This window comes from Bradyrhizobium sp. LVM 105, from assembly GCF_003957705.1.
GTDB classification, from domain to species: Bacteria; Pseudomonadota; Alphaproteobacteria; order Rhizobiales; family Xanthobacteraceae; genus Bradyrhizobium; species Bradyrhizobium frederickii.
The window spans coordinates 56221-113139 of record NZ_QZMV01000011.1; the positions used below are offsets into that span (position 1 = coordinate 56221).

Annotated in this window: 50 protein-coding genes, 1 tRNA gene and 3 pseudogenes (2 of these 54 cut by a window edge); 17 read left to right on the forward strand and 37 right to left on the reverse strand. The window is 62.8% G+C overall.

All coding sequences use genetic code 11. The features are described 5' to 3' along the window. The 6 genes from D6B98_RS26545 to mobB all read right to left on the reverse strand — a co-directional run. Positions 1–711, reverse strand: partial view of an OFA family MFS transporter gene (locus tag D6B98_RS26545; protein ID WP_126259888.1) — the 5' portion only. Its footprint begins 942 nt before the window's first position; 711 of the gene's 1653 nt are visible here — the first part of the coding sequence; it begins with the start codon at positions 709–711; its stop codon lies off the left edge, out of view. 343 nt (positions 712–1054) lie between these two features. Next, a complete protein-coding gene (locus D6B98_RS26550) occupies positions 1055–3079 on the reverse strand; it encodes a sensor histidine kinase (RefSeq protein ID WP_126259890.1) in 2025 nt (674 codons plus the stop codon). Further along, positions 3072–4505, reverse strand: a complete 1434-nt coding sequence (locus D6B98_RS26555) for a sigma-54-dependent transcriptional regulator (protein WP_126259892.1) — start codon at positions 4503–4505, stop codon at positions 3072–3074. Before D6B98_RS26555 ends, D6B98_RS26550 begins: the two co-directional genes overlap by 8 nt. 124 nt (positions 4506–4629) lie before the next feature. After that, on the reverse strand, positions 4630–4863 hold the full coding sequence (locus D6B98_RS26560; RefSeq protein WP_028134664.1) for a sulfurtransferase TusA family protein: 234 nt from the start codon (positions 4861–4863) through the stop codon (positions 4630–4632). Positions 4864–4908: 45 nt separating this feature from the next. Then, positions 4909–6165, reverse strand: a complete 1257-nt coding sequence (locus D6B98_RS26565; RefSeq protein ID WP_126259894.1) for a molybdopterin molybdotransferase MoeA — start codon at positions 6163–6165, stop codon at positions 4909–4911. A 9-nt stretch (positions 6166–6174) separates the two neighbouring features. Beyond that, on the reverse strand, positions 6175–6702 hold the full coding sequence (gene mobB / locus D6B98_RS26570; RefSeq protein WP_126259896.1) for a molybdopterin-guanine dinucleotide biosynthesis protein B: 528 nt from the start codon (positions 6700–6702) through the stop codon (positions 6175–6177). 210 nt (positions 6703–6912) lie between these two features. Here mobB and fdhD point away from each other — a divergent pair, with 210 nt between their 5' ends. Further along, positions 6913–7803 carry a formate dehydrogenase accessory sulfurtransferase FdhD gene (fdhD, locus tag D6B98_RS26575; RefSeq protein ID WP_028134660.1) on the forward strand — a complete coding sequence of 297 codons (891 nt, stop codon included), beginning with the start codon at positions 6913–6915 and terminating at the stop codon, positions 7801–7803. Next, complete coding sequence (mobA, locus tag D6B98_RS26580; RefSeq protein WP_126259898.1) at positions 7784–8425, forward strand: molybdenum cofactor guanylyltransferase MobA; 642 nt, start codon at positions 7784–7786, stop codon at positions 8423–8425. Before fdhD ends, mobA begins: the two co-directional genes overlap by 20 nt. A 5-nt stretch (positions 8426–8430) precedes the next feature. Here mobA and D6B98_RS26585 read toward each other — a convergent pair whose 3' ends face one another. Continuing rightward, complete coding sequence (locus D6B98_RS26585) at positions 8431–8730, reverse strand: hypothetical protein (protein ID WP_235885161.1); 300 nt, start codon at positions 8728–8730, stop codon at positions 8431–8433. Between the two features lie 109 nt (positions 8731–8839). Between D6B98_RS26585 and D6B98_RS26590 the strand changes: the two genes are divergently transcribed. Beyond that, positions 8840–9076, forward strand: a complete 237-nt coding sequence (locus tag D6B98_RS26590; protein WP_126259900.1) for a hypothetical protein — start codon at positions 8840–8842, stop codon at positions 9074–9076. A gap of 40 nt (positions 9077–9116) precedes the next feature. On the opposite strand, the gene D6B98_RS26595 is transcribed toward D6B98_RS26590, so the two are convergent. Genes D6B98_RS26595 through D6B98_RS26605 form a run of 3 tightly spaced genes read right to left on the reverse strand, consistent with a single transcriptional unit; the run spans position 9117 to position 13067 of the window. Next, positions 9117–11066 carry a molybdopterin biosynthesis protein gene (locus D6B98_RS26595; protein WP_126259902.1) on the reverse strand — a complete coding sequence of 650 codons (1950 nt, stop codon included), beginning with the start codon at positions 11064–11066 and terminating at the stop codon, positions 9117–9119. 12 nt (positions 11067–11078) lie between these two features. After that, positions 11079–12185: a molybdopterin-binding protein gene (locus D6B98_RS26600; protein WP_126259904.1), complete on the reverse strand. Its 1107-nt coding sequence runs from the start codon at positions 12183–12185 to the stop codon at positions 11079–11081. Between the two features lie 54 nt (positions 12186–12239). Beyond that, positions 12240–13067, reverse strand: a complete 828-nt coding sequence (locus tag D6B98_RS26605; RefSeq protein WP_126259906.1) for an ABC transporter substrate-binding protein — start codon at positions 13065–13067, stop codon at positions 12240–12242. 267 nt (positions 13068–13334) lie between these two features. Here D6B98_RS26605 and D6B98_RS26610 point away from each other — a divergent pair, with 267 nt between their 5' ends. Both D6B98_RS26610 and D6B98_RS26615 read left to right on the forward strand, forming a co-directional pair. Continuing rightward, positions 13335–14228 carry a substrate-binding domain-containing protein gene (locus D6B98_RS26610; protein ID WP_126259908.1) on the forward strand — a complete coding sequence of 298 codons (894 nt, stop codon included), beginning with the start codon at positions 13335–13337 and terminating at the stop codon, positions 14226–14228. A gap of 100 nt (positions 14229–14328) precedes the next feature. Continuing rightward, positions 14329–15558 (forward strand): ABC transporter substrate-binding protein, encoded by a 1230-nt coding sequence (locus tag D6B98_RS26615; RefSeq protein ID WP_126259910.1) that lies wholly within the window; start codon positions 14329–14331, stop codon positions 15556–15558. Positions 15559–15686: 128 nt separating this feature from the next. Here D6B98_RS26615 and D6B98_RS26625 read toward each other — a convergent pair whose 3' ends face one another. After that, a complete protein-coding gene (locus tag D6B98_RS26625) occupies positions 15687–16649 on the reverse strand; it encodes a TAXI family TRAP transporter solute-binding subunit (protein WP_126259913.1) in 963 nt (320 codons plus the stop codon). Positions 16650–16754: 105 nt separating this feature from the next. Here D6B98_RS26625 and D6B98_RS26630 point away from each other — a divergent pair, with 105 nt between their 5' ends. The 3 genes from D6B98_RS26630 (at position 16755) to D6B98_RS41720 (ending at position 18759) form a co-directional block, all read left to right on the forward strand. Beyond that, positions 16755–17729: a Bug family tripartite tricarboxylate transporter substrate binding protein gene (locus D6B98_RS26630; RefSeq protein WP_126259916.1), complete on the forward strand. Its 975-nt coding sequence runs from the start codon at positions 16755–16757 to the stop codon at positions 17727–17729. A gap of 347 nt (positions 17730–18076) precedes the next feature. After that, positions 18077–18152: transfer RNA gene (locus tag D6B98_RS26635), tRNA-Ile, on the forward strand. Positions 18153–18312: 160 nt separating this feature from the next. After that, a complete protein-coding gene (locus tag D6B98_RS41720; RefSeq protein ID WP_347338961.1) occupies positions 18313–18759 on the forward strand; it encodes a site-specific integrase in 447 nt (148 codons plus the stop codon). Positions 18760–18939: 180 nt separating this feature from the next. On the opposite strand, the gene D6B98_RS26645 is transcribed toward D6B98_RS41720, so the two are convergent. From D6B98_RS26645 to D6B98_RS41725, 3 genes and pseudogenes are all read right to left on the reverse strand, one after another. Continuing rightward, positions 18940–20298 carry a metal-dependent hydrolase family protein gene (locus D6B98_RS26645; protein ID WP_126259918.1) on the reverse strand — a complete coding sequence of 453 codons (1359 nt, stop codon included), beginning with the start codon at positions 20296–20298 and terminating at the stop codon, positions 18940–18942. Between the two features lie 755 nt (positions 20299–21053). Further along, a pseudogene (locus D6B98_RS26650) lies at positions 21054–22343 on the reverse strand (GntP family permease); the annotation flags it as partial. Beyond that, positions 22342–23044: pseudogene (locus tag D6B98_RS41725) on the reverse strand (patatin-like phospholipase family protein); the annotation flags it as partial. The pseudogenes D6B98_RS41725 and D6B98_RS26650, both read right to left, overlap by 2 nt. Before the next feature lie 238 nt (positions 23045–23282). Here D6B98_RS41725 and D6B98_RS26660 point away from each other — a divergent pair. Next, positions 23283–24302 carry an Lnb N-terminal periplasmic domain-containing protein gene (locus D6B98_RS26660; RefSeq protein ID WP_126259919.1) on the forward strand — a complete coding sequence of 340 codons (1020 nt, stop codon included), beginning with the start codon at positions 23283–23285 and terminating at the stop codon, positions 24300–24302. 1125 nt (positions 24303–25427) lie between these two features. On the opposite strand, the pseudogene D6B98_RS26670 reads toward D6B98_RS26660, so the two are convergent. The 4 genes and pseudogenes from D6B98_RS26670 to D6B98_RS26690 form a co-directional block, all read right to left on the reverse strand. Then, positions 25428–25603, reverse strand: a pseudogene (locus D6B98_RS26670) (isochorismatase family protein); the annotation flags it as partial. Between the two features lie 271 nt (positions 25604–25874). After that, positions 25875–27317: a DUF1254 domain-containing protein gene (locus D6B98_RS26680; protein WP_126259921.1), complete on the reverse strand. Its 1443-nt coding sequence runs from the start codon at positions 27315–27317 to the stop codon at positions 25875–25877. A 113-nt stretch (positions 27318–27430) separates the two neighbouring features. Then, positions 27431–28888, reverse strand: coding sequence for a DUF1254 domain-containing protein (locus tag D6B98_RS26685; RefSeq protein ID WP_126260144.1), 1458 nt, complete (start codon positions 28886–28888; stop codon positions 27431–27433). Positions 28889–29727: 839 nt separating this feature from the next. After that, positions 29728–30801 carry a SphA family protein gene (locus D6B98_RS26690; RefSeq protein WP_126259923.1) on the reverse strand — a complete coding sequence of 358 codons (1074 nt, stop codon included), beginning with the start codon at positions 30799–30801 and terminating at the stop codon, positions 29728–29730. 201 nt (positions 30802–31002) lie between these two features. Here D6B98_RS26690 and D6B98_RS26695 point away from each other — a divergent pair, with 201 nt between their 5' ends. Continuing rightward, on the forward strand, positions 31003–31281 hold the full coding sequence (locus D6B98_RS26695) for a hypothetical protein (RefSeq protein WP_245481471.1): 279 nt from the start codon (positions 31003–31005) through the stop codon (positions 31279–31281). Between the two features lie 169 nt (positions 31282–31450). Here the strand turns inward: D6B98_RS26695 and D6B98_RS26700 are convergent, their stop codons facing one another. From D6B98_RS26700 to D6B98_RS26740, 9 genes are all read right to left on the reverse strand, one after another. Then, entirely contained in the window at positions 31451–31921 is a 471-nt protein-coding gene (locus tag D6B98_RS26700) for a hypothetical protein (protein WP_126259925.1), read from the reverse strand. Beyond that, positions 31905–32822, reverse strand: a complete 918-nt coding sequence (locus tag D6B98_RS26705; protein ID WP_126259926.1) for a DUF2950 domain-containing protein — start codon at positions 32820–32822, stop codon at positions 31905–31907. The genes D6B98_RS26700 and D6B98_RS26705 overlap by 17 nt, the downstream gene beginning before the upstream one ends. Further along, the gene (locus D6B98_RS26710) at positions 32819–34483 is read right to left on the reverse strand and encodes a DUF3300 domain-containing protein (protein WP_164718879.1); all 1665 of its coding nucleotides are present in this window, start codon (positions 34481–34483) and stop codon (positions 32819–32821) included. Before D6B98_RS26710 ends, D6B98_RS26705 begins: the two co-directional genes overlap by 4 nt. Positions 34484–34596: 113 nt before the next feature. Beyond that, positions 34597–36489, reverse strand: a complete 1893-nt coding sequence (locus D6B98_RS26715; RefSeq protein ID WP_126259928.1) for an ATP-binding protein — start codon at positions 36487–36489, stop codon at positions 34597–34599. A 93-nt stretch (positions 36490–36582) separates the two neighbouring features. Beyond that, positions 36583–36870 carry a hypothetical protein gene (locus tag D6B98_RS26720; RefSeq protein WP_126259929.1) on the reverse strand — a complete coding sequence of 96 codons (288 nt, stop codon included), beginning with the start codon at positions 36868–36870 and terminating at the stop codon, positions 36583–36585. Continuing rightward, on the reverse strand, positions 36867–37655 hold the full coding sequence (locus D6B98_RS26725) for a DUF2092 domain-containing protein (RefSeq protein ID WP_126259931.1): 789 nt from the start codon (positions 37653–37655) through the stop codon (positions 36867–36869). The genes D6B98_RS26720 and D6B98_RS26725 overlap by 4 nt, the downstream gene beginning before the upstream one ends. A gap of 81 nt (positions 37656–37736) precedes the next feature. Next, complete coding sequence (locus tag D6B98_RS26730) at positions 37737–38150, reverse strand: hypothetical protein (protein WP_126259933.1); 414 nt, start codon at positions 38148–38150, stop codon at positions 37737–37739. A gap of 22 nt (positions 38151–38172) precedes the next feature. Then, positions 38173–39408, reverse strand: a complete 1236-nt coding sequence (locus tag D6B98_RS26735) for an HlyD family secretion protein (protein WP_126259934.1) — start codon at positions 39406–39408, stop codon at positions 38173–38175. Next, on the reverse strand, positions 39401–39811 hold the full coding sequence (locus D6B98_RS26740; protein ID WP_235885172.1) for a hypothetical protein: 411 nt from the start codon (positions 39809–39811) through the stop codon (positions 39401–39403). Before D6B98_RS26740 ends, D6B98_RS26735 begins: the two co-directional genes overlap by 8 nt. 185 nt (positions 39812–39996) lie before the next feature. On the opposite strand from D6B98_RS26740, the gene D6B98_RS26745 reads away from it, so the two are divergent. Further along, on the forward strand, positions 39997–40449 hold the full coding sequence (locus D6B98_RS26745; RefSeq protein WP_126259938.1) for a hypothetical protein: 453 nt from the start codon (positions 39997–39999) through the stop codon (positions 40447–40449). Between the two features lie 28 nt (positions 40450–40477). After that, positions 40478–41278, forward strand: coding sequence for a polyphosphate kinase 2 (gene ppk2 / locus D6B98_RS26750; RefSeq protein WP_126259940.1), 801 nt, complete (start codon positions 40478–40480; stop codon positions 41276–41278). A gap of 82 nt (positions 41279–41360) precedes the next feature. Here ppk2 and D6B98_RS26755 read toward each other — a convergent pair whose 3' ends face one another. The 5 genes from D6B98_RS26755 to D6B98_RS26775 all read right to left on the reverse strand — a co-directional run bounded on the left by D6B98_RS26755 (position 41361) and on the right by D6B98_RS26775 (position 48826). Continuing rightward, positions 41361–41795 carry a hypothetical protein gene (locus tag D6B98_RS26755; RefSeq protein WP_126259941.1) on the reverse strand — a complete coding sequence of 145 codons (435 nt, stop codon included), beginning with the start codon at positions 41793–41795 and terminating at the stop codon, positions 41361–41363. 33 nt (positions 41796–41828) lie between these two features. Beyond that, positions 41829–43529 carry an aspartate:alanine exchanger family transporter gene (locus D6B98_RS26760; protein ID WP_126259943.1) on the reverse strand — a complete coding sequence of 567 codons (1701 nt, stop codon included), beginning with the start codon at positions 43527–43529 and terminating at the stop codon, positions 41829–41831. 19 nt (positions 43530–43548) lie between these two features. Further along, a complete protein-coding gene (locus tag D6B98_RS26765) occupies positions 43549–46302 on the reverse strand; it encodes a decarboxylase (protein ID WP_126259946.1) in 2754 nt (917 codons plus the stop codon). A 143-nt stretch (positions 46303–46445) separates the two neighbouring features. Then, positions 46446–48149 (reverse strand): SulP family inorganic anion transporter, encoded by a 1704-nt coding sequence (locus D6B98_RS26770; RefSeq protein WP_126259948.1) that lies wholly within the window; start codon positions 48147–48149, stop codon positions 46446–46448. Continuing rightward, positions 48149–48826 (reverse strand): YoaK family protein, encoded by a 678-nt coding sequence (locus D6B98_RS26775; protein ID WP_126259950.1) that lies wholly within the window; start codon positions 48824–48826, stop codon positions 48149–48151. The genes D6B98_RS26770 and D6B98_RS26775 overlap by 1 nt, the downstream gene beginning before the upstream one ends. A gap of 135 nt (positions 48827–48961) precedes the next feature. Between D6B98_RS26775 and D6B98_RS26780 the strand changes: the two genes are divergently transcribed. The 4 genes from D6B98_RS26780 to D6B98_RS26795 all read left to right on the forward strand — a co-directional run bounded on the left by D6B98_RS26780 (position 48962) and on the right by D6B98_RS26795 (position 52757). Further along, positions 48962–50650 (forward strand): aspartate-alanine antiporter-like transporter, encoded by a 1689-nt coding sequence (locus tag D6B98_RS26780; protein WP_126259952.1) that lies wholly within the window; start codon positions 48962–48964, stop codon positions 50648–50650. A gap of 11 nt (positions 50651–50661) precedes the next feature. Beyond that, on the forward strand, positions 50662–51549 hold the full coding sequence (locus D6B98_RS26785) for an alpha/beta hydrolase family protein (protein ID WP_126259954.1): 888 nt from the start codon (positions 50662–50664) through the stop codon (positions 51547–51549). Positions 51550–51580: 31 nt separating this feature from the next. Next, entirely contained in the window at positions 51581–52162 is a 582-nt protein-coding gene (locus D6B98_RS26790; protein ID WP_126259956.1) for an invasion associated locus B family protein, read from the forward strand. Between the two features lie 163 nt (positions 52163–52325). Then, entirely contained in the window at positions 52326–52757 is a 432-nt protein-coding gene (locus D6B98_RS26795) for a hypothetical protein (protein WP_126259958.1), read from the forward strand. Between the two features lie 206 nt (positions 52758–52963). On the opposite strand, the gene D6B98_RS26800 is transcribed toward D6B98_RS26795, so the two are convergent. Then, positions 52964–53599: a response regulator transcription factor gene (locus D6B98_RS26800; RefSeq protein WP_126259960.1), complete on the reverse strand. Its 636-nt coding sequence runs from the start codon at positions 53597–53599 to the stop codon at positions 52964–52966. A 239-nt stretch (positions 53600–53838) separates the two neighbouring features. Between D6B98_RS26800 and D6B98_RS26805 the strand changes: the two genes are divergently transcribed. Continuing rightward, positions 53839–54519, forward strand: coding sequence for a helix-turn-helix domain-containing protein (locus D6B98_RS26805; protein WP_126259962.1), 681 nt, complete (start codon positions 53839–53841; stop codon positions 54517–54519). Positions 54520–54532: 13 nt separating this feature from the next. On the opposite strand, the gene D6B98_RS26810 is transcribed toward D6B98_RS26805, so the two are convergent. The 4 genes from D6B98_RS26810 to D6B98_RS26825 form a co-directional block, all read right to left on the reverse strand. Beyond that, entirely contained in the window at positions 54533–55222 is a 690-nt protein-coding gene (locus tag D6B98_RS26810) for a MarC family protein (protein WP_126259964.1), read from the reverse strand. Beyond that, positions 55215–55721, reverse strand: coding sequence for a potassium channel family protein (locus tag D6B98_RS26815; protein ID WP_126259966.1), 507 nt, complete (start codon positions 55719–55721; stop codon positions 55215–55217). The genes D6B98_RS26810 and D6B98_RS26815 overlap by 8 nt, the downstream gene beginning before the upstream one ends. Positions 55722–55856: 135 nt before the next feature. Beyond that, complete coding sequence (locus D6B98_RS26820) at positions 55857–56720, reverse strand: alpha/beta fold hydrolase (protein ID WP_126259968.1); 864 nt, start codon at positions 56718–56720, stop codon at positions 55857–55859. Positions 56721–56729: 9 nt separating this feature from the next. Next, positions 56730–56919, reverse strand: the end of a protein-coding gene (locus D6B98_RS26825) for an alpha/beta hydrolase (RefSeq protein ID WP_126259970.1). Its footprint extends 2318 nt past the window's final position; only the last 190 of its 2508 coding nucleotides appear in the window; its start codon lies off the right edge, out of view — the gene reads right to left on this strand; it ends in the stop codon at positions 56730–56732.

Here is a 56919-nt window from a genome sequence, read left to right on the forward strand (position 1 = left end):
ATACGAAAATGCGCCGATCATCATGAAGACGAAATAGATAACCCCCATCACGACGAAGGTCTGCCAGACGCCGACGTCACTTGTGCTCTTGAAGTAGTTGATCAGGAGATTGGCGAGCGGCGCACCGATCATCGCACCACCGCCAAAGCCCATGATGGCCATGCCCGTCGCCATGCCGCGGCGATCGGGGAACCATTTGATCAGCGTCGACACCGGCGAGATGTAGCCGAGGCCGAGCCCGACGCCGCCGATGACGCCGGCCCCAAGCCACATGATCCAGAGCTGGTGAACGTAGACGCCGAACGCGCCGATCAGAAGACCGCCGCCCCAGCAGCAGGCGGCGACAACGCCCGCCTTGCGCGGGCCGGCGCGCTCGAGCCAGCCTCCCCAGATCGCGGCGGAGACGCCGAGCAGCACGAAGAACAGCGTGTACATCCAGCCGAGACTTGCGACCTTCCAGTCGCAGGTCGTGGTGAACAGCTCCTGCCACAGCGAGATGTCGGCGCAGGCCTTGCTCTGCGAGATGCCGATCGCGCGCGACAGCGGCAGCCAGAACACCGAGAAGCCGTAGGCCATGCCGATGCAGAGATGGATGCACAGCGCGGCCGGCGGCACCAGCCAGCGATTGAAGCCGGCCTTCGCGATCGTGCGTTCACGATCCAGCAGGCCGGGAGCACCAACCGGTGCATAAACGGTATCGGCAGTCGTCATAAGCATTTCCTCCCAAGCGCGGCCTTGCCGGCACATCGGTTTGAGACCGCTCGTGTGCGGGCCTGGCAGCCCGCGCATGACCGGTCGGATTTCATGCCGAAGTGGAATCGTCTGGCACGCATCGCCTCGTGTGCGCCGAGCAAGCAACTGATCGCGGGCGATGTCCCTTCGCCTCGCAAGCAGCGTTGCAGCGACGGCGATCGCGCCCTCGTCCCCCTCAACACCCTGTCTTGAGATGAGCAACGCGCGTGCCAGAAAGCGCATCGTGATGATTCAACGACTTCCCGCAGCGCAATGTGCCGCGCCGGACAGAATGTCTGGAATCCCGGGACAAAATGTCCAATCAGCTCGCTTCCGGCAGCCACATCGTGAATGTACTTCCGGAACCGAGATGGCTTTCGGCCGTGATCTGTCCACCCTGGCGCTTGATTAGCGTCTGGCTGATGGAGAGGCCGAGCCCGGTGCCTTGCCGCCGTTTCGTGGTGTAGAAGGGATCGAATATCTTTTCGATCACCTCTTCGCTCATACCGATGCCAGTGTCGGTGACCTCGATGGCGACGCCTCGATGGCCGTCGCGCTCGGCATCGAAGGAGCGAAGCGTCAGGGTCCCGCCGTCCGGCATGGCGTGGATCGCGTTGACGATGAGATTGACCAACACCTGCTGCAGCTCGTTCCGGTTCATCAGCACGAGCCGATTGGCGCGATCCTCCCTGACCACGGCGATCTCGGTCTTGTTCAGAAGATGCTGCACCAGCGGCAGGCAATCGGAGATGACGCTGGCCGGCGCATGGCGCTCGACATAGCCGGCATACTCCTCCGGCCTTGCAAACTGCAACAGCTTGGTCACGATCTGGCTGATGCGGTGAATCTGCTCGTCGAGCAGGCGAAACTCGACCTTTGCCTTGTCGGCATCCGCCCCGAACACGCTGCGGATGACGTCGAGGTTGCCCTGCATCACCGCGATCGGATTGTTGATCTCGTGGGCAACGCCGGCGGTGATCTCGCCGATCGCCGCCAGCTTCTCGGACATGATGAGCTGCTTGGTGGTCGCCTCGAGCTTGAGATTGGCGTGCTCGAGGTCCCGGGTGCGCTCCAGCACGCGGACGTTCAGCTCCTCGTTCCATTCCCGCAGCTGCCGGTCGCGTTCCTGGATCTGGTCGAGCAGGCCGTCGAGATGAACCGCGACGCGGCCGATCTCGTCACCCGACACCGGCATCTTGGTGCGGGCGGACAGGTTGCCGCGCTCCACCTCGGCGATCGTCGCCGTGACGCGCTCCAGCGGCATGAAGATGGAGCTCGCCCAGCGCAGGAAGATCGGTACGGTCGCGGCGGTGATGGCGATGAAAGCCGCGATGATGATCAGCAATGTCTGGTATTTGGCCTCGCTGAACGGCTTCTCCAGAAAGCCGACATAGAGCATGCCGACCCGCTTGCCATAGCTGTCGACCAGCGGCTCGTAAGCGGAGATGTACCAGTCATTGACCACGAAGGCGCTGTCGAGCCAGGTGCGCCCCTCGCCCAGCACGGCCGAGCGCACCGCCGCCGACACGCGCGTGCCGAGCGCGCGCCGTCCCTCGAACAGACGGACGTTGGTCGAGATCCGCACGTCGTCCAGGAACAGCGTCGCGGTACCCTGGCTGCCCTCCGGCAGGCTCGCGGCGCGATAGACGAGGTCGTTGATCGTGTCGATGAATTCGAGATTCTGGTTGAGCAGGGTGCCGCCGACCAACGCCGCGGCGCCGCCGTCGCGCAGCGTCGCCCGGCTCGCCGTATGCACGACCATGCCGCGCGTCTCCGTGCTGCGGTCGGTCGGCACCGCGTTCGGGGTCGGCACGAGATCCAATCGCGCGCGCTCGGCCAGGGCCGGCGAAATCGCGGCGAGCTCGTCATTGCCGAAAATATCGACGCCCGTCGCGGCGACCTGGCCCGACAGCGCCGACACGATGATGGGCCAGTCGCTTCTCGGTTGGTGCTGCAGCGGCGGCGACGAGGCCAGGACCTCGCCGCGATCGTTGCTCAGATACAGGAAGTCGAGACCGATTTCCTTGCGGGTCTCGTCGAGCAGATCCCGCAAGGAGCCGCGCGCATCCGGCGCCAGCACCTCGTGGAAGCGGGCCGAGAGGCCAAGCGCCCGGACCTGGACGCCGGTCTTCTCCAGGATGCGGGCGAGATATTGATGGGCGATGGTGAGATCGCCGTTCACCTTGGAGATCAGGGTCGCGTCGAATTTCGCGTTCCAGCGATAGATCGCAACGCCGAGCAGGAGCGGCAGGATGACCAGCATCGGCAGCAACGCGATCGCGAGCAGCCGGAAGCGGACGGAGCGTCCCCGCACCAGCTCGCCGCTGCGGCCGGCGCCATCAGACATCCCACAACGCGCATTTGCGGTCGATGGTCTTGCGCGAGATACCGAGGCGCCGAGCCGCCTCCTCGCGATTGCCGTTGACCTCCTTCAGCACGCCGAGAATGTGACGGCGCTCGAGCTCGGCGAGGCTGTCGGCAGGCGCCGACTGACCATCGTTGCGGGAGCCGGCGAAATCGTCGGGGAAGGCACCGAGGATCAGCGTGCGCTCGATCAGATTGCGCAGCTCGCGCACATTGCCCGGCCAGTCATAGCTTGCGAGCGCCGCCCGCACCGAGGCGTCGATTGGCACCGGCGGCATGCCGAGCTGAACCGACAGCTTGCTCATGAAGATGCCGGCAAGCTCCAGCACGTCGTCGCCGCGATCCTTCAGGAGCGGCAGGCGGATCTGCATCACGTTGAGCCGATAGAACAGATCGGCCCGGAAACGGCCCCTCTCGACCTCCTGCTGAAGCTCGGCATTGGTCGCGAAGATGAAGCGCAGGTCGACCGGAACTTCACGCTCGGAGCCGACCGGACGGACGCGGCGGTCTTCGAGCACGCGAAGCAGCTTGCTCTGCATCGGCAGCGGCAGCTCCCCGATCTCGTCGAGGAACAGCGTGCCGCCATGAGCGTACAGGAACAAGCCCTCGCGGCCCGAATCGGCGCCGGTGAAGGCGCCCTTGATGTGTCCGAACAGCTCGGCCTCGATCATGTCGGGCGGGATCGCCGCGCAATTCACGGGCACGAATGGCTTGTCGGCGCGGTCGGACAGTGAGTGGATCGAGCGCGCCGCCACTTCCTTGCCGGTGCCGGATTCGCCGGTGAGGAGGATTGAGGTCGGCAGGGGCGCGACCCGTGCGATGGTCTCGCGCACGCGCAGCGTCGGCGCCGACTGCCCGATCAGGTTGTCGCGCAGAAAGGCGCGGTCGGAGGAGGCGCGCAAGGCATAGCGCAGGACGTAATTCTCGCGCTGGAGCCGGACACGGTCGAGGCATCGCGCCACGGCATTGAGGATCTGGTTGGAGCGGAACGGCTTGAGCACGAAATCGGCCGCACCCGCGCGCAGGGCCTGGATCGCGGTGTCGAGGTCGGCAAAGGCGGTAATCAGGATGGCGTCGGCGAAAAAGCCCACGGCGCGCTGCTCGGCGAGCCAATCGACGCCATTCTTGCCTGGCATGATGTTGTCGAGAATGACGACGTCGTAGCGGTTGGAATCGAGCTTGCGCGAGGCCTGGTCGGTATCGGCCGCCTCGTCCACCAGCTTGCAGCGCGGTCCAAGCGTGCGCACCAGGAAATTGCGCATGCCCGGCTCGTCGTCGACGATCAGGATGGAGGCCTGCGCCAGCGCGCCGAACTCCGGCCCTGCCGCCGTCTTGCCGGGCTTGACGGCAGGCTCGCGGCCCGCTGCGGAAGGTGCGGCTGCGCTTGCCCTCGATGTTGAGAAAGTCATGCCCGATGTCTTAGGTTTGAGATCATCCACGCAACAGTCGGCGCCTTTCGCATTGCAGCGAAACCCGGCCGTTCCCCCGCCGGCGCAGCATAGTCAAACGCCGCCGCCGTGAATATGCACCTTTCTACGGCCCATCGCCCTTTTCGACCAGGAACACGATGCGGGCCTCATTGCGCTCGGTGATCTCGACCTTGTCGCCCGTCTCGCGGATCAGATTCGGAATGTCAATCACCGACAGGGGATCGGTGCAATGAACCTCGAGCTGATCGCCGGGTTGCAATGGCTTGAGCGCCTTGCGCGTCTTCAGGGCGGGCAGCGGGCATTTCAGTCCGGTGAGATCGAGCATCGTTCTGGTCATGGGCGCAACATGGCGGGACGAAGCGATGGCGTCAACGCAAGGCCGCTAGAGCAGATCGGCGTAGGACAGAAAGCCGACATCCTGCCCCGGCTCGACGCCCGTGATGCTCTCACCGAGCTCGACGAGGCCGTCAGTCTCGACCAGCGAGGACAACAGCCCGGCTCCCTCGCGCGGAAACTTGATGGCCTCGAGCCGGCCGTCCTGCGCGCGGCGCAGGGAAACGCGCACATATTCGCGCCGGCCTGCCTTCTTCTTGTAAGTGAACGCAGCGCGCAGCGGGATCGGCGTCAACGGTTCCGGCAGGCCGCCCGCCAGCGCAAGCACCGTCGGCCGCACCACATGGACGAACGTCACGAAGCTCGCGACGGGATTGCCGGGCAATCCGATCAGTGGCGTGCCGTCGATGATGCCCATCGCCACGGGCCGCCCGGGCTTGATCGCCATCCGCCACAGCACCAGCGAGCCGACGCTCTCGACCGCCGCCTTGACGTGGTCCTCCTCGCCGGTCGAGACGCCGCCGGTGGTGAGGATCAGGTCGTGGCGACCCGCAACCTGCTTCAAGCCGTTCGCAAGCGAGGTACGCTCGTCGCGCAGAATGCCGAGGTCGCTGACCTCGCAGCCGAGCCGGCGCAGCATCGCCATCAGCATGAAGCGGTTGGAATCGAACAGCTGCGAGGGCGCGCGCGGTTCGCCGGGCGAGGCCAGCTCGTCGCCGGTCGAGAACACCGCGACGCGAATGCGCCTGACCACGTCGAGTCCCGTCAGACCGAACGCAGCCGCCAGCGCGACGTGCTGCGGCCGCAAGCGCTGGCCCGCGCGCAGCGCGACATGTCCCTGCGGGATGTCCTCGCCCGCGGGCCGGACATTGGACCCAGGCTTCAGCCCCGGCGGCAGCACGATCCTGCCGGCCTCGTCGACGCGGACATCTTCCTGCATGAAGACGGTCTCCGCGCCCGGCGGCATCGGCGCGCCCGTGAAGATGCGCGCGGCGTGGCCGGGCTTGATCGGTGCCTGTGCAAGCCCGCCGGCCGGGATGCGGCCGTCAAGCGGGACTGCCTGCTCGGCGCCAGCAGGAAGGTCGGCATTGCGCACGGCGTAGCCGTCGACGGCCGAGTTGGTGAAGGGCGGCAACGGCAGCGGCGCCGCGATGTCGCGCGCCAGCACGCGCCCGTCTGCGTCGGTGAGCGCCACCGTCTCCAGATCGGCGATCGCGTTGACGCGCGTCGTGATCAGGCCGACGGCGTCGTCGACCGACATCATCGGGCCGCCGAAGGCAAAGCAATCGTCCGAGAGTTGCGCCATGGTGCCTCGTCAGCGTATCGCGGCGCTCTTTGCCACCACTTCCTCGACCGGCATCGCCGCGCGCAGCAGCAACGCCGCAGCGGCCTCGATGTCGTCGAGATGGACAGTCGGCAGCCGAGTGTCAATGGCGGCGTCGGTCGCGATCCCGGCAATCCCAGGATCGTCGGGAAACAGCAGCGGCTTGCCGTTTGCCGCGCGATGCACCTCGATCTTGCGATGCGGCTCGCGCTTGAAACCCTCGACCACGACGAGATCGACCGCGGACAGCTTGCCCAATAGTTCCGGCAGCCGCGGCTCCGCCGCGCCGCGCAGTTCGTGCATCAGGGCCCAGCGGTTTGACGAGGCAACCAGCACCTCGGCCGCGCCGGCCTCGCGATGGCGCCAGGAATCCTTGCCGGGCACGTCGACGTCGAACTGATGGTGCGCATGCTTGATCACCGAGACGCGCAGACCTTGCGCGTTGAAATGCGGGATCAGCCGCGCCAACAGCGTGGTCTTGCCCGCCCCGCTCCAGCCTGCCAGGCCGATGACTTTCATTCCAGCTCCGTCGCTGCGCACGCCTCAGTCCTTGGGTGGAACCGCCGGTCCAACCCCGTCATTGCGAGCGCAGCGAAGCAATCCAGAGTGTCTCCGCGGATGCATTTCTGGATTGCTTCGCTGCGCTCGCAATGACGAACGGAGGCATTTTGTCCATTCCCCGCCATGCTTATATCGGCTTGACCCGAATGTCATGCTAACCTCGCGGCCATGATGAAGATCGACAAAGCCCCGGTGCCCCTGATCGTCCCCAACCCGGACGACCCGCGCCTGACCCAGAGCGTGACCGGGACCGACCAGACCGGCGCCAGGGTCGAGATCAAGGTGCCGATGGAGCGGCCGCTGACGCTTTACCTGAACGCCCAGGAGATCGTCACCATGATGACGATCGGCGACTATCCGGAATATCTGGCGCTCGGTTATCTTCTGAACCAGAACATGCTGAAATATAACGACGCGGTCACCGAGGTCGAATACGACGACGATCTCCAGGTGGTCGTGGTGCGCACCGAGCATCACACCAATTTCGAAGCCAAGCTGAAGAAGCGAACGCAGACCTCGGGCTGCGCGCAGGGCACCGCTTTCGGCGACCTGCTCGAAGCCGTGGAGAGCGTCGCGCTGCCGAAGGCGGAGCTGCGCACATCCTGGCTGTACCAGATGACGCAGACCATCAACACCATGCCCTCGCTCTATCTCGAGGCCGGCGCGATCCACGGCTGCGTGCTGTGCAAGGAGGGCACCCCGCTCTGCTACACCGAGGACGTCGGGCGCCACAACGCCGTCGACAAGATTGCCGGCTGGATGTATCGCCACGGCGTCGATGCTTCCGACAAGATCCTCTACACCACGGGGCGCCTCACCTCGGAGATGGTGATCAAGACGGTCCGCATGGGCATTCCGATCCTGGTGTCGCGCTCCGGCTTCACCGCCTGGGGCGTCGATCTCGCACGTCAGGTCGGACTGACGCTGGTCGGCCGCACCCGCGGCAAGCGCTTCATCGTCCTCGCCGGCGAGGAGCGCATCGTCTACGACCAGAACCTTGCTTACGTCGAGGAAGAGTCGGCGAAGCACAAGCGCAAGGGTGAAGGTGGTGACGACTGAATCCCCGGCCACGCAAGGTGTGCTGCTCGCCGGCGGCCTCGCCCGCCGCATGGGGGGCGGCGACAAGCCGATGCGCACCATCGGCGGCCGCACCATTTTGGAACGCGTGATCGCGCGCCTGAAGCCTCAATGCAGTGGATTGATCCTCAACGCGAACGGCGATCCCGCACGTTTCGCGGCCTTCGGCTTGCCGGTCGTCCCCGACGACGTGCCCGGCTTCCCCGGCCCGCTCGCCGGCATCCTCGCGGCGCTGGACTGGACCGCGGCGAACCGGCCGGACGTCGAATGGGTGCTCAGCGCCGCCGGCGACTGCCCGTTCTTGCCGCGCGATCTGGTTGCCCGCCTGCATGACGCGCGCGCGCGCGAGAACGCGCAGCTCGCCGTTGCCGCATCAGGCGAGCAGTCGCATCCCGTGATCGGCCTGTGGCGGGTCGCTTTGCGCGACGAGCTGCGCCACGCGCTGGTCGTCGAAGACCTCCGCAAGATCGACCGCTGGACCGCACGCTATCCGCTGGCGACGGTGACGTGGCCCACCGAGCCACTCGATCCGTTCTTCAACGCCAACACGGTCGAGGATATCGCCGAAGCCGAGCGGCTGGCGGCACTGGATGATGCGGCCTAGCGGCGTTACGATTTCGGAAACTCGTTGAGAAGCTGCGCCCAGATGATCGCGAAGGCGATCAGGCCGCAGAGACCGAGGGCCGTGTTGAATCGCGGCAGACGGCCGATCGCAACCAGCAGCCAGGCCGGCAGAAAGAACGCCCCAAAGACCATGCCGAGCGGAAACACCGCAAGCCATTGAAAGCCGCTGCCGTCCCCCTGCGGGACATTCGCGATGTGATAGAAGGTGTAGAGCCAGAACAGCGTTCCGGCCGTCGCGATGAGTGCAGCAAGCTTGCGGAAATTGAAGGGCATCGATGCGGTCATGACCTGGCTCATATTCCTTGGTCGTAGCGGCGGCCATCCAAGTTCATGACGTCCTGAACCGGACCCGGGACCGCAGCGACCACTGACCGAACCCTGCCCCGGATGAGCCATGGCCGACTCGCTCTTGGATGTCATTTTCGATGTTGTCGATCTCGCGCTCGATGTTTCGGAGGTGATCGATCGCACGAAGCAGTTGAGCAAGCCCGACACCGTCGAGGTCCCGCCGGATCCAAAACCGCTACCGGCCGCCGCGCAGCGTGCGCTGGCCGAAGCCGAGAAACTGGAGCGCAAACGCGATCAGCCCGATCAATCCGCCAGCGGCACCGACCAGGCGTCGTCGCCGTAGACCTGCGCCAGATGTTGGCGCGCGATGTCTCCAGCACCCGCTACGCGGGCCGGAAGCCGGCCCGCTCCAGCGCCGCACGCGCCTCGTCCGAGCCGAGGGCATCGAGAAACGCCTGCACCGCTGGACGGCCTTTGCGCGCCGTCACCAGCGCAAAGTCATAATGCTCTTCCGCGAGCGGAATGAAACCGAGGCCGGCCGCATCGGCGACCGGCGCAATGGTCATGCCCCAATCGGCGCGCTGCTGCGCGACGGCCGCCGCGACGGCGTTGTGCGAGCGCGGCTGGTTCCAATAACCTTCCGGGCGCGCGCCGCCGAGCAACCGGTCGATCAGGATGCGGGTGCCGGCACCCTGGTTGCGGTTGACCATGATGCAGGCGGGATCAGAGAGCGCGCCGGCCACCGCCTCCTTCGCATCAAGGCCCTCGAAACGCCTGTCGCCCTTGCGGAAGACAATGCCCTGCATCCGCCGCCAGCCTGGCACGAGCTCGAGGCCGTCGACGAGATAGGGCGAGTTGTAGGTCTCGCTCTTGTCGTCGAACAGGTGGATCGGCGCGACATCGCATTCGCCGCGCTTGGCGGCTGCGAGGCCACCGAGGCTGCCGACGGCGATCGAGCGCACGGTCAGGCCGGCATGCGCGAGCCCAGCGGTGACGAGATCGAGACCGGTGCAATGGCTGCCGAGGATGACGAGATCCGGCACGCGCACATGCGGCGTGAACAGCGTCACCTCGGTTGCGGTCCCGGCCGGCATCTGGTCGGCGAGCGCGTCGATGCGCAAGAAACCGTCGGCCTGCGCGAAGGACGTGATCGCGCCAGAGCCCTTGCCGGAGGGATAGGCGACTAACCCATTCTTGCCCTCGACCAGCGAGACCATGACGAATTCGGTGCGGCCGAGCTCGGACGCAATGCGCACCGGCACGGTCGCGTTCGCCTTGGCATCGGAGCGTGGCGGCAGGCCGGCCAGCCTGCGCAGCACCGGCACGATCATGTCGTGAAAGGTGAACATCGCCGAGGTCGGAAAGCCCGGCAGGATCACCACCGGCTTGCCGTCGCACACCGCAAGGCACAGCGGCTTGCCGGGCTTGAGCGCGACACCATGCGCGATGATGCCGGGCTTGCCGAGCCGGCCGATGATGCGATGGGACAGGTCGCCCGCGCCTTTCGAGGTGCCGCCTGACAGCACCAGCATGTCGGCATCCGCGAGCGCGCCGCGCATGGCAGCTTCGAGCTTGGCTTCATCGTCCGGAATGGCGCCGAGGAAGACCGCCTCGCCGCCGTTCTCGTCGATCGCGGCCGCGACGATGGCGCCGTTGGTGTCGTAAATCCCGGCAGCGGCGAGCCTCCGGCCGGGCTGAACCAGTTCATCGCCGGTGGAGATCACGGCCACAAGCGGCTTGCGCGCGACCTTCACCTCGGCGATGCCGCAAGCCGCCAGCATGCCGATCTCGCGCGAGCCGATGATGGTGCCGGCACGCAGCAGCGCCTCGCCGCGCGCGATGTCGGATCCCGCATAGGACACGAATTGCCCCGGCGAGACGGCACGACGAACCTCGATCGTGTCGGACCCCGCCGGCTGGGTGTGCTCGACCATGACGACGGCGTCGGCGCCACGCGGCAGCGGACCGCCGGTGGCGATCGCCGTCGCGGTTCCCGGCGCCACTTGCAGCCTTGGCGCGGTGCCGCACTGGATCGTTTCGCCGTTCAACCCAAGACGCACCGGCTTGCCTTCGCCCGCCGCGACGAGATCCGCCGAGCGCACGGCAAAGCCGTCGACGTTGGAGCGGTCGAAGGGGGGAACGTCGATCGGCGCCGTGACGTCTTCGGCGAGCGCTGCGCCGAGCGCATCGGCAAGCTTGCGCCGATCGGCTGGAATCGAACGCGGGAACAAGGCTGCCTCGAAGCGCGCCAGGGCCTCCTCCCGCGAGAGGATCTTGAGGAACTGCGCCTGTTCGAAGGCGCTGCGGTCTTGCGACTGGGGGATCATCGTCATGCCGAACCCATATCACTCCCGGATCAGATAGGCATCGACCGGCGTTCCCGCCGCAAATCCCTCGCTGTCGCCGGGAACGAGCAGCCATGCGTCCGCACCGGCCATGGCGTGGAAGGGCCATTCCCCGACTGCGAGCGGCGTCCAGGCGTCACGCTCCTCGGCCAGCAGAACGATCTCGGCGATGCCGCCGCTGGATGCGATCTTGCGTGCCAGCGGCAAGGTGATCCGTCGGCGCGTCCGACGCGCTGTCAGGCGATCGACGAGCGGCTGCACCAGCGCGAGCCAGGCCGCGAGCGCAGCATCGGGCGAGCCGGGCAAGGCCACCACGGGAACCGGTCCGAGCCGGCCGACCGCGGCAGTACGTCCAGGGTGAAGCGCAAGGCCGTGTGCCTTCACCTCGCCCCGCCGGGCCAAGGCCAACACGGCAGCATCCCGGCGGCCGACGCCGCTGCCGCCGACGGTCAGCAGGAGATCACAAGAGGAGGCGTCAAGCGCGTCGGCAATCGATGCTTCGTCGCGCGCACCGGCTTCGCGCGGTTCGACGTCCAGTCCCGCCGAGCGCGCGAGACCGGCGATCATGTGCATCGTTGCCGTTGCACCCGGCACATTGACGATGCGCAATCGCGGCCGCCGCACGCCGAGCTTCGCCAAGCCTGCAACACGTGCGAGCAGCAGATCGGACGCACCGACGGGAGAGCCCTCGGCCCCGGCAGGCGTGCGTGCCGTCATGTCGCTGCCTGCGCGCCTGACGCCCTGTCCCGGCACGGCTTCCGCCAGCACCTGCACGAGCGGCCCGGACACCTCCACCGCGTCGGCATCGAGCACACAGTCGCATCCCGCCGGCATCGCTTCGCCAGCCTCGATCCATGCCGGGGCTTTCGTCAAAGGCAGCGGCGAATAAGAGGACGCACCGACAAGATCATTGGCGCGGAGCGCCCAGCCGTCCGTGGAGGCAATGTCGTGCGGCGGATGGGCCGCAAGCAACGGAGTGCCCGCCGCGATGCAGCCGGCCGCATCGATCAGCGGCAATTCCACCGGCGCAAGCGGCGCTAGCCCGTTCAGCAATGCGGCGAGCGCGGTGTCGAGCGGCGTCAGCGATGGCGGCAGGCGCTGGGTCATGCGCCATGGTGGACCATGCATCGCCCGCTTTGGCAACCGCCGGCGATGCGGGCCTCAGCCGCCGGACCTGTCCGAATTCGGGAAGAACAGCTGCTGCCCGTCGACCTTGTAGCCGGCGATCGCCGCCTGCCCCTCCGGCGAGGTCAGCCAATCGATGAAGCTCTGCGCGAGATCCTGCTTCACGTTCGGAAACTTCGCAGGATTCACCAGCATGACGCCATACTGATTGAGCAGCCGCCGGTCGCCTTCGACGACGATGTCGAGATCGCCGCGATCCCTGAACGAGATCCAGCCGCCGCGATCCGACAGCACATAGGCATTCGCGGCACGCGCGGCGTCGAGAGCCGAAGCCATGCCCTGCCCCGCCTCGCGATACCAGGCGCCCTTGGCCGCCGCGATGTCGATGCCGGCGACGATCCAGAGCGCGAGTTCCGCGGCGTGGGTGCCCGACCGATCGCCGCGCGTCACGAACGGCGCGCCCTTGGCTTCGATCGCCTTCAGCGCGGTCACGATGTCCTTGCCCTTCACCGCCGCGGGATCGCTCTTCAGCCCGATCAGAACGTAGTCGTTGTACATCACGTCGAAACGCTTCACGCCAAACCCGTCGGCGACGAATTTCTCCTCCTGCGGCCGCGCGTGCATCAGCACGACGTCGGCCTCGCCTCGTCGCGGCCCGTTGAGCACCTCGTCGGCGCGCCGCGCGATCACGGTCACCTCGATGCCGGTCTTGTCGTGGAAGATCGGCAGCAGATAGTCGAGCAGGCCGGACTCCTGGGTCGCGGTCGTCGTGGCGAGGACGATGCTGCGGTCCTCGGCGAATGACGCCGCAACGCCCACGGTGAGACCGCAGAACAGCGCGAATGCAACGGACAGGCGGCCCATGATCAGGTTCCCATTGGCTATGACGCCTTCATGATGCTGATCGAATGCGCCGCACTCGTGACGCGTTTGCGCGCTCCGCGCTCTCCAATCGGGAAATTTCGGCAAGGCTGCGCGCTTCGGAATCGTTCACCAAAGCAAAAATCGCATGCGAGGATGTGTTGCAAAGCAGCGACTTGATCAGGCATGGTTCCCGCGAACTCTTGAAATGCAGAATATCCACCTGCGTCGAACGTCAAGAAGAAGTAAGAATTTGCATAGGAATGCAGGATGGAATTCCTGACGACCAGCGAAGCCGCCGACTATCTTCGGCTCGGCGAACGTAAGCTCTATGAACTCGTCACCACCGGCGCGATCCCCTGCACCAAGGTGACCGGGAAGTGGCTCTTCCCGCGACACGAACTCGATCTCTGGGTGCTGTCGGGGCTCGCGCGTCCGGCCGGCATGCTGATCGCGGAGCCGCCGCCGGTGGTGGGCGGCAGCCAGGATGAACTCCTGGATTGGAGCCTGCGCGAATCCGGCTCGGGCCTGGGATCGATCAGCGAGGGCAGCGTGCGCGGGCTCGAGCGCCTGCAGCGCAACGAGGTGATGGCGGCGGCGGTGCACTTTCACGGGCAGGACGCTTCCGACGATGTCGCCGGGGATGCCAGTATCGAGGCGCTGCGCGCAGCTCCCGACCTGCACGATGCGGTGCTGGTGGCGTTCGTGCGCCGCGAGCAGGGGCTCGTGCTGCCGCCAGGAAATCCCAAGCAGCTGCACGGCCTGACCGACGTGCTCGCGCTCGGCGCCAGGGTGGCGATGCGGCAACAAGGCACCGGGGCGCAGATGCTGCTCGACGTGCTGCTGAAGCGCGCCGGCGCCACGACGCGGGATTTGCGCCGGGTCGAGACGCCGGCTCTCACCGGTCCGGACCTTGCCGAGCTGGTCCGCGCCGGCCAGGCCGATTGCGGCATCGCGACCCGCGCCAGCGCGCGCTCGGCGGGGCTCGATTTCGTGCCGCTGGTCTGGGAGAACTTCGACCTCGCGATGCGGCAGCGCAGCTATTTCCGCCCCGCCATGCAGGCCCTGCTGCGGTTTCTCGCCGAAAGGCGGCTGCGCCAGCGCGCCGAGGAACTGACCGGCTACGATCCTTCGGCCGCAGGCCAGATCCGGTTCGCAGCCTGACATTGACGCCCGCCCCCAAATAGTTGCAAAAGAAACCAATTCAGCCGGGGGCACACCCGGAGCAACACCGGCCAACGCGCCGGATCAGGGGAGGAGACACGTGAATCCAACGAGATTTGGACTACCGGTCGCGGCCGGCTTTGCAGCAACGATCCTGGCGGCGACGCTGATGTCGGGCGCCGCCATGGCGCAGGTTTCCGACGGCGTCGTCAAGATCGGCGTGCTCACCGACATGAACGGGCCGGCGTCGGCGCCGACCGGCCAGGGCTCCGTGACGGCGGCGCAGATGGCGATCGACGATTTCGGCGGCACCGTGCTCGGCAAGCCGATCAGCGTCGTGGTCGGCGATCATCAGCTCAAGGCCGATATCGGCGCCTCGCTCGCGCGGCGCTGGTTCGACGTCGAGCAGGTCGACCTGATCGTCGACGTGCCGGTCTCGGCGGTCGGGCTTGCGGTGCAGAACATCGCCAACGAGAAGAAGCGGCTGTTCATCACCCACTCCACCGGCACCGCGGACTTCCACGGCAAGTTCTGCTCGCCTTACGCGATCCAATGGGTGTTCGACACCCGCGCGCTCGCGGTCGGCACCGCGGACGCGGTGGTCAAGCGCGGCGGCGACAGCTGGTTCTTCATCACCGACGACTACGCCTTCGGCCATTCGCTGGAGCGCGACGCCTCCGCGGTCGTCACCGCCAATGGCGGCAAGGTGCTGGGCTCGGTGCGGCCGCCGCTGGCAACGCCGGATCTCTCCTCCTTCGTGCTGCAGGCGCAGGCCTCCAAGGCCAAGATCATCGGCATCGCCGCAGGTCCCCCCAACAACATGAACGAGATCAAGACCGGCTCGGAGTTCGGCGTGTTCAAGGGCGGCCAGCAGATGGCGGCGTTGCTGGCGCTGATCACCGACATCCACGGTCTCGGCCTGCAGGCCGCGCAAGGCCTGCTTCTGACCACCTCGTTCTACTGGGACATGGACGACAAGACCCGCGAATGGTCGAAGCGCTACTTCGCCAAGATGAACAAGATGCCGTCGATGTGGCAGGCCGGCGTCTATTCGAGCGTGATGCACTATCTCAACGCCATCAAGGAGACCGGCAGCGACGATCCGCTCAAGGTCGCCGCCAAGATGCGCGAGAAGCCGATCGAGGATTTCTTCGCCCGCAACGGCCGTTTGCGCGAGGACAATCTGATGGTGCACGATCTCTGGCTGGTGCAGGTGAAGACGCCGGAGGAGAGCAAATATCCGTGGGACTATTACAAGATCCTCACGACCATCTCCGGCGACAAGGCGTTCGGTCCGCCGGACCCGGCCTGCCCGCTGGTGAAAAAATAACGGTCTCGCAAAGCACACAACTCGTCATGCCCGGGCTTGTCCCGGGCATCCACGTCTCTCCTTAATCGCGGTGACGCGTGGATGGCCGGGTCAAGCCCGGCCATGACGGCAGCGGGTGTGGCTGCGTCCTATTTCGTCACTCCGATCTCGCGAAAATACTTCATCACGCCGGGATGGATCAGCTCCGGCCTCGGCGCCGCCGCGACGGTGTTCGAGGCCGTGGTCTCGCAGGCCTGGGCGAGCTTCTTGCAGAACGTCGCCTCAACGCCGTGCAGCGTCTTCGCCAGGCGATAGGCGACGTCGTCAGGCAGATCCTCGCGCGTCAGCACGAAGCTCCACGAGCCCAGCGAAGCGATCGGCGCGTCCTGCTTCGGATAGCTGTTCGCCGGCACCAGCAGCGGCTTCAGGAACGAGTGCCTGGCGCGGATGCGCGTCATCTCCTCGACACTAGGCGCGATGAAGCGCGCGCCAGACGCGCTCGATGCGACCGCGGCAAAGCCGGGCCAGCCGATGCCGGCGCCCCAGAGGGCAGCGACGCGGCCGTCCTCGACCATCGCGGGGCCGTCGCCGGCGCGGTCGAGATAGACGGCCTTGAAGTCTTCGTCCTGCTTCAGGCCGATGCCGTCGAGCACGTAGCGCGCCAGGATCGGCAGGCCCGAGCCCCTGGCGCCGAACGCGACGGGCTGGCCGACCAGATCGCGGATGGTCCTGTAGGGGCTGTCCGCGCGCACCACGAACATGCCGGGATTGGAATAGATCGCCGTCAGGATTTTCAGCCGCGCCGGCACGCGGCCGATGCCGGCGAAGGCCTCATAGGCCGGCTCGCCCGCGACCAGCGCGAGATCGAGCTCGCCCTTCTCCAGCAGCGGGATGTTCTCGTTGCTGCCCTTGGTGTTGCGCGGCGCGATGGAGAGGTGCGGATCGGCCGCGTTCATCACCTCGGCAAAGGCATTGCCATAGAGCGGAAAGCCGCCGCCGGGCGTCGCGGTGCCGAGGCTGAGTGTCGTGGTCGGAATGGCCGTGCCTCCGGTCTGAGCGGCAACCGGGCTCAAGAGCAGCGCCGCGCTGACGAGGATGATTGCGAATCTCATGGTCGTCCCTGAGGGCTCGCGTCAACACCGACTTGCGGCGATGTAGGCAGGGGGCCGATTTTGTGAAAGCATGCTCCCAACGACAATAGAACAACGGGAGGCGTCATGTTGCGCATTTTGCGGTGCGGTGTTTTCGGGCTCGCGGTCCTCACAGGTCTTTTCAGCGTCACGCCTCCAGCCTCCGCCGCCTATCCCGACCGCCCCGTGCACTGGCTGATCGGATTTTCCGCCGGCGGCCCGGTCGACATCGTGGCGCGGATCATGGCGCAGTGGCTGTCGGACCGTCTCGGCCAGCAATTCATCGTCGAGAACCGCACCGGCTCCGGCGGCAACATTGCCGCCGCCGCCGCGATCAGCTCGCCGCCGGACGGCTACACGCTGCTGTTCGTCGCGCCCAACAACGCGATCTCGAGCTCGCTCTACAAGAAGCTGCCGTTCGACTTCCTGCGCGACACCGTGCCGGTCGCGAGCATCATGCAGCTCACCAACATGCTGGTCGTGTCCAACGCGTTCCCGCCGAAGACGGTCCAGGAGTTCGTCGACTATTGCAAGGCCAATCCCGGCAAGATCTCCTTTGCCTCGTCCGGCAACGGCACCTCGGTGCACATGTCAGCCGAGCTGTTCAAGGTGCTGACCAAGTGCGACATGGTGCACGTGCCCTATCGCGGCTCCGCGGTCGCCTTCCCCGACATCATCTCCAACAAGGTGCAGCTGATCTTCGACAACCTGCCTTCGGCCATGGAGCAGGTGAAAGGCGGCACTGTCCGCGCGCTCGGCGTGACCTCGCCGCAGCGTTGGCCGAGCGTGCCCGACGTGCCCGCGATCGCCGAGACCGTGCCGGGCTTCGAGTCGGTCGGCTTCTACGGCATCTCCGCGCCGAAGGGCACGCCGAGCGAGGTGATCGAGACGCTCAACAAGGCCGTCGGCGAAGCGCTGAAGGACCCGAAGCTGGTCGCGCGCCTCACCGAGACTGGCGGCATCCCCAAGCCGATGACGCCCGCCGAGTTCGGCAAGCTGGTCGCGGACGAGACCGAGAAGTGGCGCAAGGTGGTGGAGTTCGCCGGGGTCTCGGTGGATTAGCGAAGGGCCCAGCCGCGAGCCCGCCGTTCGCCGGCCAGACATCGGAGGGGACCGAAAGGCCCCCTCGCGTCAAAAGTTGCAAAACAACCCCATGCACAGTAGACGAAGCCAACAATTTCAATGGGTTACCTAACCCAAAAAGCCGGCCGTCGCAAGACGATTGGCTTCGCCGGGCAAAACAGGGTTATGCAGGCATCATCGCCCGATTTCGGTTATTTGAAAATGAGCAGCGATGCCGCCGGGGCGCTGCCGCCCGCCAGGGCCAGCATTGCACCCCCGCCTCCATCCCTGTAAACGAACCGCGCACCGTTGCCGGCCGCGCAAGTCCCGCGAGCCGCCGCGCGGCGGGGCCTGTAGCTCAATGGTTAGAGCCGGCCGCTCATAACGGTCTGGTTGCAGGTTCGAGTCCTGCCGGGCCCACCAGCCTTCGCTCGCGAAGCGAGTGAAGGCTGCCGCGCCGAAGCCCACTTGGGTGAAGGCGGGCGCTGCACGCGAGCTACGGCTCGGCAAGCCACCCTGCGCCCAATCAAAATATCGAAAAACAACCCCATGCAAAGTAGCCGGTGGTCGCTGGCATAAATGCTTGAAGCGAATCCAGCGAGATCATTTTGACACGTCGGGCAAATCAGTGGCACTAATGCATCGTCGCGCAATTCGAAACGCCGACCGGCCCCCCACAGCAGCAGGCTCTTCGGCGCGATTGCAGGCAAAACCTATACAAAACGTGCATGATCTCGATCAAGAACCGCTGATTTTGCTTGGTTTCCCGACAGAGCCCGCTGCCAGACTTGACGGCAATGTTACTCTCCACACGCTAAGCCATACGGCAGCGACCTGGCTCATGCAGCTAGGCACTGACCCATGGCAAGCGGTGAAGGTTATGATCGACACCTACGGTCATCACCATTCCGATTACTTGAAGGAGGCGTCCGGGGCGATCACTCGCAAGCGGGAGACGCCCAAGCGCGTCGTCGGCACCCGCGAGGCGGCCAAGCCAACCATCCGTACTCGCAGCATTCGAGCAATCTAGGCCGTGAAACTATAAATCTGCCGGCGGAAGGCTTGCCAAAGTCCGCTATGCCCGGATAGCAGGTTTCGCAGCGCAGCGAGTCAATCCTGCTTCGCTCGCTATGCCTTGTACGGTGCGCGCAGATTAGGCATGGAATGATCGCAAATCGGCAGTCGACATGCTTGTTCACAGAATCCTAGTCTAACGGGCTAGCGTATTCTTGTAGATATTTCCGTCCTTCATGATGATCTTGAAGTTGTTGGCGGGATCGGCAATCAGGTTGATATTGTCCAATGGATTTCCATCGATAAGGAGCAAATCCGCGAGTGCGCCCTGTTCCACGACGCCGAGTTTGCCGGGATAAGGATTCCGCTTACCGGACAGCCCCAGCAGTTCGGCGTTTGTCGATGTCGCCATGATCAGCGCTTCCGCGGGGGTGTACCAGCGTGAAAGCGAGGCGAGGATGGCCCCTTGTTGGCGTGCCAGCGCGGCGGAGAATAGGACGTCCGTGCCCCACGCCGTCTTGATCTTGTACTTCTTCGCCAATTCGTAGGACCTGGCTATGCCGGGCCAGACCTCATCGGCCTTGGCTCGCTGGACGGAGCCGACTGGAAAGCCCAGTCTCAAGTCCTCGGGGAGAGGCTGCATGCTCAGCCAAACACCCTTCTCTGCCATCAGTTTGGCTGTTGCTTCGTCCACCAGGAAGCCGTGCTCGATACACTTCACGCCAGCCGCAATAGCCCCCCGGATCGCAGCCGTTGTAAAGGCATGTGCGGCGACGTACGTGCCCCAATTCTCGGCCGCTTCAACCGCGGCGCGCAGTTCGGGCTCGGTAAAGGTGGTCACGTCGATCGGACTGAAGGGGGACGACACTCCGCCGCCCGCCGTCAACTTGACCTGGGAGGCGCCCTGCATGAGCTGTTCGCGGGCGCGCACGCGCACCTCGTCGGGGCTGTCCGCCACCATTGCGCCGCCGGTCTGCTCCATGCGGGTGGGCATGCCGCCGATCGTCCGCGGCAGGTCAGTGAGCTGGCGGAAATCCCCATGCCCGCTCGTGACGGTAATGACGGCGCCGGACGGATAAATGCGCGGGCCCTTGACGATGCCCTCGTCGATGGCGCTCTTGAGACCGAACACCGGCCCGCCCACGTCGCGAACGGTAGTGAAACCGCGCATCAGAGTGTCGGTGGCCTCGGCGCCGGCCAGGAGATTGAGGTAGCCGACGTCGCCGAGCGACTGTGCCGGTGTGACCCGGATCAACATCGCATGCCAATGGTTGTCGATGAGGCCGGGCATCAGCGTGCGCTCGCCGCCAGCGATGATGCGTGTATCGGCGCGGCGATCGACTGCAATTGGGGCGGTCGAGATGCGCTCGATAATATTGCCCCTGATCAGGACATTTGACGGGGCGGAGAGCGCGGCGCTCTTGCCATCAAAGATGCGAACGTTCTCGAAAAGCGTGACGCCGGATTGTTCCTGTGCGCCGCTTAGCTGACAGAAGCCAATGGATAGGGCCGAAAGCAGCGATGAAAATGCGGTTTGTCGAAACCATTTTCTCATTTCGCGCGCCTCACTGTTCCGACCGAAGTTCAAAGCCTATGACGGTTGGCGTGATCTGTTGCAAGAAAACGCCACAAGATCGCAGGCATTTCGCTCGAGCGAATGGGAGCCAGGCTCGCTTATGAAAGCAACTCAATTTCGCCACACGTTTCCTGCGCGATCCCAAACCTAGCGATGAATGTATCGCCTTCCGACAACTCGGCCGGATCGCTCGTCGATGGTTAGTCGCAAAAGGTCGCGCCCACGTCGCGTTTCGCCGCTAACAATCCAATGTCGTCCTCGCACACTCGCGCTTCTCACGCGATTGATGCCGTTCCGTTGCGCGATGCGTATCGCCTCACGCCGATCGATTCCACGCGATCTGCGATCGACGCGGATGCCGTCACGGTCGATCGTCACGCTTTGTGCCAATGCTGTCGAGACAGCGGGCATGGTGGGTGCGCAAAGACAAAGAACTAAGATGACAAGAGCAAGGTAGCTGACCTTTCTCATGACGCGTCCTCCACGTACTCAACGCGTGTGGCACATCCTTGCAGTCCGATCGCGGCCCTTCGAATCAACCAAAAGCCGGCAAAAATGAGGGCAGCTTCCCGGCTCGCGGACGGCAACTTTACCGTGTTATTCCTGGAACTTAAACGACAGGTAATCTGACACATTGGAAGACAGCATCTGGCCGATATTCCCATTCAAAAGCATCGTCGGCTCCTGCTGAGCTGGCGTTGATCGCTGCTTCAGCACGCTTCCCGCGTCAGGGATCAGAACGAGCCAAATGATGAGCCAAGGATGATGATTGCGGCGAGCGCAATGATCGGACCGACGATGCCGACTTTCACGGTGGGTTGATCCGCAAACGGTGAGCAGTGTAACCACCGCACCGTTGTGCGGTAGACTATCGAGTGTGCCCGAACCGATCACTGCTACGCGGTGCAGCAGCGCGGGATTGAGGCCAACTTCGGCAGCGCGCTGAATGTAAGTCGTTCCGAGTGCATCAAGGGCAATCGTTAGTCCGCCCGATGCCGACCCCGTGAGTGCCGCGAGCAGGTTCGTTGCGACCGCCAACGAGACGAACGGACCGCCGCCGATATTCAACACCGCGTCCCGCACCACGCCAAAGGCGGGCAGCGCCGCGACCACCGCGCCAAAGCCGACCAGACTTGCGACGCTGATCGCAGGAAGAACCGATGCATTTGCGCCGGCATCCATCGTCATTCGAGGTGTCGGCAGCCGCTTCCTGTTGAGCGCAATGACGGTCGCAATCGTACATATCAGGGCCGTCATGACGGCCCAAACGCCACCAACAGCCGCCAGTGATGTTCCCCCCAACGAGCTTCCGCGAGGAATGATGTATCGAGAGAGGCAAGATGAGAGCCGACATTGTGAGATTGACACCGATGACAACGACGAGGGGCAGCGCGGCGAACGCTAACGACGGCGGGACATCGGTCATCTGACCACGCGAAATCTCTGCCGGATCAAAGTCGCGTGACGCCGTGGCGCGCTCTCGAAGCTTTTCGTCGTCGGCGAGACGATCTGGTGAAAACAGCACGTCGTCGCCGAAGCCTTCAGCATGTTTTTTGGCGCCGTCTCTTCTCGATTGAGCCACCAAAGCCCGAATGCCAGCATGATCAGGGATGCCAGCACGCCCAGTCCCGGAGCAGCGAATGGAGTCGTCCCGAAGAAGGGCATCGGAATAGCATTCTGGATCGACGGCGTGCCTGGCAATGCCGACATGGTGAACGTTGATGTGCCCAGCACAACTGCGGCAGGCATCAAACGCCGTGGAATGTCAGCCGAACGGAACAGCTGCTGCGCCATTGGTGCAAGCACGAAAAAGCGACGAAAAGGCTGACGCCGCCGTAGGTGACGAGTGCTCCTGCGCATACGACAGCAAGCACCGCTCGCTGCGAACCCAGTTGGTAAGTCATGAAGCTAGCGATCGCTCCAACCGATCCGCTATCCTCCATTAGCTTTCCAAATAACGCCCCAAGCAAAAATAGTGGAAAGAATTGCGCAAAGAAGCCGGCGGCGCTTCCCATAAAAGTCTTCGCGTGGATTGATCTGCACCAGGATCGTGTCGTGGGCGTCGCTCTCTCTCACGAGCGGTGTGATGGTCGGATTGCCGACATAGCCGCCGTCCCAGAAAAATTCACCGTCTATTTCAACGGCCTGAAACATCGTCGGCAAACACGCGGATGCCATGAGAACGAACGTCTGGAGTGATCTCCGAATTGCGAAAAAATATGCCCGCGGCCAGTGCGGACGCTGGTAGCGGCAACGAACAGCCGCACCGGGGAGCGCGCGAGGCGTTCGAAGTCTATGCTTTTGGCGAGAATGGCACGCAGCGGATTGTGGCCGAACGGATTGAGATTGTAGGGTGAGAAGACGCGCGACGTCATGTCCATCGCAAGATAAAGCGGAGAAGTGTCGAGCGTCCAACGACCCATCAAACGGTCGAGAGGCGAACGTTGCAAGGGACTGAAAACGCTGCTTGCGATACCTGTCTCCAATAGACATCGAGCGCCGCCCGGGCACCCGCGGCTCCGCCCTTTGTCCATCCGTCCGCCAGCACTGCGGCGTTCATCGCTCCGGCGGAGGTCCCGGAAATTGCTTCGACGCGCAGCCAGTCCTCCTCGAGCAGCCGGTCAAGAACGTCCCAGGTGAAGGCGCCGTGAGAGCCGCCGCCCTGCAGGGCAAAGTCAACGAGAACGGGCGTGCGGGAGGAAGCCTCGGTAAGCTCTTGCTGCATTTTCGGCTCCTTGTATTCGGAGGCAGCGGCAGGCTTTGTTGCAGCTTTGATTTCTCAAAAGCGCTTATTATCTCTCACCAAGATTGCGGCCCGATTGTCCGGTCTATACCACAACTCAAGCAAGAGGCGCCAATCAGTGTACACTGCCGGCTGACGCCTCTCTAGCAATATAGTGCGCTCGCCCCGGTGTCCGGCGCACCGATTCTGGGTTCGGCACTGATGCGGCAGGAGGAGGCAGGTGAGTTCAGTCCGGAAGTTCGTATCCACGTCGTTCGGCTGGTCGACCGAAATAATTGGCTTTCTCTGCCGGATCGTACTCGTCACATGGGCCGTTCTGGCCATCTATTACTCGAACTTGCCTTGGGGCGGGCCACGTACCATCTTGGCCGGAGCGTTTGCGGCGTTCGCGATTTGGGCGCTCTGGCTCTCGCGCCAACGGCGCATGTCCGTTGTCTTCCTCGTGATGTTTTCCGCTGTCGTCGCATGGTGGATCGCAATCCCACCCTCGCACAACCGCCATTGGCGGCCGGAAGTCGCGGTGATGCCGCGCGCGGTTATCGAAGGCGACCACGTGCGCCTGACCGGTGTACGTAACTTCGACTACCGAAGCCGGAACGACTTTACTGTGCGCTACGAGGAGCGCGTGGTGTCGCTGTCGCACTTGATTGCCCTTGATTTCTACGTTTCCTACTTTGCCGAGGGGCCGGTCGGACACACGTTCGTGAGTTTTATCTTCGACAATGCGCCGCCACTGGCTATCTCCATCGAGACGCGCCCCGAAGTCGGCGAAGGCTTTGCGCCCGTTGCCTCCTTGTTCAAGCAATTCGAGTTAATCTACGTCGTAGGTGAAGAACCTGACGTCGTAGGCGTGCGTACCAACCATCGTCAGGAGCCGGTGTACCTGTATCGCCTCAATGCATCGGCCGAAGACGTGCGCCGTCTACTGCTGGTTTATTTGACGCGCATCAACGAACTCGCCGATCAGCCAGAGTTCTATCATCTGTTGACCAACAGCTGTACGGTCAACATCGTGCGCTATGCGAATGCGGCCGGCCGGAGGGGCCGGTTCGACATTCGCCATCTCCTCAACGGACTGATCGACAGCTACCTGTACCACTCGGGCCGGATAGACACGACGCTGCCATTTGATGAACTGAGGCTAGGATCCCTGATCAACGAAGCCGCACAGGCGGCCGATGGCGGAGCCGATTTCTCGCAGCGGATTCGCTTATCCTTGCCGACAATAGTCCTGCCTTAACTGGAGAGGACTCATGAGCTTGTGGGTCTAATCGCTGATCTACGACCTCTCGCGGAAATAGCAAGTCCAGCCATGTCCCTATGCCGCCGAAAACGGAAGCAGATTCACAGCATTGGCTGGAACGCAGGGCATGGCGGTTGATCTCATATGATGCCAGCCGTTCTCCTTTGTTCTTCGGGTCCTGTCGGGGTCCCGATTGGGTCCCGCATGAACCTGAACGAACGCAGAAGATCGCAAATTGTCGACGTAGAAAACCTCGAAAAAACAAGGGCGTTCTGCTGATCCAGGCCGCTCATGCAGTCTGGTTGCAGGTTCGAGTCCTGCCGGGCCCACCAGCGGGATCAAGCACCTAGCAATCGCTGAGAGCGGTCGTGTACCGAAAGGTGCGCGGATTGATTTTTGGTCATTCGACTTGGCGCGCTACGGTTTCTCCGCCGCAATCCGACCATCCGGATCCATTTTCAGATGCTCACCGCGATCGGTGGTGAAAGCCGTGGTGCTGGGCAACGCCAGGCGCTGTCTCATAAGCCCTGTTGGGCCCAAACACGGGAGCCGCGCCGCCGGGGCGTTCCAGGCCCATTCTGCCTGCTGGAGTCAGTTCGCAGTCGTTCAACACATCCCGATCGGGATATTGCGCCTGAAACGAATTTGGATCTTGAGTCGCCCACAATGGGCACTGGGCGCTTGCAGAGCTTATCGCGCCGATCGACATCATCGCTGCAATAACAAAGGTCCTGAATCCAGTCATGGTCGTGCTCCTAACGGCTGTTGTTTTTGTGCGGAGCATTCGCGCTGGTTCGAATCGGCTGCTCTGTTGAACGCGTTTCCTTCGAGTTTCTTGGATGAACATTAGGTGGGTATGCGCTCGGGAAAAACACGCTGTGAAAAATCACAGCTGCGCGAATGGCAAATCGGTATGCTCACCATTGCGTGACGCACACCCCCATCCCCGCATGTCTGAAGCCGCGTCACATCGGACACGTTCGCCAGAGTCGCTCCAGCATCGGCTGCTGAGTGCAGAAGCCATGCGAGATCGAATATGATCAACCAGGCAGTTGGACTGTGGTGACAGCGCTGGCCTGCACCCCAATGTATGTCACCTGGAATTGACGCTCATGCGAAGGCTCACCCGGAGGAGATCACGGCAACAGCTTCGTTCGTTGTCACAATGGCACTGGCGCAGTTCGGCATGTTGACTCCAGCGCTGCGTGCATCTCCCGATCCGAGTAGCTCGCGATGGCGTCGCTGACCACCGTGACCGCGTAACCGAGCTCGGCAGCGAAGCGCACCGCCGCCTCCACTTTGGATATCAACGGGCGTAGCGGATGAAGACGTAGTCGCGATCCTTAGCAGGCTCGTGGCAGGAGAAGCAGGCCTTGTGCACCGCCCTCGCTGGCAGGCTTGCCGTCCTTGAAATCGGCGGGACAGGGCGAGATTGCGGTCTCCGGCACGTGACCTGGTCGAACACGTTGGGCGCAACCTCAACGACCCGCGAGATCACGACAAAACTTCCCGACGGCGTCAAATAGTTCACCGGCGGCGGGACCAATACACGGGCTGAAATTTGCAGCTCTACGAAACCCTCTTTATTCCGGGCGGCTGCCAGGTTCCTTCGCCCGCGGGCAGGATCGAAGGTGGCTCTGTCTTCGGCCAGTAGAGCCGCATCACCAGATAAATCGGGCCGTCCGGAGCCGGCAGCCAATTGGCTTCCTTGTCGGTGCCCGGTGACTTGTTCTGGATGTAGAACGTCAGCGATCCATCGGTGCTGGTCTTCATGCCGGACAGCATCGGTGAATTGATCAGGTACCGGTTGATCGGGTTTTCGATGAGAAGCTGCGTTTTTCCGTCGTACATTGTGATGGACCAGAAGGCATTCACCGGCGGCTGCTGACCCGGAGCGAATGTCAGCGTGTAGGTGTGCTTGCTGCCATCGAGTATCTGGCCATCGCTGTCGGTGCGAGTGAATGGGTACACCGCCTCCATTGCATCGTTGCCGTAGATGCCGGCCTTGGCGGCGACAGCGCGCTTCAGCCAGTCGCCGTTGTAATGCGCGCTATCGCCCGGCAACGAGCTGACCCGCCAGCCGTTGACATCCTTGCCCACCGACGCGACAGCCTCATCGATCTTCCGCTCCCCTTCCTTCATTCCCAGGCCGATTTCGAGCTTCTGCTCCAGCGGCAGGTCTCTGAAGTTGAAGGTCTTGCCGGGTCCAACGCCGATGGTGGCAAGCGTTGCGCGCATTTCCTTCTCGTTCTCCTGGACGGGAGCAAACTGTAGGGCAAAATCGAGGAATTCGAAGAAATTGGTCTTCACGAGCTCCTTGTCGATCTTTGGAAAGTCGATTGTCGCCGCGGCAGTCGTGACCGGTTGTTTCAGATAGGCAGAAAGCGTCTGTACTTTGTACCCGTCTTGCACCTTCTTGACGTTGTCGAGGTCGTCGGCGTTGAAAAGCTGGGTGCGATAGCCGGCAACTGAAAACTGCGTGCTTGACCGGAACACCTTCTTTATTCCAGGCGGGGTCGCACCCTTCCAGTCCGGCCCCACCACCATGTAATCGCCGGCCCCGCTTCCCGTGGCACGGTTACCGATGTAGCCGTAGTTGTAGGTGTTGCCGTCGCAGAGCATCACCGAATAGTAGCGCTTAGGGTCCACTGCCGGAACGGAAAGAATGATCGGCTCCGCCCGCAGGTCCATCCACACGAATGAATAGGGCGTGTCGCTGTTCGGCGTTACGATGGCGGTGTCCTTGTAAGTGAACACGTTGGGCTCGTTCTTTATCTGATTGAACGGCGCCTTGAACTGCCCCGAATTGCGATCCACGGCGTATTCATACATGACGGCATAGTTCATCACGATCGGCAGGCCGTAGATGAAGCCTGCCTCGGCAACGTCTTTTGCCTTCATGAAGCCCGGTCGGTCGGCGCTGGCCTGGGCAAACGCCGGCACGGTCCTTGTCGCTGCAAGGGTGATCGTCGTCATTGCAGCAGTGCGAAGCAGTTCACGTTTGGTCAACATGTGAATCTCCTTCAGGATCAACCCGCTTCAGCTTCGAACGATCGGTCTTCCAGAGGTGTTTGTGCTCGTGCGGTCGAACGCCGGCGCCAAAGCGCCGGCGTTCAATTCAACTTTTATTGAGCCAAGCCCACCGTTCCCGCCTGCGTCTTCACGACCGGCGGCGGATTCCATTTTCCCGTTAGCGCATCGGACTTCGGGCTGTAGAGGCGCATGGTCAGATTGAAGGCTCCCTTCGGCGCCGGAAGCCAGTTGGCATCCTGGTCCTTGCCCGGACTATCGCTCTGGAAGAAAATATCGAGCGACCCGTCTGCGTTGTACTTGAATGGCATCCAGCTGCTCACCGCAAAACGGTTGAGCACGTTGCCGACCTGGAAACCTTCGGGGTCGTATAGCGTGATCGACCAGAAGGCATTGACCGGCGGGGCGGCGCCCTTCTCAAACGTAATTGTGTACTTGTTGGCTCCATCCAGCGGCTTGCCGGTCTCGTCGCCGAGATTGAGCGGATAGATGGCATCCTCGGGCAGGTTCGCGCCCAGCCCAAGTTGGGCGACGATGGCTCGCTTCAAATAGTAGTTGCCGTAGACACCCATCGTATCGGTGTTCATCGACCAGCCGTTCGCGACCCGCGCCAGTGTCGGCACTTTCCATGCCATCAGCTTCTGGCCATCCTGCGGTGCGGTCTCCAGCGCCCGTTGCAACACCGGATCGAGCTTGCCGATGTCAAAACTCTTGCCAGGCTCGATGCCGATCTTCTTCATCCGCGCGACGATCGGCTCATCGGTAACGTGCGGCGGGTGAAGCTTGAGCAGCTCTGCGGCGTTGGCGAAGTACACGCCGGCCGACATGGTGTCGACCTGGACCTTCGGCGGCGTCTTCATGTCGACGCCTGGGTCCGGCTTGAATTCGACCGGCTTCGGTGTCTTGCCGTACTCGGAAAGCAACGTGACCTTGTAGCCGGCCTGAATCTTATGGACGGCATCGTAATCCGGCGGGCCATCCGTCTTGGTGCGGCCGATCACCCAGACATAGGGCGTCGGCGCTTCGATGCGCTGGGTGTCGCCCGGAAGCCTGAATTCTTCCGCGAACCTGTCGCGCAGATCGGGCCGCCAGCCCGGGGGTGTGATCAGGAACGTGCCGGCCTTGGTGCCGGTCGTTCGCCAGCCGGGCGATGCGAAGACGTCGGTCCACATGTCGAGCATCGGCAGCAGATAGTAGCGCCCATTTGTATCTGGTACGGAGATGACGACGGGCTCCTTGGTCATGTCCAGCCAGGAGGCGGAATACAGCGTATCGAAGTTCGACCGCACAACGCCCTTGAAATCGGCCGGGGGGTATTCCGGCACGTTGACAAAGGTATTCATCGGACCTCGGAAATCGGTCGTGCCGTTGGTGAATTGCTTTCTCGTGATGTCCATCGACATCAACGAGTAAAAGTAGACATAGGTATCCACCGCGATGGCATGCGCCTCTTGTTCGGTGATGGCCGATGCAGTGCCCTGCGCCCGCGCGGCAGGCGCGGCCGCCGCGCCGAGGCAAAGAGAAATTATCAGCGTCAGAATTCCTCGAAACATGTCGAATCCTCCTCTTACGATTTGGCGATTTCTGATTTCCACGGGAATTCGATACGAACAGCGAAGACACGATCTCCGGCTTGACCGCCGCCGTGCGCGTACCGATTGTCTTCAGGGAATGCGAGACCGGCGGTGTTGCGCAACGTCTGCCTCCATACCCCCCAACACCATCGTTGCCAGTAATTCAGCGATCTGAACCAGTTTTGCACGCTTCATGTTTGCCTCCTCCTGTTTGGGAGGTTCGGCAGGCTTCCCGATAATTTTGTCTGCAAGCAGCCGATCGGTGGCCGGCGAGAAATCGAACGTCGGCGCCAAAGCTCTGGCGCTTCACCCTTCACTGAGCCGACAGCGCGGCAAGGCAGAAAGATAAGGTCAGTCCCGGGACCCGCAGGAGCATGTCAAACACCCTTTCTGACCTTCACTATGATGCGTGGGATCTTCATCCCACAGGGCCGTCGCGCTACTGCGCGAGAAGGACATGCAACATCGCCTGCCGAAAACGCTGCATGGCGTCCGCAGAGATCGAAACGGGTGCGCTGGTCTTGCTGGTGATAAGGTGCTTGTCGCTAAACGTGGGTGCGAAAAAATATTTCGTCAGCCTCTACGAGCACGACGCTAGCACAGCACGCCAGCTCCGGCCATGATCTTGTTCCACGTCGCGCCCGCGCTGTAGCAAGTCGTTCGAAGAATGCAGCTCGTGCGACTTAGCCAATGTTACGGGAAACCTTGTTGATTCCCGACGACTTTTGCTTCGCAGTATTTCCCGCAATTTTTAGTTGTCATGTGCCGGGGCGCAGCGACTTCGCTGCGTGATTTGGTCGCACCACCGCGTGCCTCTCTTATTTCGTAGCTATTCGCCGCGTCGGCGCCACAGTGCTCGTGGGCGCCATCGGCGACAGCGAGAAAGTCAGCCACGTGTTCCAGCCAGCCGGCCGATTTTCTGCGGCAAACTCGCCGTACCCTTTCAGGTTCAGATATCCCTGCATGTCGCCGACCGGAAACAGGTATCCGATCTGAGGACCGACTCCCACCACGCGCGACCGGAAACCACCCAGGATCGGGGGCTGGCCGAAATCGTCCGTGATCTGTTGATAGTAGTAGCCGACCACCCCGACGAAGAGCTGCTTCGAGAGAAACTGCGAAGCGCCCCAATCGATGTGGAAATCGATGCCACTTTGGTACTGCGTGTCAGGGTTCTTGAAATTGTAGGTGAACCCGGCAACCGCCGAAAATTCGTGCCCCAGTTTCTCATTGAAATAGGTGTAGCCACCGCCGCCGTCGATCGCGCCGTGACCGATGCCAAGGTTTGCAAGACGATTTGCAGAGTATGCGCCAACCGGAATGTCGCCGGTCAAATAGGTCATGAAATTGTGGACGCCAGCGTTCCACTTCAGCGTCACCTGCGGATATAGGTCGCCGATGGAGGAGACCGAATCGGAGAGGGTGCCGGTGCGTGTTGTCGCAAAAGGCCCAACTGCCGTTGTCAGCGTTCCATCGAGCGCTGCAGCGGATCGGCCAAACAGGCCGGTCATGCCGATCGCCAATTGTCCGCCGAGCACCGGCGTCGCGAACGTATAGGTTGGGTTGAGCAAGACAAGATCCGCCTGCGCGTTTAGACGCAGACTCAAATCGACATTGACGTTAGCGGGGATCCGGCCGACGCGAACTTCTCTTGCCGCGGCTGCGTTACCGAAGGCGGACACGGTCGTGTGATAGTAGACCTCGGCCATCGACCAGCCCGGGACCGCGGGGACTGCCGCGAGGCTGCTGAAACGCCCCGGAAGCCAGTACGAGACGCCGTCCTCGTCGGCATATGCAGCGTCGGACAAGAATCCGGCCATCGCCGTAGCCAGGCCGAAAGCTGCGCGGATGAGCCGATAACGAGACTTTGGTTCGGAGATGCATCGCGTCATTTGCTTGTCGTCCCCGCCAGCAAATGACAGTGTATCAACCCGCGATAGAATGTCTCGCTCTATGGTACTGTACCCTCAGATTTGACACTCGATGTTGCTCTGAAGGCACTCAAGTCCGCCGCTTATTGCGAGGACCGGGAGAAATACCGACAGCACGGTTGACCAGAAAGAAGGCCTGTAGCGTTTGAGAGGGAGGGATATATGTCGAAGCTCGTTGGTATCGTCCTGGCTCTGGCCGTCGGCAGTTGGGGAGGTAGTCTCGTGGGATCTCCCGCACGCGCGATCGAGGAGACGCCGCAGGTCATGCTGGCTGCCCAGATACGCATGCAAGGCAATGATTGCGGCAAGCCGCTAAGTGCAGTGAAGGACGCGAAGCGATCGAAGCCCGACCACGAGGTCTGGGTTCTCAAATGCAGCAACGCGACCTACAGAGTAAGCCGCGTCCCCGATATGGCGGCGAAGGTGGAGCGGCTCCGATAGCGTTTCCAGCTTCGCTCGTAAACGACATGCTACTTGCGAAGATCATTTTCCGTTCCTCACCCGATAGCGTCGGCTATGGGCCCCCACCGTACGAGTGGCCACTAGACTGATGGATCGCAGACCGCACCAGGTTCGCACCAGAAACAACCTCAACAAGGCTCCGTGCATCTCATTTGAGGCTTATCGTGATCGCGCTGACGTTGGCCGCGAGTTCGAGGCCAGCCTTGGGTCCCCGCAGAACCATGTTCACGCCCTTCTCGTTGCGCAGCTGGACGCCGTTGGCGCCGCCGACGAGGGCAAAGCCGCCGCCGACAGAGCTGTAGGTGCCGGCGAAATCGCTGACGTCGCGGATGCCTGAGGCCCAGCCGTCGAGCCGGCCAATGGTGGCTCCGGCGGTGATGCCCAAGCTCATGCCGGTGATTTTGAACGGATAGGTCTTGCCGCGATAGGTCAGCACGCCGCTGCCTGCACCGCCGCCGACCAGGAGGCCGGCTTTGACGATCCTGGCGTGGACGTGCCCGGCGGCCTGCGCGAAGGATTGCGTACACGGCGCGACAAGGGCGAGCGCCAGCACGACGACAGCGGCGACGGGAGATGCGCGCCCTCGCAGCATCATTCGCCGTTCAAGGTTTTGCGGCATCGACCTTTTTCCAGGTCTGATCGGGATTGAACAGCGTGGTACGCGAGGCGACGAAATCGGTTCGGCTGCCGAGATCCTTCTCGTAGACGGTGCCGGCATGGTTGACCAGGAAGGTCTTCACGCCGGAATTGCCGTATTCCGCAGGCCACGCGATCAGCGCGAAACCGCCGATCATCTTGCCCTTGACGACGTAATTGAGCGCGCCGCCGGGCGCGTCAGGGCCTTGTCCCTTCAAGATGTGGAAGTAGTAGCCATGATACGGTGCAGGACCGGCATCGCCGGCCCGATAGCCCTCCTTCGAAGCCTCGGCCACGAGCGCGCCGAGCGGGCTCGGATCGCTGTCGTCGCGCCAGAACAGGCCGTCTTTTTTGCCGGGTGAAGAGACGATGCGCTGCGCGTAGACGCCGGCGCCCTCGCCCCGATCCTTTTCGGCATACTCGTTCTGGGCATCGACAAAAGCGAGCGCGGTCTGGATCGCATCGAGCTCGTTGCGGCCGATGCGGCGGCGAAGCACCTCGATGCGTCCCTCGTCGGTGTCGAACTCCCAGCCGGTCCTGGTGTTGACCAGCGGAATCGGGAACGGGAAATCGTCCTGCCCCAGTAACAGGGTCGCGGTCTTATTGCCCTCGGCCTTGATGCCGTGCTTGGCGTCATACATGGACACGAAGCGCTGGCGTATGTTGTCGTCGGCAACCTCATCGCCGGAGAAGACGAGGTCCTCGGCTGCCTTGCCGAGCACCTTCAGGATATCGCGCGGTCCGCTCTTGACCGCGGCCGCAAGTGCCGTAGCTGCGTCCTCCGGTGTCTTGTAGGATTGCTGTGCCTGTGACGCGGAGCCAAGCAGCGCCAGGGCCATGATGCCCGGCAACAAGGCACGACGAAACGATGTCAGACCTGTCATGGCGTCACCTCCGCAGGAATCCTCTCACCGTCGGCGATCCAGTCGCGGTAAGTGCGGAATTTCAGACCAAGCTTCTCGTAATAAACCCGCAGATACCCGTCGCTGCCGCGCGTCACAGCGTTCGGCGCAACTTGTTCGACCTCCTGCGCCATGACGCCGACATAGGCCTTGTCACTCCCGATATAGCTGAAGCGATAGTAGCCGAGCCCATTACCGAGATGGCCGAGCAGGACGACATCATGCTTCAGCGCCATGTCCGAGCGCCGGCCACCGCCGCCGCCTCCGCGGAAGCCGCCTCCGCCGCCACCGCGGAATCCGCCACCACCGCCCATCGACATTCCGCCGCCGCCACGGCCGGCCATGCTCGGTCCGCCACCGCCGCGCGGCATGCTCGCCATGCTGGATCGTCCACGCGCCGACGCCGCGGCCGCGGAGCGGCCGGACGAGACGTTCATCGCGCTGCCGCGATTTCCACCGCCGCCGCGGTTGGCCGCACCGCCGCCGGCGCGATTTGCAGCCTTCGCACGATCACCGCCGCCCTTGGTCCGGTTGCCGGCACCCTTGGCGCGATCACTCGCAGCGGCTCGATCGCCGCCGCCCGGCCGGTCTCGCGTACCTGCACCGGCGCGATCACCCGCTCCCGAACGATCGCCGCGGTCTCCAGCGCGGTCTCCGGCCCGGTCACCCGCGCGATCTCCCGCACCCTGGCTCGGACGCAGCACCTGATTGCCGTCACGGCCTCGGAAATCCATTCGATCCGACGCGCCGGCTTTCAGATTGTTGTTGCCGAAACGCTGCTGAACGTTGGTGTTGTTGTAGCGCACGCCCTGACGATGTGCCGGATTGTGCTGCCAGCCGTTGCCGACGTTGGTGGTGCGATGATTGACGTAGACGTTACGGTTACCCCAGTTGCAGCCGCCGCCCCAGTAATTGCCCCAGCGCCCGATCGCCCAGGCGGTGCCGAAGGCAATGCCGGCCGCCACCATGCCGGCGCCTATATAGGATGGGTAGCCCCAGTAATAGGGCGGGTACTCCGCATAGGGCCAGCCGCCGTAGACCGTCGCGGGATCGTAATACGGCACGTACATCGCCGAGGGATCGGCCTGCTGGATGACGACGACCTGCTTGCCCTCCTGAGACTGGACGCTGACCTTCTGCTGCTTTGTCGTGACCAGCTTCTTGTTGTCGTAGGCCTTGTTGCGCAGGCGTTGGATCGCATCCATCACGTCCGCCTGCTGCGCGAGGAAGGCGTCACCGAGCTTCTTGGTCCATTCGAGCTGGTCGCTCATCATGGTCAGGACGTCGGCGGTGCTGCTGAGCGCCTTGACGCTGTCGTCCCAGGCCTGCTTGTCCACCTGGGTCTTCAGCGCATCGCCCTTCAGGGCCTTGTTCTGCTTCAACCAGCGGTCCGCTTGCACAACTTCGAGCGGATAGGTCGAGGCCGCCAGCACGTTGGCAAGCAGTTCGTCGGGATAGAGCGCGATCGGCGCGACCAACGCCTCAAGCTGCTCAGGCTTCAACAGGTCTGCGGTCGGAGCTGGCGGAGTGGCGGGCTGGGCCTGTGTGCTCGGCGGCACCGGCGCCGGGGTCTGCGCCGTCGCTGCAACGGGAACCGCAACGACCAATGCAAGCGCCATAAAAGTCTTACAGCAGCGAAACATCACTCCCTCCATTGCGCGTTCGAGCGGGAGGATCGGGCTGGCCGTCAGACGTTTGTTGATCGAGATCAATGAAATGGCGTCACGCCTTCGGCGTGCCGCCATGATGGTTTCAGCTACCTGCGCATGATCGGGAGCCGGATCGTGAAAAGCGCCCCACCTGAGGATCGGTTCGCGGCAGAGATCGTGCCGTCATGGGCCTCGATGATCGTCCTGGCGATCGCGAGCCCAATACCTATCCCTTGCGGCTTGGTGGTGAAGAACGGATCGAAGACCTTCGCGAGATCGGAGGCCGCGATTCCCGGACCAGTGTCGGCGACTCTGATCTCGGCGTGGGCGCCGGCCCGCACGGTGCTCACGCTAACCTCGCGCTTGACCATTTCCGCATCCGAGATCGCGTCCATCGCATTGATGACCAGATTGAGGATGACCTGCTGGAGCTGGACCGGGTCGCCCTTGACGTGAAGATCAAGGAGGACCGGCATGAAGGTCAATGCGATCCTCCGCCCGTTGGCGAGGGCAACGACAAGCCCAATCGCGTCCCGCACTGTCGCGTTGAGCTCGATATCCCGGACCTCGAACGGCGTCTTCCTCAGAACGCTGCGCAGCCTGCGGATCACCTCGCTCGCCCGCTGATCGTCGCGCCTGATATCGGCGAGGATCTCGCCGATCTCCTCCAGGTTGGGCGAGGCGCCCTTCAGCATGAGCTCTGCGGTTTCGGTATTGGTGAGGATCGAGCCGAGCGGCTGGTTCAGCTCGTGCGCGATCGAGGCCGTCAGCTCGCCGGCAGCCGCATAACGGTTGACGTGGGCAAGCTCGGCAAGTCGCTGGCGCGATTCGACCTCGGCACATTGGCGGCGCCTGCGCTCGTGCAGCAGACCACCGATCAGGCCGCTCTGCACCAGGATCACGCTCGCCAACAGCAGCACCTGCCACCTGTACCTTTCCCAGAGCGTCGGCTCGCGGAACAGGATCGCACTGCCAGGCGGCAAATTGCCTTCACTGATGTCCCAGCGCCGCAGTTCCCGCCAATCGTATTTCGGTCGGGCAAATCCGATCGGCGCGTAGGTGATATCGACCGGCTTCTCGCCGCCGAGAATCTTTGTCACGGCGTCGACGGTCTTCGAGGTCGTTTCGGAGACGGAATGCATCGGACCTCCGACCGTGCTGCCGCCGAAAAACGGTTCCTGGTAGGAAAAGATCGGCACATTCGCCACGGCATGAAGGCTTTGCAGGGCGATGTCGCCTTCGTGCACGATGCCCGCGGCGTCCACCGACATCAGCCCCCAGAACAACACAGTATGCTGTGGAAGTACTGACGCACGCTTGAGGATATCGTCGAACGACAGGTCGGAGTACCAAACGAGGTCGATCCGGCCCTCCAGCGGCTTCAGCTCTCGTTTCACCTCCTCGATCCAGAACTTCTCCAGCGGCGAGGCACCGATCACGACGGCCACCGTCCTGGTATCCGGAAGGAGCTGGAGAATATTGTTGAACGCGGCCACGAAATCGTTGCGGACCGCCACGACGACGTCACGGTCGGTGAGATCAACAGGATTCACCAGCCGCTGCTCGACCACGGTCACGACGGTCGGTGTATCGGGAAACAGTTTCGCTCTATATTGCTGCACGAAGCGCGCGGCAGGTGCGCCGATGCTCACCACGATATCGGGCGGCGCACCCTGATAGAGCGAGCTGAGATATTCGACGAAAGGCGCTTCGGGACCTGGATTGTTGAAGCGTGACGTGAGCAACGTGTGCTCCTGGATGTCGAGCGGCCAAGGCGATTGCCGTTCGAGCTCGGCCTTGATGCTCCGCGCATATTCGCTCCAGGGTCGGAATTCCCGCCCGAAGGAATGCAGCAGCAGCACGCGCTTCAGCTCGCGATAGCGAGGTTCGGCGCCGGCCGGCCCAGATGGGGTGCATGCAGCGAGGATCAGGCCGAGCCACAGCATGATCGCCGTGGCCCGCCGGAACTTAACGGTCCGATTGGTCCCGCTCGCGCTCATCATCATTCCCGCGCGGGTTCGAACGCCGCTTTCCGGAGAAATTCTAGCGGGAATTGCATAGCGCCGCCAGCGTCCGCGCGACCGTAACTCGTCTCAGCAGCGCGTGACGATGCGTCCGTAAGCATCGACGACCTGAACGCAGGACGATCCATAATAGGCTCCGGCCGCGCCCGCCGCGACGCCCGCCCCGACCACCGCGCGCCGCGTCGTCCGCCGGGCCACACCGGCATAGCTCATCGGTGTCAGCGGCCGGCCCACCCTGGCCTCAGCCTCCGCAACGAAGCTGCGGTCGAAGACTCCGCCTGTGTCATTCCAGAACAGGCCGGCAGCAAAGGCGGTTGCCGCCGAAGTGCCGATCAACAGTTTCCGCAACATGATCATTTCTTGGCTCCTGAAGGTGTGCCGGGGGGAAGCTCGTCGAATTCGATCATCGCCGCCGAATCCAGTGTCACCTTGGTCGCGCCGGCGGGCACCTTGAACACGAAAGTGTCGGGATCGGCGAAGGCGTCGGTCTTCCAATCCTTGATGCGCAGCGTGTATTGCGGCGCACCGGTCAGCGTCTTGCTGGTGATCACGTATTTGCGGGGCACCGGACTGGCGCCGATCTCGATCCAGATCTGCCAGTCGGTGTCGGCTGTACGGAATGCCAGATGTTCGCACTCGACGCCGTCAACCACGCCGTGGCCGATATGCTTGCCCTCCGTCGCGGTCTGCACCAGTTCTTCGTACGCATTGGAGAGCAACAGATCGGTGCCTGGCATGGCTGCGCCCGACGATGCCTGAAGCGTGTCGATCACCTTGTCCACCGTGTCGGGCGCAGCTGCCTGCATGTAGGACTTGGCGTCGTTACCGTAGAGCGACACCGTCTTGCCGTCATAGACCAGCTCGACGTCGGCGTAACCGCCGGTGCGCCTGACCCGCAACTTGTCGGGCCTGCTCAGCTTGAATTGCCCTGAGCTCGCGAACTGGATCTTCTGAAGCTCAGGTGTAATGATCTCAATATCGCTGTCGAACGAAGCCGACAGGGATTTCTGGCTCGCCAGATAATCGGCCATCGACTTGAGGATCTTCGCCGGATCATCAGCGCAGGCCGGTGAAATGGCGGCGAGCAGCAAGGCCGTGCCGACTGCTCCAATTGCGGTTCGTATGGTTGCTGCTTGGCTCATGCAATCCTCCCGAGGTGACGGAATTCAACGCATCCTGTGCGCCGCATTGCTTGACATGAATCAAGCGAAGCGCACTTGTCGCTATCTGGCAGGGCAGCGTTGATAGCGAATTTCCATATCTTCCATACCCGGGAACAGGCGAGCGAGACTGTTCGCATCCAGCTCTTTCAAACTGAATTGAACACTTGAAAGCATCATGTCGGTGGCGCAGCTAGCGATCAGGTTGACGTTCGCTCCGCTGTCTTTCCTTGTCTTGATGCGGCAGCGCGCAAACTTGCCGATGATCTGGTCACCGTCGATGATGAAGCCGCCGCCATAGACATCCGACATGTCGGTAAAACCAAGCTGCGCGCCCTTGCGTTCAAACACCTTGGCGCAATTGTCGGCATCGCTGACCCACGCCCCGTTAAGGTCCAAGGCATCAGTGCGACCAGACATGAGAAGCAGCGAGACCAATGTCGCGCCGAGCACCATTAAGAAATGATGTGAACTCATTCGATTGGCCTTTCTTGTGCCCTCAATGGCCGCCGCTGAACACCAGGGTCTGGATCGGAAGCAGTAACGCCTGGATGCGCAGCAAGAGTGCGTGGACCAGGCCGACGCCGTCGACGACATGCAGCGCGACCTTCCGGCTGGTCGGCGTATCCTTGGCCGAGATTTCCTCGTGATTGCTGGTGTAGGCATTGACGATGCAGCTACTGCCCGGCGTTACGCCGTCGAGCCCGCCCTTGTAGAGCGGCTCGAGGAACACCAAAATCGTGCCAGGCCGGACGTTGTTCTGAGCCTCGATCAACTGCTCGCCGGACCGAAACTGTCCGGCGGCGATGTAATCCTGCACGGTCGTGATCACGAGGGGGATGATGACCCAGGGCTTCGAGATGCAGGTCGCCTCCGCCACCATACCTTCCTTCATCACTTGCGCTTCGATCTGGCCGAAGCCCGCCTGCAGCGCCTTGCGACCGGCGCCCTCCGGAACGAGCACGCCGGCCGGCCGCATCAATTGGTTGACGACGTCGCCGGGGCGAATAAGGAACTGCTCGACCCTGCCGTCCACGCCGGCGCGCACGAAGGTCTTGTCGAGGTCGACCTGGGCCTGATCGAGCGCGGCTTCTGCACTGGCTTTCTGCGCCGGCAACAAGGTGGATACCTGCAGCGAGGCGGATTGCCGGGCTGCCGTGGCCGCGTCCAGGCTGGACTGACGCTGATCGAGCAGCACCTGGAGCTTTTCGATGTCGCGTTGCGGAACGATTCCGGGATTGCGGCGCTGCAGCTCGGTCTTGACGTCGAGCTCGTCCTTGGCCTGCTGATAGTTGGCCTTCGCCTCACCGATCTGCGCGTCGGCCTTGACGACCTCGGACTGCGCCGCCTGCACGGCTGCATCGATCTCCGCGATCTTTCGCTTCGCAGTCTCGTACGCCGCCTGCTGCTTCGAACTATCGAGCGTGAACAGGACGTCGCCCTTCTTCACGGGAGCGCTGAAGCCGACCTTGACGTCGGCCACGCGGCCCGAGCCCTCGGGCAGGATCGGCACGGTCCGAAAATACAGCGTTGCCGACGACGTGGCCGGGTGGAAATAGAAAATCATCGTGATCAGCGACACCGTCAGCATCAGGCAGCCGGTGATGCCCCAGCGGAGCTCGTACCAGATCGAGAAGAAGGTGATCTCCTTGCCGAAGCGCTTGCCCTGGCCGTAGCGGCGGTAGAGATAGTCGGGCAGGATGGTGACGAGCGAGCAAATCATGAGCTCAAGCATGATCGCGCTCCTTCTCCCGCTCGGGACTGACCACCGGTGGGCGCGTCGGGCCTGATTGCTCAGGTTCCTCTTCGCCAGGCGCCGCATCGGCGATCCTCTCAACGGAATTGGCGATGCTGCGCAACGGCGTGCCGAAATCTGGAAGATCGATCATCGCGAGTAATAGCCCGGCAATCCAGAAGACGTGCATGTGCGTGAACAGCGAAATGATCCCAAGCACGGCGACGATCTCGAATTGCAGCTTCTGCGACTTGTGCGCCATACGCTCCGGCAGGCTGTGTAGGCGCCAGTAGAGCGTGCCGACCCACAGCACGGTACCGATCAGGAACACGCCCATCACGACCATCATCGTGTCGGTTCCGCTTCCCGGTGCGAGGTAGAAGGGAAGATGATGCGGGGCCATCGGATGAAGCTGCTCGCCCAATATAATCTCCCACAAGCGACCGAGCCGACCGCGGCCCGCTACGGTCACGATCATTCCCTGGCAGCGGGCAGCTCTTGATCTGGATCAAGGGAGCGCCTCCACCCGGACCTAGCCTTCCGTCAGCGCATAAGTGGACACACACCCAAAGCAGGGAGCCGTCAGTCATGTCCGGCCTCGATGATCTCATTCCCAATGCCACTCAGATCCGGAAGGAAGCAGCCCTCAAGGAGGCCGAGAAGGCCGACGCGTACGCGCGCGCCGCTGCGGCCGCCGAGGCGGAGAAACGCGCACTGATTGAACGGCTCAGTAAACCTTCCGGCAAGACCGAGGAGGAGAAAATCAAGCTGGCCTCGACCATCATCCAGCGTGCGGTGCGGAACGGCCTGACCGAGGTCCAGGTCTATCGTTTCCCCAACACGCTGTGCACCGACAAGGGCCGGGCCATCAATCAGATGGAAAAAGGCTGGGAGGACACGCTCACCGGCATTCCCAAGGAGATATTCCAGCTCTGGACCGACTACCTTAAGCCGCGCGGCTATCGCATCGCGTATCAGATCATCGACTTTCCCGGCGGCGTACCGGGCGATATCGGCATCGTCATCTCCTGGGGGGATTGAGTGCCGCTCGAACTGGTGAGAGGACCGGATGGCAAAGGGCGAGCCCGCGGAGCGGATGAAGCGGAAGGACTATGAGAAGCAATTGGAGAAGCTCCAGGTCGGGCTTTGCCATCTTCAGGAATGGGTCAAGGCCCAGAAACTAAAGGTGATCATCATCTTTGAGGGCCGCGACGCCGCTGGCAAGGGCGGGACGATCAAGGCATTGACCGAGAAGGTGAGCCCCCGCGTGTTCCGCGTCTGCGCCCTGCCCGCGCCCTCCGACCGGCAAAAGTCCCAGCTGTTCATGCAACGCTATATCGAACAATTTCCGGCCGGAGGCGAAATCGTAATCTTCGACCGCAGCTGGTACAACCGCGCCGGCGTCGAATATGTCATGGGCTTCTGCTCGCCCACCGAGCACAAGCGTTTCCTGGAATTGTGCCCTCTGGTCGAGAAATTCGCGGTGGACGCCGGCATCGTCCTGATCAAGCTGTGGCTGGAGGTCGGGATGGAGGAACAGGAGCTTCGCTTCCAGGCGCGCATCGAGGATCCGCTGCGACAATGGAAGCTGAGCCCGATGGATACCGAGTCGTTCGGCCGCTGGTACGACTATTCCCGCGCGCGCGACATGATGTTCGAGGCGACCGACACCAAGCATGCGCCGTGGCGACTGATCCGCTCCGACGACAAGCGGCGCGCGCGCCTCAACGCTATCTCGCATATCCTGCAGACCATTCCCTACAAGAAGATCAAGCGGGAGAAGGTCAACCTGCCTTCGCGGTCGCATAAGGGACGCTATAACGACCAGGCCAGCCTGCGTGGTCTGAAATTCGTTGAAGAGCGATACTGAAACGCCTGGATCCCGAAATGGAAAAAAAGGGCTGCGGTGGCGCAGCCCGTCTTTGTTCTTTTTGTAAGCCCGTTTGCTCTGCCTATTTCAGACGGATCGTAACGCCGCCGACCGCAGCCGAGACTTCCGCCCCGATCTTCGGACCACTGAGTTGAAGAATGACGCCATTGGCGTTCTGCAGCTGCACGGCACCTGCACCCGCTGCGACAGCCCCGCCTGCTCCGCCCACAGCGTAGGAACCTTCAATCGATGCGGGCCCTCTGAGATTGAGGGCCCGACCCACGAACTTGGTCGTGGAGGCACCGATTGTGAAGCCCACGCTCATGCCAGAGACAGTGAACGGATACTTCTTGCCCCGGTACAGCAACACGCCCTCGCCGCCACCGACGCCGACGATGAAGCCGCCCTTGGTGAACACGACGGCGACCTGGCCGGTGTCGGCACGCGATGGCGTGCTGAAACCGGCAACAACGGCGAGCGAGGTAGCCAGGACGGCGCCGATAGCAAGCTTTCTCATGATGTCACTTCCCCTTTTTGATTGTCGCGCCGCTCATTGAGCCAGGATCATTGCGAAATAGCCGAACACGGTGAGCAGGATGCCCGAGACGGCATAGGCGACCGGGAATCCGATCCAGGGTACCGTGCTCTGGATTTCGACCGCCGCTTCACGACATGGCCCGGAATGCGACCGAGCGCCGGCAACGCCCCCCATCAGCACGGCCGGGTTGATCTTGAAGATATGGAAGCCGATTGCCCAGACGATGAACGGAGGGATCGTGCAGGCGATGAAGCCGGCGATGAATATCTTCAAGGCAACCGCGCCGGTGAGTTGCGCCAGGAGTCCGGCACCCGCATTGATGCCGACGATGGACACGAAGACGACGAGCCCGAGATCCTCCAGGACGTTGCGCGCCGCGTTCGGCGTGTTGCCGAAGAAGCGCAGCCGCGACACGATCGAAGATACGATCACGCCGGACAGCAACAGGCCGCCGGCATTGCCGAGGCCGATCTTGGCACCGAACGCCGGGAATTCGATCCGGCCGATCAGGAACCCGAGGATCATGCCCACGGCCAGTGTCAACAGGTCGGTCGACGTGTTGGTCCGCGCAATGCGTCCCCACATTTCGCCAAGCTCATTGACGGCCGACTTGAGGCCGACCACCGAGACGATGTCCATCCGCTGCAGTTCGGTCTTGAGACCGGCGGCCAGAGGCACACCACCACGCTCGACCTTGGTGACCTGCAACTGGCCGGCGATCGCCGTGTCGCGGAAGGATTCAAAGGTGCGTCCGACCATCTCCTTGTTGGTGACAAGAATATCCGCCTGATCCATGGGAATGCCGAGCGCCGCGGTATCGGCCACCTCGGGCCCGATCAGGCCCATCTTGTCGGTGAGATGCTCGGTCGTGCCGCCGAGCGCGACGACGTCGCCCTTTTGCAGCACCAGATCGGGATCGGCTCCCTGTGGCTCGCCGCCGCGCGCCACGTTGACGATGCGGTACTCCGGATGGATCGAGCGGAACTTGGCGATGCTCATGCCGACCTGCGCCGGATTTTCCAGTCGATAGGCACGCAGACCGAACTGCCGATAACCGGTCAGGCCGCCGCCCTCGAGATCCTTGACGCCGAAGTCCTTCTCGTACTTTTTCGCCGCCGCCTTGGCATCGATGCCCCACCAGCGCGGCAGGTATTTGCAGATCAGGATGATGCCGACGGTACCCCAGATATAGGTGATGCCGTAGGATAGCGCGATCATGCCCGTTGCATCCTCGGGCTTCATGCCCTCAGGCAGCTTGACGACACCCGAGGTGATGGCCTGTTCAGCCGAGCCGATCGCAGCCGACATGGTCTGCGAGCCCGCCAACATGCCGCCGGCGGCGCCGGTCGGAAGGTCGAACAGCTTGGCGAACATGACGACCAGCGCGAGGCCGAGAATGCTCGACACCACCGCCAGGAACACGAACTTGATGCCGTCTCCCCTCAAACTGTTGACGAAGGAAGGTCCGACCCGCAAGCCGACACCGTACATGAAGAGATAGTAGAACAAGCTCTTGGCGAAGTTGTTCAGCTCGAGCTTCACGCCGTAGCTCGAAGACCAGACCGCAAGCCCGGCGCCCACGACGATGGCACCGGCGACCATACCGAGGCCATAGCCCTTGATGCTGGCCCGGCCGATATAAACGGCGAGCCCGACGACGAAGAACAGCAACAGATACGGATTCTGCTGCAAGAATGTGAAGAACGCCTGCATGTTCATCCCCTCTAACGGATTATGACGCGGCCTTGAGCTTCGGCGTTGCCGTCGGCTTTGGCCTGCCTAGTTTGGCCAGTGCTTCGGTGCGGACGAGCTTGAGCCCTTCCTTGGCGTCGTAGCCATGGATCTCCTTCACATCGAGCTTGCGCATGAAGTCGATCGTCTCCTGGGTGATGACCTGCCCCGGCACCATGATCGGGAAGCCCGGGGGATAGGGAATCACGAAATTGGCGGAGACGAGCTCGGGCCCGGCCTTCAGCCGCCGGTCGATCTCGGGATCGTTGAGGCGGATGTGCTCACAGCCCGCCACGTCATAGGCGGCATAGAAGCCGCTGCGGATGTCGCCTTCATTGGTCTTGGTGCCGGCATCGCCGCGGAAGCTCGGATGGAAATGCGAGAAGTTCGGCAAGTCAGGCACGTCGGTCATCAAGCTCTTGACCCGGGCTTCGAACGTCTTCTTCGCGTTGGCGCCGCCTTGCGCGAGTCCGCGATCGACCTCGCCCGCGATCTCGGCAAGGACGCGGATCAAATGCGCGACGTCGCTGCGGGTGTTGTTGATGTTGGACTGCACCAGCACCGAGTTGCGTGAGGTCTTGTTGACCTGGATGTTGTACTCGTTGGCGAGGATGCCCTTGAACTGGGTGCCGTCGTAGCCGGCCGTGCCGCACACCAGCGTCATCCGGGTCGGATCGAGGCAGAACTCGTCCTCGTCCAAACTCTTCAGCGTATTCGCCCAGTTGACGCCCGGTGCGAGATAATCGGTGAAACCGCTCTGGCGGTACTGCGCCGGCACCATGACGTCGGCGCCAAGAATGCGGAAATACTTCGAGAGCAGCGGGTTGTTGTTGACGGCGTGGCGGATGGCGAGCGCGATCTCCATCGCATTGGCGACGAGGCCATACCCTTCCAGCTCCATCTGACGCCGCGAGATGTCGAGGCTGGCGATGAGCTGCTGGTTCGGGCTTGTCGAGGCGTGAGTAAAGACGGCCTCCTTGAACTGCTGCTCGACCGTGTGGAATTCGACGTCCTTGACCGAGAGCATGGAACCCTGCCGGATCGCCGACATCGATTTGTGGGTCGAGTTGGTCTGATAGACGCGCAACCGGATCTGGCGCGGATCTGGAATCAGCCGCGTCTTGAGCAGCGCTTCATCCGAGGGACTCTTGCCGAGCTCGGCCCGCTGCTTCTCATAGGCCGCGACCGACTTCGGATCGTGCATCCAGGCCTCGATCTCGTTGGCGGCCCCCATGGCTGTGCGCCGGCGCAGGAAGGGCGAGAAGCGCGCGAAGCCGAACCAGGCTTCATCCCACAAGAAGATCAGGTCGGGCTTGATGGCGAGGCATTCCTCCATCACTCGGCGGGTGTTGTAGATATGGCCGTCAAAGGTGCAGTTGGTGAGGTCCAGCATCTTGACCCGCTCAAGCCGGCCGTCGGCCCTGGCGCTAAGCAGCGCCTGCTTGATCGTCTTCAGCGGTACGGCGCCGTACATCGAATATTCGGTCATCGGGAAGGCTTCGACGTAGAGCGGCTGAGCGCCGGCGAGCACCATGCCGTAATGATGCGACTTGTGGCAGTTGCGATCGACAATCGCGATGTCGCCCGGCGCAAGCAGCGCCTGCACCGCCATCTTGTTCGAGGTCGAGGTGCCGTTGGTCACGAAGAAGACACGATCAGCGCCGAGCGCGCGCGCTGCCTTCTCCTGCGCCTTCTTGATGTTGCCGGTCGGCTCCAGCATGCTGTCGAGGCCGCCCGTGGTCGCGCTGCTTTCGGCCAGGAACAGGTTCGGGCCGTAGAATTCGCCCATGTCGCGGATCCAGTCCGACTTGAAGATGGATTTGCCGCGGGCAATCGGCAGCGCGTGGAACGTCCCGATCGGGCGCTGCGCGTACTTCTTCAGATTGTCGAAGAACGGCGTATCGTAGCGATCCTGGATGCCTTCGAGGATCGACAGATGCAGCTCCAGAAGTTCCTCAACCGAATAGAAGATGCGACGGACCACGCTGGCTTCGGGGTTTCCGGCGAGCTCCTCGACGTCGCGATTCGAGATCATGTAGAGATCGAGCTCGGGCCTGACACGCTTGATGATCTGGGCAAGCCGCAGCGCGGACGCGTCGGACTCGTCGTTGAGGCCTGCCGTGGCCGTGATCGAGCGGAGCACCGGCGCGTTATGCCGCGAGCGCAGTCCAAATCCCTCGTTGATGATGACAGCGCCGATGTTGGGATTGAGCATCGTCGCACAGAAGGCGTCTTCGAGGCTACCGACGATGACCGGCTCATAAACGAAAGCATCGACCGGGCGCCGCAGCTTGCGCCATTCGGCAGCGAGCGCCGGCCATTGGCCTGGAGATACCCCGGTGACGATCAGGGTCTCGAAATAGGGCCTGCGTGTCGTATGCGCACCAAAGGTCGGTGGGACCAGCTCGGGCACATCGCCATTGCCTTCGTCCTTCGCGCTCCAGTCGCCGGCATGCTGGCGGAAGGATCGCGTCGCCAACGCCTGGGTGATCCGTGTCGCAAGGGCAAGCGATGTTGCCCCATCGCCGGCGGCCGCCGCTTCACGCAGCGCCGCCATCAATTGCAGGCCGGGATAGCCGTGAAACTCCTCGGTGACCGAGAGATCTGCCAGCGCTGCATCGTATTTTGCTCGGTCGCCGCCGCGAGCCCACGTCTTCGCAGCGTCGACAAGATCACGCCAATCGTCTGCCCGTGCCCCCGGGCCCGAAAAGAACTGATCAATGCGCTTCTGTGTGGGCTTGGCGTCTTTGGACATGCGTCTCTCCCGATCCCTGAGGCGAAGGTTGATGCGGGATCGTGGGTGCGGCGCCGGATGCACCATTGATCCAAGTCAACGGTCGCGCCATTCTGAGCAGGCCGCGATCGCTGCGATGCCAGTTGCATCGCAACACGGAGCCGCTATGGCGTTCGCCTGCTCGAAGCGTGCTGGTCGTCGCCCAAAACGGCATCCAGCGATCGCAGCCATTGGCCGCTGTCGGTCTTTTCAGCCAATCCTTCCGCCCGCAGCAGGTCCCGCAGTTGCGCATGCGCGCCGACGATGCAGAAGCTGGCGTGGCGGAGCGCGAGCTCATCGTTGAGGTCGCGCAGCATGCGCGCGCCAGCGAGATCAATGTAGGGCGACGCCGAGAGGTCGCAGACTACGAGGTGGAGGCGCGGCGAGTTCCGCAGTGCGACCAGCACCGTGTCCAGGATCGTCTCGGCATTGATGTAGAGCAATGAGGCTTCCGGGCGAAACGCAATGACGCCGACCAGCGGCTCGACATCATCGTGCCGCGCGCTGTCGGAGTAGCGACCGCTTCCCGGCAGCCGGCCGAGAAATGCCACGTTCGGCCGCGAGGCTCGCGCGAGCAGCAGGAAGATCGACGCAATCGAGGCCAGCAATACGCCCTGGAGGATGCCGAGCAGCAGCACCGACACCAGGGCAATGGCAGCGGCATAGAAGTCGATCCGGCTGACTTGCCACATCCGCAGCAGCGCGCGGAGGTCGACAAGCCTGTAAACGGCCGCAAAGACGATGGCCGCCAGCACCGCCTTCGGCAGGTTGGTCAACAGCCCGGTGAAGAACAGAAGGCATAGCCCAAGCGCCACCGAGCAAATCACCAGCGCCAGCGGCGTTCGTGCGCCGGCATTGTCATTGACGGCCGATTGCGACAGTCCGCCGGCGACGGGGTAGCCATGGCCAAAGGCGGTCGCGAGGTTCGCGGCGCCCAGCCCCAGGAACTCCTGCCGGACGTCGAGGGAATAGCCGTGCTTGGCGGCAAAGCTGCGGGCGGCAGAGACACCTTCTATGTAAGCCAGCAGGACGCATCCGGCGGCGAGCGGAAACAGCTCGTCGAACTGCAGAAGCCCGAATGCCGGCATCCCCAATCCCGGCAACCCCTCGGGGATCTTTCCGGTGACGGGCACACCAAGCGCCGGCAGGCCGAGCAGCGTTGCCACGACGATCGCGAGCGCCACGATCGTGATGCCGACCGGCTTGCCCGGCAGAAGCCGCTCGCCGAGCAGGAGGAGCAATAGCGCGACTGCGCCGATGGTCAGCACCAGAATGTCGATATGTCCGAGTTGCCCTGCCAGCTTGAGGGCACGATCGAAGAAATTGTGCCCGCCGCCGGCGACACCAAGCAGGCTCGGCAACTGGCTCATGATGATGGTAAGCCCGGCACCGGCCTTGAACCCGATCAGGATGCTGTCGCTGACGAGGCGAACCAGCACGCTGAGCTTGAACAGCCACGCGATGAAACAGAGCACCGCCACCGCGAAGGCTGTGAGACTTGCGATCTGTACATAGCGCGCTGCATCTCCACCGGCGAGTGCACCGACGCTGGCGGCAATCATCAGAGAGATCGCAGACGTCGGACCAATCGCAAGTTGCCGTGACGAGCCAAACAGAGCGTAACCGATGCCGCCGAGCATGTAGCCGTAGACGCCGATCTGGGGTGGCAAGCCGGCCAGCGCGGCATAGGCGAGCGAGACGGGAATCGCGTAAGCGGCGAGCGTGATGCCGGCGACGGCGTCGGATGTCAGCCACTCGCGCCGATAGGCGGCGAGCCATTGCGCCGGCGGAAAGAGCCGGGTCCAACTCCGCTCGGGCGAGGCCTTCATCACGTCGCCTCGCGATGCGGCGTCTCGCACCGCAGCAGAACGATCAGCAGCGCGACCACGGGAATGGCGAGCGCGAGATCGGGAATGCCCTTGGTGGCGAAGGCGCCGACGGCAGCGCCAAAGCCGAACACCGCGCACAGAGCGAAGAAGATACCGGACCGGCGCAACGTCCCTGGCGCCGCGCCTCCGGACGCAACCGCAAAAATCGTCTCGATCGCCTGGCGCATGTTGCCGGTGATCATCACCGTGCTGCAAATGGTGCCCTCGACTTTGGTAAAGGAAGCGGCCTGCATGGCGGCGACGAGCGATATGCCGAGCGTGCCGGCGAGATCCGGCAGCCGGTTGTGCAGGATGCCTATCGCGATCAGCAACAGTATCTCGAGCAAGGTGCTGATCGCGCCGGCTCGCTCGCCGACGATGCGGCGCAGCCATGCCGCGATCAGGATTCCGACCGCAAACGCCAGGATCGGAGGCACGAAGTGAAGTGCCTTCGGCCAGTCGCCTGCCGTCGCATAGACCCAGAGGAAAATCAGGTTGGCGGTCTGGGCGTTCGCCATCACGCCGTGGATGATCCAGGTATAAGCGTCGATATAGCCGCCGGCAAAGGCGAGCAGCAGAACGATCTCGACCGTCTCGTCGCGGCGGATCGCGCCAGAGGCGACCTCCAGAATGCTCATGGCGGCAGTGCGGGCTGGGGCAGGTTTCGCATGACGTGATTGGCCGCGCCTTGTCGCCGGCAAGGCTTGATCTGGATCAAGAAACCGTCCGCGGTCACCAATCAAATCGGTGGCAGCTGCCGGGGATATGCGATCATGGATACCGTCAGGTGGATCATCACCGCCGCACCGGAAATCTTTCTGTTGCTGGCAATCGCAATCGGCACCCTTCTCGGGCGGATCAGGTTGCGCGGTTTCGCAATCGGCACCACGGCCTGCATTCTGATCGTCTCAGTCCTGATCGGGCAACTCGGGACCTTCACGTTCCCGTCCCTGCTGCGCGTGATCCTGTTCAGCCTGTTTGTGTTCACAATCGGCTACCGGTCCGGACCGGAGTTTTTTGCCTCGCTCAGCATGCGTACGCTGGCGCAGGTCGCCATGGCGCTCGTGCTCGGAGGCACGGGGCTTGCCATCGTGCTCGCGTTTGCCTTCAGCTTTCAGCTTGATCCCGGCACCGCGTCCGGTATCGCCGCGGGGGCACTGACCCAATCCTCGGTGATCGGAACCGCATCCGGCGCGCTGGCTCAGCTTGGCCTGCCGAGCGACGTGTTGAAGCAGCAGGAAGCCAATATCGCCGCCGGCTATGCCGTGACCTACGTGCTTGGCTACATCGTGACCCTGCTCTTCGTGCCGTTTGTCGCGCCGAAACTGATGAGGGTCGACCTGAAAACCGAAGCGAGGAAGCTGGAGGCGGAGCTTTCAGGCGGTGAAGCGCCATCGACCGAGAATTTTGCCTACCGAAAATTCCAAGCCCGTGCCTATCTCGTCTCGACCGCAGCGGGCCGAACCGTCAAGTCGCTCGAGGAAGAGCTCGGCAGCCGCACTGTGGTCGAGCGCATTGTCCGCCAGGGCCTGGACGTCGAGCCTCATCTGGATACGACGCTCGAAGCCGGCGACAACATCGTCATCACGGGACGAACCGCCGCCATCGTTGCGGCCAGGCCGATCATCGGCGCCGAGATCGACGCGGACGAGATCATCAAGGCGATCCCTGGCAACGTGGTCGAGGTGCTGGTCGACAACCGCCAGCTTCACGGACGCTCTATCAAGGACGTGGCCGAACGCGTTGGCGGCAATGCGCGCGGCGTGTTCCTGCGCGCATTGACCCGGATGGGCCGCGAAGTGCCACTGAGCCCCGATACGCGAGTCTATGTCGGCGACGTCATGACCCTGGTCGGCAGCACGCGCAACATCGAGCGGGCTGCCGCAAATGTCGGCCAGATCCTGCGCGCTGGCGACCGCACCGATGTCGCCTTCCTTGCCACCGGGATCGCGGTTGGCCTGCTTGCGGGCCTCGTCAGCGTCAAGATCGGCAGCGTCGCACTGACGCTCGGCGGCGGCGGAGGCGCGCTGATTGCGGGTCTGGTCTGCGGGTGGCTCCGCTCGCGCCGTCCGACCATGGGCGCGCTGCCACCCGCCGCGCAGCAGATATTGAGCGATCTTGGTCTCGGCGGCTTCATCGCCGCCATTGGGCTTGGCAACGGCGCCGCCGCCTGGGCCGCGATCCAGGCGCACGGGATGCTGCTGGTCGGCATGGGCCTTGTCATTACGCTGGTACCGTTGATCGTCGCGACGCTCTTCGCCCGCTACGTGCTGCGCATGAATCCGGTCGTGACCTGCGGTGCACTGGCCGGGGCCATGACCGTCGATGCCGCGGTCACTGGTGCATGCGAGGTCGCCGAGAGCCAGACGCCTGTGCTCGGGGTTGCCGTGCCTTACGCGGTCGGCAACGTGGTCCTGACCGTGCTCGGTCCAATCATTGTGGCAGCCACCTACACTGGCTGAGGGGAGCGCTCATGCGTCCTATTCACCTGTTGCGCTGGCTGACCGCAGTTCTCGTGGCCGTCGCTGCGGCCCCCACCGCCCGCTCCGCTGATACGACGGAGACAATCCGCATCCAGGAAGAGATTTGGGCTCTGCCCCTGCCCTTGCCGATGTTCGCCTATGTCGTCCGGCCGGTCGGCAATGGTCCCTTCCCGCTGGTGATCATGAACCACGGCGTCTCGCTCGATGCGAAGGAACGCAGCTTTTTTCCGCTGGTGGAATTCCGTGATGCAGCGAAATGGTTTGCCAAACGGGGCAGCATGGTGGTGGCACCAGTCGGTTCAGGCTACGGCGCCGCCGCGATCGACATACCCGAGCGCGCGGTATTCGGCCCGTTCTTCTCCAAGATTGGCAAGTGCACCAACCCCAATTTCCATGACGCAGGTCTTGCGGTCGCTCAAGTCGATCTCTGGATCATCGATTACCTGGCAGCCGAGAAGCGCATCATACCGAAGGACGTCATCGTCGTCGGACAGTCTGCCGGTGGCTGGGCCTCGATCGCCCTGTCTAGCGTCAACCCGCCACAAGTCAGGGCGGTCATCATCTTTGCCGGAGGCCGCGGTGGCCGCGTCGGCGGCAAGCCGAACAACAATTGCGCGCCCGACAAGCTGATCGAAGCGACAGCTGATTTTGGCCGGACGTCGCGGGTGCCGATGCTGTGGATCTATATCGAAAACGATACCTTCTTCGGCCCCGACCTGTCGAAGCGAATGCATCAGGCCTTCACCGCGGCGGGTGGCAAGGCCGAGTACCATTTGGTGCCGTCGTTCGGCAGCGAAGGACATTTCCTGATTGGCTCACCTGACGCGATTCCGATCTGGTCGCCGCTGGTGGCGAAGTTTCTCGACGCGCAGAAATAAGCGCGCAAGTGCCGATCCCAGAGGTGCATCCATGACCAATGCTAGTCATTGCCTGTCGATCCTGCTGATGGCCCTGCTTGCCACCCCTGCAGCCCCCGGCATCGCCTCGGCAAAACAGAAACCCCAAACCGCCACGACCGCCGAAGCCCCACGTGGTCAGCGCGAGGCAAAGGACATCACCTACGGCGATTGGAAGAAGCTCTGCTTCAAAGCGGGTGGCGCGCCCCTGCTTTGCCGGACGTCGATCACCGGCAGCTTTGCGACCGGACAGCTGGCAGTGCGCGTAGACCTGATCGAGCGCGAAGGAGACAAGAGGGCGCGATTACAGATGTTTGTCCCTGTTGGCATGTACCTGCGGCACCCTGCCAAGCTGAGCGTCGATCAGGGCGGCACCTATCGGGTGCCGTATAGCTGGTGCGTGACCAATGCCTGCATAGCCGCGGATGTTGCCGACCCGAAGCTCATCAAGGAGATGGAAGCCGGAACGAGGCTCGTGTTGGAGGTCGTCGATTCCAATCTTCTGAATCTGACAACCGCGCTGCCGTTGGCAAGGTTTGCGTCCGTTCGCAACGGTGCGCCGGCGCAGACGCTGGAGCAGGATCTCGAAGAATAGCCCGACCGGCAGCTCGGGGCGCGCTTGCACGGATCTTTATCGTGTTCACTTCGTTGCTCCATCGACTAACTGCGTGCAATCGCAGCAAACATCGCGACGAGCTAAAGGCGCGGCACGGCAGCGATTTGTCGATTAATCGTTTCCGGCGAACCAGGCCGGCTTCTTGATTCATATCAATGGTTGTCTCACCGCTTCAGAATCAACTGTCGTCGATGTCACCTCCAGACGGGAGATCAACATGCGGTTGTGGGTCATAGCGGCGATCGTCAGCCTTACGCCGGTTTCGGCTTTCGCCGTGTCCGACTGTCGGGTCACAGGCAATCCATCGGTATTCGGTGTCGACATGACTGCCTATGTCGCAATCAAGTCCGGCGAAACATGCAATTTCCCGATCCGAATTCCAGGCATAATGAACAACGCGGGCGTTGCCAGCAAGCCTGCACACGGGATACTGAAACAGCTCAACATAACGACTTTCAGATACACCGCGAAATCCGGATACAGGGGCAATGACACCTTTGCGATATATGGCGAAGGCAAAGGTCCGTTCGGCTCGGGCAGATCGGTCATCACAGTGAACGCAACCGTCGAATAGCGGTGAAGCAGTGCGCGCACAACGCGACCATACAACGTCGTTGGTTGCGATGCGCTACGCCATCCATCAAGCGGCGTGAGGATCGCGTGTCCTGCAGACGGTCAATCTCGAAAGACCCAGCGCGCTCCAAAGAACACCTTGTCGCAAATCTTTTGTATTGTCCCTGGGAACACGGCTGTCTCGATGAGGGAAAGCTACTGAAATACCTACGGGCTCGCTAGGTTGACGTTCGCTTCGAGCAGTCCAAGACGTTCCGCGATGGAAACCAGTTCCGCCAGCGACCGAGCCTGCATTTTCTCCATCACCTGGTGACGGTGCGCCTTGATGGTTCGCTCGGTCGTTCCAAGATCGTATGCGATCTGCTTGTTGATCTTGCCGCGCACGATCAGGTCGAAGACCTGGCGCTCCCTTGGCGTCAGCAGGCCAAGCAGGGCACGCAGTCCATCGAGCTTGTCGCGCAGACTGCGAGCCTGGGATTGGTTCGCCAGCGCACGCTCGATCGCATCGATCAATTGCGCGGACGAGACAGGCTTGGTCAGGAAATCCTCGGCGCCGGCCTTGATCGCCCGCACGGTCGTCTGGGTATCGGCATGGCCAGTGAGAAAGACGATGGGAAGCGATGACCCCCGCTCGAGCAGGCGGCTCTGAAGCTCAGGTCCACTCAATCCCGGTATTTGCACATCGAGCAGGATGCATCCCTGCTGTTCGTTTCTAGGCAGACACTCCAGCAGATCCAGAGCCGATGCATAGGTCGCCACTTCAAATCCGGCAAGCTTCAGCCGCCGCTCGATGGCCGTCCGAAAAGATGCGTCGTCATCCACGACGTAGACGAAGCGAGACAATTCCGAACTCCCGATAACGACAACTTTCGGCAAAACAAATTTCCAATTAACAACAACCCCTGCTTCTCATTCCGTGCACGAAATTGCGCGGCCTGTCCTTTGGTACAATGTCCGTTGGGACAATGTGAGAAACCTCACCTTTATCGTAGATAAACCTGGAGGCGTGAGTATTACCTCTCAATTCTCATAATGGAATACCTGACTAAGACCAATTCGCGATCGGCGTTGAGGAGTTGGCCATGTTCGTACGCACGACCGATCCGCTCCCCCGCCCTAGTTCGCTCCGCGCCCTGGGAATGAGCAGCGGTTCAGATCCAATTGTCCGCCTCAACGAGATTACATACAAAAAGGGCAAAGAGATCTATGGCGAGAAAGAGCCTGCCGAATACGTCTACCAAGTCAAGACCGGTGCCGTGCGAAGTTATAAGTTGCTGTCGGACGGCCGGCGCCAGATCGGTGCATTTCACCTCGCCGGAGACATTTTCGGGCTTGAGAACGGCACGACGCACCGTTTCACCACGGAGGCCGTCGTCGATACGACAGTACTCCTGATCAAACGGCAGAGCCTGGAGACGGTCGCCGAAAGCGACGCCATGGTTGCCAAGAACCTTCTCGGCATGACCACGACCAACCTCCAGCATGCGGAAGATCACATGCTGCTGCTGGGACGCAAGACGTCGCTGGAGCGGGTCGCCGCTTTCCTGATTGAGATGGACAAGCGGCTAACGGCCGCAGGCGTGCTGGCGCTGCCAATGTCGCGGCGCGATATTGCCGACTATCTTGGTCTGACGCTGGAGACGGTGTCGCGAGCCATCTCGCATCTGCACGAACTCGGAGTGCTCGGCTTCGTTGGGAACACGCAGCGCCAGATCATATTGCTCGACCGTCATCAGCTCGCGAGCCTTGATCTACAACCCTGAACGCTTCAGACACCTATTGGGTGGCACGCGACGCTCCATCAAGGATGGTGCGCGCGATCTCGGATGCACCGGTGATGATAATCTGGACACCGATGCAAAGCAGCAGAAATGCCGACAGCTTGGTCACGACGCTCGTGCCCTCCTCGCCGAACAGGCGAGCCATTGCGCTCGATTTCCGGTAGGCATGGTAGATCGCAGCGGTCACGGTGAGCGCGACAACCATGGAGACGATGGACGATGCGAACATGGCATCGAGGCTGTCGGACCGGCTTATCCCAATTGCGATCGCCGTCGCAATTGTCCCCGGGCCGGTCGTGAGCGGGATCGTCAGCGGAAAAAAGGCCATCCGTTTCATGGTTGCGAGATCCGCCGACGAAGCCACGGGAGGCTCCGCTGCGCCCGGCATGGCGTGGAGCATGGACCAACCGGTCGCCGCCACGACGAGGCCGCCGGCGATTCGGAGCGCCGGGATGGTTACGCCGAAAAAGTTGAGAATCTGGCTGCCGAGAAACAGCGATACCAGCAGGACCAGGAAGGCATAAGAGGCAACCCGCAAGGCAAGCTTCGCGCGCTCCTTCTCCGAGAGCCCCTTCGTTCTGTCGAAAAAGATGAAGGCCAGCCCATACGGATTGATGATTGCAAACAGCGCCCCAAAGCCGAACAGGAAGTCGGCAACCCATCGCGATGCTGCGAGTTCAGGCATGGGGGCCCGGGTCGTCTGTTGCGCCGCGACCAAGCATGGGTGCATCGGGTTGGCGAGAGCCCGAAGCAGGCATGTCAATCAGTCCGACGTGATCGAGGGTCTTGCGCAGGACCTCGAACAAGATTGCCGCCGACCAGCCAAACAGCAGGACGCCGTTCATGGCGGTCAATGGACCCATCAGCCGCCATTCGGGCACCGGCGTGATGTCGCCGTAGCCGAGCGTGGTATAGTTGACGAAGGCAAAATAGAGCAGATCGCTGCCGGGGGCGGCAGCCCGGACGAGGCCGTACGTCCAAGCCCACACCAGGATTTCCACCGTGTGCGCAACCTTCAACACCGCAGCCGTCGCGATCATCACGCCCATCAGGTGCAGCCTGGGTCTCTCGGTTCGCCGCAGCCCTGCGCCGCGGGCAATTCCAACCGCAACGATCGTGACAAGCGCGTGAAGGCCGATATTGACCACGCTTACCGAGCCACCGACCAGCAACTGCAACAGCATAGGGATCGACCAGACTTCAAACGTGCATAGCGGGCTTGCCCACGGTTGCCTGATCGGTCATCGCTCGCGCGTGGCTCTGCAAGGCTCGGGCTGATGACCATTGTTCATGACAAGCCTCCTTCCAGAGCTGGGTGATTACGCGCGAAGTCCTCCAAACCAGGCACCGAAATAGCCGGCATACAGAGCCGGCACTTCAACATTCATCGAGTGCCCGACACCGGGCACAACCACGAGCCGGCAGTCCGGCATCGCCTCGGCCATGACGCGGAGATCGGCCGGAGGAATCCAGCCGTCCCGCTCGCCCCACAGGACCAGGTGCGGATGTCGGATTTCCGCCATGCGCCGCTCCAGTTCGCGGCTTGCTTTCTCCTTGGTCAGATTGACCGGCGTACCGATCCAGACTCCCTCCGAGACGCCGAAGGTCTGCTCGATGATCCGCTCGAAGAGCGCCTGACACTCCCCAAGGCCCGCGCGAAAGCGAGGAATTGCGTTGGCGGCCATGCTTTCCGGAACGAACAGCGAGGACGCCGCCGTGGCCATGACGGTCCGCGTCAGCTCCTTGCTTGCCATCATGGCGCGGAAGACGCCAATCTGGTCGTCGCTGAATGACATGCCCAGCGGCGTTACAGGATCGAGCGCGAAGACGCGGCCGAACCGCTGCGGCTGCATCAGCAGCATCCGCGCGGCGATGATGCCACCGGTCGAATGGGTTGCCAGGTGACAATACCGAATGTCGAGCGCATCAAGCGCCGCCAGCATGTCCTCAGCGTGCTGCTGCATCGCGTAGTTGGAATAGTCAGTCGTAGGCACTGGCCGATCGCTGTCGCCGCAGCCGCGCCAATCGATCCCCACGACGCGGAGATCAAGGGGAAACAGCGGTGCGGCGAGCTCGATCCAGTCTTTGCTGGCGAGATTGCCGTGGACGAAGACGACGGTGACATCGCCTTCTCCCCACTCCCGCCAGCCCAGCTGGACCTCGCCCGCCCGCACTCTCGGCATCGGTCTATCCTATTTGTTCAAGCCGGCCGTCGGCGCGGCGCCTGGCGGCGTCGGCGCCACCGGCAGGGCCGAGACCACGGCTCCCTTGATCATGCGGTCGGTGCCGAGGGGGGACGAGGTGTCCACGGTGCCTTTGGTGACGAAATCCACCACGTCGGCAGAATATTCGACCGGATTGTCCGTGTGGATGAAATGACCT

What these genes read in the sequence shown, in the direction of transcription:
- D6B98_RS26550 (WP_126259890.1), bottom strand. Translation starts at nt 3,079, where the DNA reads ATGTCTGATGGCGCCGGCCGCAGCGGCGAGCTGGTGCGGGGACGCTCC.
- D6B98_RS26555 (WP_126259892.1), bottom strand. Translation starts at nt 4,505, where the DNA reads ATGACTTTCTCAACATCGAGGGCAAGCGCAGCCGCACCTTCCGCAGCG.
- D6B98_RS26560 (WP_028134664.1), bottom strand. Translation starts at nt 4,863, where the DNA reads ATGACCAGAACGATGCTCGATCTCACCGGACTGAAATGCCCGCTGCCC.
- D6B98_RS26565 (WP_126259894.1), bottom strand. Translation starts at nt 6,165, where the DNA reads ATGGCGCAACTCTCGGACGATTGCTTTGCCTTCGGCGGCCCGATGATG.
- mobB (WP_126259896.1), bottom strand. Translation starts at nt 6,702, where the DNA reads ATGAAAGTCATCGGCCTGGCAGGCTGGAGCGGGGCGGGCAAGACCACG.
- fdhD (WP_028134660.1), top strand. Translation starts at nt 6,913, where the DNA reads ATGATGAAGATCGACAAAGCCCCGGTGCCCCTGATCGTCCCCAACCCG.
- D6B98_RS26585 (WP_235885161.1), bottom strand. Translation starts at nt 8,730, where the DNA reads ATGACCGCATCGATGCCCTTCAATTTCCGCAAGCTTGCTGCACTCATC.
- D6B98_RS26590 (WP_126259900.1), top strand. Translation starts at nt 8,840, where the DNA reads ATGGCCGACTCGCTCTTGGATGTCATTTTCGATGTTGTCGATCTCGCG.
- D6B98_RS26595 (WP_126259902.1), bottom strand. Translation starts at nt 11,066, where the DNA reads ATGACGATGATCCCCCAGTCGCAAGACCGCAGCGCCTTCGAACAGGCG.
- D6B98_RS26600 (WP_126259904.1), bottom strand. Translation starts at nt 12,185, where the DNA reads ATGACCCAGCGCCTGCCGCCATCGCTGACGCCGCTCGACACCGCGCTC.
- D6B98_RS26605 (WP_126259906.1), bottom strand. Translation starts at nt 13,067, where the DNA reads ATGGGCCGCCTGTCCGTTGCATTCGCGCTGTTCTGCGGTCTCACCGTG.
- D6B98_RS26610 (WP_126259908.1), top strand. Translation starts at nt 13,335, where the DNA reads ATGGAATTCCTGACGACCAGCGAAGCCGCCGACTATCTTCGGCTCGGC.
- D6B98_RS26625 (WP_126259913.1), bottom strand. Translation starts at nt 16,649, where the DNA reads ATGAGATTCGCAATCATCCTCGTCAGCGCGGCGCTGCTCTTGAGCCCG.
- D6B98_RS26630 (WP_126259916.1), top strand. Translation starts at nt 16,755, where the DNA reads ATGTTGCGCATTTTGCGGTGCGGTGTTTTCGGGCTCGCGGTCCTCACA.
- D6B98_RS26645 (WP_126259918.1), bottom strand. Translation starts at nt 20,298, where the DNA reads ATGAGAAAATGGTTTCGACAAACCGCATTTTCATCGCTGCTTTCGGCC.
- D6B98_RS26680 (WP_126259921.1), bottom strand. Translation starts at nt 27,317, where the DNA reads ATGTTGACCAAACGTGAACTGCTTCGCACTGCTGCAATGACGACGATC.
- D6B98_RS26685 (WP_126260144.1), bottom strand. Translation starts at nt 28,888, where the DNA reads ATGTTTCGAGGAATTCTGACGCTGATAATTTCTCTTTGCCTCGGCGCG.
- D6B98_RS26690 (WP_126259923.1), bottom strand. Translation starts at nt 30,801, where the DNA reads ATGACGCGATGCATCTCCGAACCAAAGTCTCGTTATCGGCTCATCCGC.
- D6B98_RS26695 (WP_245481471.1), top strand. Translation starts at nt 31,003, where the DNA reads ATGTCGAAGCTCGTTGGTATCGTCCTGGCTCTGGCCGTCGGCAGTTGG.
- D6B98_RS26700 (WP_126259925.1), bottom strand. Translation starts at nt 31,921, where the DNA reads ATGCCGCAAAACCTTGAACGGCGAATGATGCTGCGAGGGCGCGCATCT.
- D6B98_RS26705 (WP_126259926.1), bottom strand. Translation starts at nt 32,822, where the DNA reads ATGACAGGTCTGACATCGTTTCGTCGTGCCTTGTTGCCGGGCATCATG.
- D6B98_RS26710 (WP_164718879.1), bottom strand. Translation starts at nt 34,483, where the DNA reads ATGTTTCGCTGCTGTAAGACTTTTATGGCGCTTGCATTGGTCGTTGCG.
- D6B98_RS26715 (WP_126259928.1), bottom strand. Translation starts at nt 36,489, where the DNA reads ATGAGCGCGAGCGGGACCAATCGGACCGTTAAGTTCCGGCGGGCCACG.
- D6B98_RS26720 (WP_126259929.1), bottom strand. Translation starts at nt 36,870, where the DNA reads ATGATCATGTTGCGGAAACTGTTGATCGGCACTTCGGCGGCAACCGCC.
- D6B98_RS26725 (WP_126259931.1), bottom strand. Translation starts at nt 37,655, where the DNA reads ATGAGCCAAGCAGCAACCATACGAACCGCAATTGGAGCAGTCGGCACG.
- D6B98_RS26730 (WP_126259933.1), bottom strand. Translation starts at nt 38,150, where the DNA reads ATGAGTTCACATCATTTCTTAATGGTGCTCGGCGCGACATTGGTCTCG.
- D6B98_RS26735 (WP_126259934.1), bottom strand. Translation starts at nt 39,408, where the DNA reads ATGCTTGAGCTCATGATTTGCTCGCTCGTCACCATCCTGCCCGACTAT.
- D6B98_RS26740 (WP_235885172.1), bottom strand. Translation starts at nt 39,811, where the DNA reads ATGGCCCCGCATCATCTTCCCTTCTACCTCGCACCGGGAAGCGGAACC.
- D6B98_RS26745 (WP_126259938.1), top strand. Translation starts at nt 39,997, where the DNA reads ATGTCCGGCCTCGATGATCTCATTCCCAATGCCACTCAGATCCGGAAG.
- ppk2 (WP_126259940.1), top strand. Translation starts at nt 40,478, where the DNA reads ATGGCAAAGGGCGAGCCCGCGGAGCGGATGAAGCGGAAGGACTATGAG.
- D6B98_RS26755 (WP_126259941.1), bottom strand. Translation starts at nt 41,795, where the DNA reads ATGAGAAAGCTTGCTATCGGCGCCGTCCTGGCTACCTCGCTCGCCGTT.
- D6B98_RS26760 (WP_126259943.1), bottom strand. Translation starts at nt 43,529, where the DNA reads ATGCAGGCGTTCTTCACATTCTTGCAGCAGAATCCGTATCTGTTGCTG.
- D6B98_RS26765 (WP_126259946.1), bottom strand. Translation starts at nt 46,302, where the DNA reads ATGTCCAAAGACGCCAAGCCCACACAGAAGCGCATTGATCAGTTCTTT.
- D6B98_RS26770 (WP_126259948.1), bottom strand. Translation starts at nt 48,149, where the DNA reads ATGAAGGCCTCGCCCGAGCGGAGTTGGACCCGGCTCTTTCCGCCGGCG.
- D6B98_RS26775 (WP_126259950.1), bottom strand. Translation starts at nt 48,826, where the DNA reads ATGAGCATTCTGGAGGTCGCCTCTGGCGCGATCCGCCGCGACGAGACG.
- D6B98_RS26780 (WP_126259952.1), top strand. Translation starts at nt 48,962, where the DNA reads ATGGATACCGTCAGGTGGATCATCACCGCCGCACCGGAAATCTTTCTG.
- D6B98_RS26785 (WP_126259954.1), top strand. Translation starts at nt 50,662, where the DNA reads ATGCGTCCTATTCACCTGTTGCGCTGGCTGACCGCAGTTCTCGTGGCC.
- D6B98_RS26790 (WP_126259956.1), top strand. Translation starts at nt 51,581, where the DNA reads ATGACCAATGCTAGTCATTGCCTGTCGATCCTGCTGATGGCCCTGCTT.
- D6B98_RS26805 (WP_126259962.1), top strand. Translation starts at nt 53,839, where the DNA reads ATGTTCGTACGCACGACCGATCCGCTCCCCCGCCCTAGTTCGCTCCGC.
- D6B98_RS26810 (WP_126259964.1), bottom strand. Translation starts at nt 55,222, where the DNA reads ATGCCTGAACTCGCAGCATCGCGATGGGTTGCCGACTTCCTGTTCGGC.
- D6B98_RS26815 (WP_126259966.1), bottom strand. Translation starts at nt 55,721, where the DNA reads ATGCTGTTGCAGTTGCTGGTCGGTGGCTCGGTAAGCGTGGTCAATATC.
- D6B98_RS26820 (WP_126259968.1), bottom strand. Translation starts at nt 56,720, where the DNA reads ATGCCGAGAGTGCGGGCGGGCGAGGTCCAGCTGGGCTGGCGGGAGTGG.